Raw genomic sequence first — 57,147 nt, forward strand, 5'->3', positions numbered from 1 at the left:
GGCGTCATGCCGTTCCGTTAAACCAGGTTCTGCCTAAGTACCCGCTGGGGAACTGCGCTTCGCTCAGGCAGAAATATGTGGCCGGGCGCTCAGTTCATTGCACCGTCAACGATCTGCCTGGTTCCTCGCGTTTATCTTCCTCAGTGAAACCAGGGTTCAAACGGGTCCGGATATTCGGCCCAGTTTTCCGGGCCCTGCGCCATCTCTTCGTCAGTCAGCAGCGCATGTTCCAGCTGGTTGCGCAGACGGGCTTCATCCATCTCAATACCAATAAACACGATTTCCTGACGCGCATCGCCAGTGCCTTCGACCCAGTTCTGCATGATGTATTCCAGCGTCTCGGGATCTTCCGGCCAGCGCTCTTTCGGCGCACTGGCCCACCACATGCCTGCTAAGCCCTGACGCGTCACGCCACCGGCCTGTGACCATGAACCGGCATAGCGTGGGCGGCTGGCGAGCCAGAAGAAGCCCTTAGACCGCACCACGCCTTTGAGATCGCCTTCAATGACGCTGGCGAAGCGGGTGGGATGGAAAGGACGACGCGCGCGGAACACAAAGTTGCGGATGCCATACTCTTCGGTTTCTGGCGTATGTGAACCGCGCAGTTCTTGCAACCAGCCGGGGGCTTGTGAGGCCGCATCAAAATCAAATAAACCGGTATTCAGCACTTCCTTCAGTGCAACCTTGCCAAACTCAGAGGTCACCACGCGTGCGCGCGGGTTGAGAGAATGCAATATCGCCAGCAAGCGGGCTTTTTCCGCTTCATCAATCAAATCGGTTTTGTTCAGAATCAGCACGTCGCAGAACTCAATCTGATCCACCAGCAGATCCACTACCGTGCGTTCATCTTCTTCACCCAGCGATTCACCGCGGGATTTGATGCTCTCGTTGGATTCGTAATCGCGCAGGAAATTGAAGCCGTCCACGACGGTCACCATGGTGTCCAGCGCAGCGACTTCTGACAGGCTCTGACCATCTTCATCGGCAAAGGTAAAGGTTTCCGCCACCGGCAGCGGCTCGGAAATACCGGTAGATTCGATCACCAGGTTATCGAAACGGCCATCTTTTGCGAGGCGATCGACCTCCAGCAGCAGATCTTCACGCAGCGTGCAGCAGATGCAGCCGTTACTCATCTCGACTAACTTCTCATCGGTGCGCGACAACTCCGCCCCGCCCTCACGCACCAGAGCGGCATCGATATTCACTTCCGACATATCGTTAACGATCACCGCCACGCGGCGACCTTCGCGATTGTTGAGAATATGGTTAAGCAGCGTGGTTTTGCCCGCGCCGAGAAAGCCGGAGAGGACAGTAACCGGCAACTTTTTAAAATTCGGGGATAATGATGACATTGCAACTCCTTCAACATGACAAGTGCAGGTGCGGTGACATGCCACACCAAACGTTATAATTGATATGTTATAACATAACAATTACGGTTGTCATTGCGTCGAAGAAAGATTGTTGTTCAAGGCTAATAAAAAGCGGGCCGTTTCGGCCCGCTATCAAGCATTACTTGTTATCGGGATAGCTTAGATCGATCGCTTCATCCGGTAACTTAGTGAATTTTTTCACGATGGTGCGGAAGTCGGCGTTAGGCGTCAAATCGGCAAACTGTTGCGGATAAAGGTCTTTTGCCAGAATTTCCATCCCCACGATGTTGTAAGGGTGGTTATAGAAATGATGGTAAACGCCATAAACACGGCCATTTTTCACCGGCTCGATCTGTGCCAGACCGGTACGTTTCAACAGTGTCTGGAAAGTGGCATTCACCTCTTTCGGCTGCACGCCGTAGCCGAATGGCAGCACGTTGGTGTTAGGGCGCTTTGAACCGGTCATGATGTAAACGTCCGGTTTCATCGCAATAATTTTTTCCAGCGCGATAAAGCCCACGTTGCCCGGCAATAGCTCGGAACCAATATTCTTACCGCCTACGGCTTCGACTAATCCGCCCCAGCCATTGTGACTGTGAGTGAAGCAGCAGTTATCGCTGTTACCGGCAATCGGCTCAATAAACACAGTCGGTTTGTTCTTCACCTCAGCCACGCCTTTGGTGATGCGATCAAACCTCTGCTGATAGAAGTCGGTATAGGCCTTAGCCTGGCTCTCACGGTTCAACACTTTGCCCAACAGCGTGACGCTGGGTGCCGTGTTTTGCGCGGGGTGCAGTTCATAATCTACAAACACCACGGGAATATGCAGATTATTCAGCGTACTCAATACACCTGACTGTTGCAGCGCCGGTTTCGCGCGCAGTTGGGCAATCATCATGTCGGGCTTTTGCGCCAGCACGCTTTCCAGATTGACCTGGCCCTGGTCGCTGAAGCCCATATCGACAATTTTGGTCGCTTCAGGCCATTTGCCTTTCAGCAGATCCCAGGTTTGGGTGTCTTGTTTCTTCGGCAGGTTATTCCACGCCACCACACGCTTGAACGGGTCATCACGATCCAGCAGCGCCAGCGTCAAAATATCGCGGCCATCCTGCAGGATAATGTGTTGCGGTTCTTTAGTGATGGTTTGCGTGTTGCCGTCCATATCGGTGACGGTTAATGGGTAAGTGGTAGCCGAAGCCGCCGTGGAAGCCAGTAATCCCATTGCCAGTAGCAGGCGTGTTTTCATCCTAAAACTCCGTGGTAAAAAGAATAGTTATTATTATCAATTACCTTAACACAACCTTAAGGGCCGAAAATAAACGCCAGGACAATGGGTTGTAACCGAGTGTTAATGTTGAGTGATGAAGGTTGGATGGCAGATGGCAGATGGCGGATGGCGGATGGCGGATGGCGGATGGCGGATGGCGGATGGCGGATGGCGGATGGATTATCCGTTCCCTGCAGGCAGCCCGCAAGCCGCCGCAGCAGGGAAATGCGCGTCAGGTGAAATCGGACAGCTTCTGCCCGGAGGTAATCAACTCCTGCAACAGCATCTGCCGACGCTCTTGCGACGTATCACGGCTGACCATAAAGCAGATCGCCGCCACCGCCTGGCCGCTGCGTGAGCGAATCGGCGCGGCCATACAGCAGGTAAAGCTTTCGGAGAGCCCTTCCGTCATGCAATAGCCCAGCCTACCGGCATGATGGATTTCATCGAGAAACGCCTGCTTATCGAGAATCTGCCCGCTGGCCAGACGGTAATCTTCTTCTGGAATCAAATCGAGGATCGCGCTATCAGACCAGTTACTCAGCAGTAAACGCCCGGTAGCGGTCCAGGTGATGGGCACGCGTACGCCGATATCTGAGGTGATCTTGAAGGGGTGCGCGTTGCTGCTCTCGGACAGCACCACCGTGTACTTGTTGCCCTCCAGCATACAAAGCTGCACTGTTTCGCCATGGCGCGCCACAATCTCGACCATCAACTGATGCGCGCGCCGGATCAGATCGTTGTGCGCCATGTAATCCGCACCGTAATAGTGCATCTCGCGACCGAAAAACACCGCACCATCTGCATCTAATTCCACCAGCCCGGCTTCACTGAGCAAACTGACCAACTCATAAACGCTGGATCGGGGTGCGCCAGTGGCATCGATCAAATCGCGCATCGCCATCGGCTGGCGGGCAATATGCAACTGACGGAAAATATCAATAACCCGGTCAACACCGCGCGCCCGTGACGGTTTTTCATCCGGCATACGCTCACTCCCCTGTTGCATTGGTGCAATTGGAATACATGAAAAAAGAAAAGCATCATACACCCCAACGCAACAATTACCCATCCCCGTAAAAATAAAAATTAGTCACTAACGTTATATTATGGCGATCTATTTTGGGGCCTCATTTTGGCGCAACGATTTTTTGCTGACATTAAAAATGTTCGACGAAGGTCACATTCTTATTAAACGAACAACTCCGCAGTAAATTTATTTTGCGATCCCGACTACATCACAAAAAATTAAATAGCCGATCACATATTGCAAAAGCAAATCCACTGTGCAAATCTTGCCCTATCCGGTATTGCAGATTTGAGTCTTATATATCGGACATACTAACAACTCCAGAAATGAGGCAATTTGCATGACGATAAAACGTTATGGCATTGAAGGCGGGACCGGCACTGGCGGGCAAATGTTGCCCTTCGCCCGTGCGGTAGAGGCCGATGGCTGGCTGTATATTTCAGGCCAGACGCCGATGCGCGACGGTGAAGTGGTGGAAGGCGGTATCATTGAACAGACCCAGTTAGCATTTGATAACTGCCTGACCATCATGCGCGAGGCAGGTTATCGCGTGGAAGATGTGGTACACGTCACAGCCGTGCTGACCGACGCACGCTACTTCAGTTCCTTTAATAAAGTATTCAGTGAGATATTCAGTGGAAATCCACCGGCACGCATTTGCAGCGTGCAGGATTTAGTGGTCGACTGCAAAGTGGAAGTGGATATGAAATGCTTCCGCGCCGATCGTAAATAATTATTACGGTTAAAACAGGCTGACGATTTTTTATTTTCTTCGCCCACACCAGGACAGCCTGTTATTAATTGATGCTTTTCATTTTGCTGTGAAATATCGGTGTTACGCCGACTCATAACCATTTTATAGAGAGCATAAAATGAACACAACATCGCTTAAATTCGGCGCCGCTGCGCTGGCGTTACTGGTTTTAGCTGGCTGCACACCCACCGAAGAAAAAAAAGAGGCTGGCGCCGCACCGCAATCGGCCCTGCAGAACGTACTGCAACGCGGCACGCTGCGTGTCGGTGACTGCCTGAGCTTTGCCCCCTTTGGTTTTTATGACAAAGACGGCAACCCGGATGGTTATGACGTTGATTTGGCTAAAGCACTGGCCAAGGAGATGGGCGTGAAACTGGAGATGGTGAATACCACCAGCGCCAACCGTATTCCTAACCTGCAAACCAATAAAGTCGATGTGGTGTTCTGTAACTTCACACGCAATCTTGAACGCGCCAAAGAGATCGGCTTCACCAACCCGTATGTGGTGGCCAGTGAAGCGATGCTGGTGCGCAAGAACAGCGGTATCCAATCTGCGCATGATATGGCAGGCAAAACCATCGCCACAGTGAAGGGTTCAACCAATGGGGATGAAGTCCGTAACCTCGGTATTGATGTGAAAATTCAGGAATACGACTCATCGCAAGCCGCGATCCTCGCCGTGAAGCAAGGTCAGGCCGATGCGATGATCGAAGACAACAACTTCCTCGCCTATCAGGCCAAGCTCGATCCGACGTTAACCGTGACCAACGAAGCGCTGGTACCACTGGAATATAACGCCTTCGGTGTGAAACAGGGGGATCAGGTGTGGACCAACTATCTGAATGAATTCCTGTTTGAGATTAATGCATCGGGTGAAAACGCCCAACTGTATCAGAAATGGTTCGGTAGCAAGCCACGTTACCCGCTGAACCCGCAATATTGATTGATGTGCGGCGCGGCAGTTGATGCCGCGCCGTTCGAAGGAGTCAAACCATGAGTTATCAATGGCTAACCCTCTGGCGCTATGCCGACACCTTTCTTGAGGCCGCATGGCTGACACTGCAGGTGACATTGCTGGCCTTCGTGCTGGCGGTAGCATTGGGTTTATTGTCGGCATTAGCGAAATCATCGCCTGTTGCTCCCCTGCGCTGGATCAGTCACTGCTACGTCGAGTTTATTCGCAACACGCCGGTGCTGCTGCAAATTTTCATCATCTTCTTTGGCCTGCCCTCGCTGGGCATCACCATGAGTGCCTTTACCGCCGGTGTGCTGGCGCTGGGCATCAACGTTGGCGCTTACTTGTCTGAAACCTTTCGTGCCGGGATTCAATCGGTGCCAAAAGGTCAGCTCGAAGCCGCTTATATTCTCGGCATCCCGCGTCGGCAAATCTTTCTCAGCGTGGTGCTGCCGCAGGCGGCACGCGCCGTATGGCCGGCGATCATCAACAACCTGATTCAGTTGCTGCTCGGTACTTCGCTGCTTTCTGCGATTGCCCTGCCAGAATTGACCGGCACCGCCACGGTGATCAACGCCCGCACTCTGCTGTATATCCAGACCTTTAGCGTGGTCGCGCTGGTCTATCTGGTGCTGAGCAATCTGTTCTCCTGGCTGGGCACGGTGGCAGGACGGCGCATGTTCCACCCGCCGCTGGTGACCCCGGTAAAAAAGTCCGCCTGGTGGTGGGCAAAAAAATGGCTGACTAATCCAGTGAAACAGGAGAATGCGCTATGAGCGAGCTTATCATCAGCTCTTTCCCCATCCTGCTGAAAGGACTGGGTATCACGCTGTTGCTGTCCATCGCCGCCATTATCGGCAGCACGTTACTGGGCTTACTGGCGGCCGTGTTGCGCACCAGCCGATTGCCGGTCGCCAAACAGATCGCCGTACTCTATACCGAGCTGTTTCGCGGTACGCCGGTGCTGATCACGCTGATGTTCATCTACTTCGGCGTGGCCTACTTCGGTTATGAGATCAACCTGTTTGCCGCCGGGATCCTCGGTTTGAGCATCTATCAAGGTGCCTATATCGCCGAAGTGTTCCGCGCCGGGATTGAAGCGGTACCGAAAGGACAGTGGGAAGTGTCCTGGATTCTCGGGCTTTCCAAACGTCAAACCTTCATGAGCGTGGTATTGCCCCAAACCCGTGGCATCGTGTTGCCGCCGCTGGCCGGTCAGTATCTTTCGCTGATTAAAGACACCTCGATCGTCAGCATGATCGGCATGTCCGAACTGATGCATCAGGGCCAGGCGATTGTCGATCGCATCGGCCAACCGTTGGTGATTTACGGCCTGGTTGCCCTGCTCTACTTCGCCATCTGCTTCCCACTTTCACGTTGGGTTCAACATCATCAAACCAGGAGCCAGATATCATGAGCCAATCTGCGATTACGCTGAGCCGCATTACTAAATCCTTTGGCTCCACTCAGGTGCTGAAAGAGATCAGTCTGGATGTTTCACCCGGCGAAGTGCTGGTGTTAATTGGTGCATCCGGCTCAGGAAAAAGCACTGTGCTGCGCATCATGAGCGGCCTGGAAACCGCTGATGGCGGCGAAATATGGGTTAACAAAGTGCCATTGCACGACCGTAAGCGCAGCAGCGAAATTTGCGGCCATGTCGGCATGGTGTTCCAGCAGTTCAACCTGTTCCCGCACAAAACCGCGCTGGGTAACGTCACCCTGGCGCTGATTAAAGCGCAAAAACTGTCGGAAGCGGAAGCCAACAAACGCGGCATGGCGGCACTGACCCGTGTTGGGCTGGCGGAGCGCGCGCATCACTATCCGGCACAGCTTTCCGGTGGTCAGCAGCAGCGCGTCGCCATTGCGCGCGCGCTGGCGGTGGAACCGAAAATTATGTTCTTTGATGAAGCCACCTCCGCACTTGACCCAGAGCTGGTTGGCGAAGTGATGGAAGTGATGCGCAGCCTGGCGCGTGAAGGCATGACCATGGTGGTGGTGACGCACGAAATGGGCTTTGCCCGTAAAACGGCCGATCGCGTGGTGTTTATGGATCAGGGCGTTATCGCTGAGCAGGGTTCGCCGGAGCAAATCTTTGTTAATCCGCAGAACCCGCGCACTCAGCAATTCTTATCGCGCGTGCTTGAGCACTAACAGGAGCCACTATGTCGATTCGTTTTCCACTGCAGGCAGACGGTTTGCTGGATGCCCAACAACCTGCGCCACGGTTTAAATCGGTAGCGGGAGCTGGCGATCAACCGTTAAGGCCGGGCAGTAACGTTTTTACCTGTGATGAAGTGTTCTCGCCGTTGATGGTGATGAAGCAATCAGCGCTGCAGAACAACCTCCACCAGCTTGCCACGTTTTGCCAGGAGAACGGCATCATGCTGGCAGCACACGGGAAAACCTCAATGTCGCCCGCGATCTTGCGCCGCGCCATTAGCGAAGGTGGCGCGTGGGGATTGGGTGCTGCCACGCCAGCACAGGTGCGTGCGCTGCGTCAGTTTGGCATCCGCAATGTGTTTCTCGCCAATCAGCTAGTCGATCCGGCGGGCATTCGCTGGATTGGCCAATGGCAGCAGCAGCATCCCGACCACGGTTTCCTCTGCTATGTGGATTCACTGCAGGGCGTAAAATTGCTGGAACAGCATCTCGGCGATGCACAGATTTCTGTACTGCTGGAGATGTCGGTGAGTGGCGGTCGTACCGGCTGCCGTTCACAACAGGAAGCAATCAAGATTGCCGAAGCGATTAAAGACAGCCCTTCACTGCAGCTGGTGGGCGTGGCCGGTTATGAAGGTGCGCTGGGGGCGGGTCGCGATGAAGCCGGTATTCAGCGCGTGAAAGCGTATTGTCAGATGATGATCAGCACCGCTGCACTGCTGGCAGATCATCAACTCTTCAGCAGCGATCACATCATCCTCAGCGCTGGCGGTGGCGCCTGGTTTGACGTGGTGACCGAATGCTTTACTGCGGCGACATTACCGCTGCCGATGACACCCTTGATTCGGTCCGGTGCCTATATGGCGCATGATAGCGGCTTGTATGCGCGCATTGCACCCTTCGCGCAACCGGGTTCGAGCCATCACTTCGATGCAGCGCTGGAGATTTGGGGGCGGGTATTATCTCGCCCTGAACCGGGATTGGCCTTTGTCGATTTTGGTCGGCGTGATGTGCCGTTCGACCAGGATCTGCCCAATCCATTATGGATCCGCAACGCAGATGGCAGTGAACCGCGCGCGGCAACCCATCTGCGTATCAGTGACGTCAACGATCAACATGCGTATCTGCTGCTGCCCGATGATGAAACGTTGCAGCCGGGTGATTGGGTAGGATGCGGTATCTCTCATCCCTGCACCGCTTTTGATAAATGGCGCTATCTGCCACTGGTGGACGACGATTATTGCGTCACAGATTCACTGGAAACAGCATTCTGACCACAAAAAAGGCTGCCAACGTATTGGCAGCCAGTTCTGGCACATCCCTGTACGACCATGTGGGGTCAGACGTTGTGCCTTCAATGAGCATATAATAACACACAAAATAATTAGCAGGATAATTATTTTATTGACAGAGCCAGTTTCACCGCATCCTCGGCATGAATCAACGTGGTATCAAACAGCGGCACGCTGGCATCTTCGGGCTTCACCAGCAGGGTAATTTCGGTGCAACCCAAAATGATCGCTTCGGCGCCCTGCGCCACCAGCTCAGCAATCACCTCACGATAACGCGCTCGCGACGACTCACGAATAATGCCAAGACACAACTCCTGATAGATGATGTCATGCACCGTCTTCCGGCCCGATGCATCCGGTACCAGCACATCAATGCCGGACTGCGCCAGACGGCCTTTGTAGAATTCCTGCTCCATGGTAAATGCCGTCGCCAGTAAGCCCACACGCTTCACGCCAGCGGATTGAATACGCTGAGCTGTCGCATCAGCGATATGGAGCAGCGGGATAGCCACGGCACCGGTAATCTGGTCAGCGACTTTGTGCATGGTGTTAGTACAGAGCACAATGAGGTCCGCCCCGCCCTTTTCCAGACTGCGCGCGGCTTCTGCCAGAATCTCGCCGGCTCGCTGCCATTCCCCCGCCACTTGCAGCTTCTCAATTTCCTGAAAGTCGACGCTGTACATCAGGCTGCGCGCCGAGTGCAATCCGCCAAGTTGCTGCTTCACCTGTTCATTGATGATGCGGTAGTAGAGCGCCGTCGATTCCCAACTCATTCCACCGATCAAACCGATCATCTTCATCTGCGATTTTCCTTTATCAAGCCTGTTCAGCACTGTACGGGATTTGTCAGTCTGGTGCATGCCCCCAGCTTAAATACAGGGTTTGCGGCACACTTATGCGCGATCAACCTCAAGTGACGCGTTTTCCGGCCAGCGCGCTGAGGGAAACAGCGATAAGCGGATATTGAACAGATGGAACATCGGGGAAAACAACGCCTGTTCCTGTAATGTTCGCGCTTCTAAACCCAGCAGCAGGCGATTAAGTTCATGCAACAACGCCGAATGGGGCTGTGTCTGCAGGGATTTCAGCCTGCGTTTGAGGAACACACTCAGCTCATGGAACATCGCCGCACTCTCAATGCCATTCTCGATCAGTAGCGCTTTGTGCCGCGTGTAATAGTCGTAACAGTTGGCACCAAGCCAGGCCTCGGCAATCAGATTGCCGCCGGAAACCAGATCGGGCGAGGGATCGACGCGCTTACGTGGCAAGATAATGTTCACCTTATCCAGCGTACGCGCCACAAATTGCTGGCGCGCCGTCATCGTTACCGTGTTGACACGCAGCGCAGCGATAAACTGCAGCAAATCGCGCATCCCTTTACGCACCGCGCGTTTCGCCGTCCACGATGGACGCTTGTTACGAATAAGCAATGTCAGCACCAGGGCGATGACAATGCCCACCAGCGTCGAAATCATGGCGTTTACTATAAGCAGAAGATCGGGCTTGAAATGGTGGCTCATGCCAATCAGCCCCGGAATCTGCGTGGCGACGATCAGGCCAATCAAATTGGTTGCCGGGTTGGCAATCACCAATCCCAGCGCAAATAATCCGGGCGCAAGGCAGATGATCATCGCTTCAAACGTTACCGCTTGTGGTATCAACACGGTGACGTAGAGCAGACTGATCGCCATTGAGATCAATACGCCCTTCAGGAATAGCTTCATTGGCGCGATAGGACTGTCCAGCCCGGCAAAGAATGAGCAGAGTACCGCCGCCATCATTGGCGCAGTCGAGCCATCTTTCCAGCCGCTGCCGATCCAGAACAAGCAGGTGGCGAAGGTGGCCAGAAACGCAGTAAAGCAGGAAAGCAACAGCAAACCTTTATCGACATGCTTATGCGCACGCACGGTTTTTCCCGGCTTGACGGTCGGTGTCCACTCACTCACACGCTCGCTGACGCTGTGATAGGCATTGGCGATGCGCACAAAATTCAGCAGGCGCTCCAGCAATCCAATTAGTAAAATACTCTCTTCACTGTTGAGCCGCCCCTCCTGCCAGGCCTGCTTCAACTGCGCCTGTGTAACGGTCAAAACATCGTGAATCTGAACCTGGTCATCGCCGTTCAGCCATAACAAAAACTGCTGGAATGCCTCTGCAACATAGTCCGGAAAACGGATTTCCTGCTGCGCCAGCAAATTAAGCCGCGACTCAATCGCTGTCAGCGTTGGAATCAAATAGGAGAGGTGTTGATACTGCACGCTGACCAACCGCACCAGACGTCGCGCGGCATCGCCTTCATAAACACAGTGCGTAATCAGGGTTTCGACGTTGAGAGGATAGTTCGCCATCTGCACCAGAATATCTTCTCGTTCCACCGATTTATCAGCTGGCATCACCGTGACTAACTCGCTGCACAGCTTGCGCGCATTCTGGTACCACAGGCTGACGCTTTGCTCCAACAGACTGCGCATCGACACCGGCATGATTAAGCGGTGCACCAGGCTGCTGCAGATGATCGCCACCGTGATCTCTTCAATACGCGAAATCACCGTGTAGGTGATGGCCGAGGGTGACGTGACGTCGGGAAAGCCCATGATCGCCGCACTGTAACCGGCGAGCATAAACACATAGCTTTTCGGCGTGCGGTCATGCAGCGACAGATAGAGACATACCGCCACCCATAAAGAGATGCACAGGCTGAACAGCATCGGTGACTCTACCGTAGTGGGATAGATTAGCAGCGTAAACAGCCCACCCAGCAAGGTGCCGAAAAAGCGAAACACCGATTTCGATACGGTCGAACCCGAATAGAGTTGTGAGGCAACGTACACTGTAGTCAGTGACCAGGCCGGTTTATCGAGATTGAGTTCCAGAGCAATATAAAAAGCCAGAAAGGCGGCAAGACAAGTTTTGGCAGAAAACAGCACTGCGCTTTGTGAAAACCACTTCATAGAGCGAAAGAAACCCATAGCAGGCAACGTAAGCGCCTATCCTGACAGAAGCATATCGAGATGACATTTTGATTTGTTATACAAATCATTACCGTGCTAATTATCTGGACATCTATGCAAATCAAGATGACATTCTGATTACAGTGAATGATCTTGATCACAAAAAATTAGGTTATAAGCGATCGAAATTCGTTATTTATTGGTTATATAAGCGCTTTGCTATGGTGAGAAAAAATCCACGAGAGACTCATCATGCAAACAAAAATTCCTGCTCTGAGCGCGTTGGCGCTTAGCTTTGGCCTGCTCTCTGCGCACGCCTTTGCCGCTAAACCAGAAACCGTGACCATCGGCTATCAGAAAGCCAATATTTTTGCGCTGCTGAAGTATCGCGGCACGCTGGATGAAACCTTCAAGAAGGAAGGCATCAATGTCCGCTGGGTAGAATTTCCGGCCGGGCCGCAGATGCTGGAAGGGCTAAACGTGGGCAGCATCGATTTAGCCGCCACCGGCGATGCTCCACCCGCTTTCGCGCAGGCTGCCAAAGCGGATTTGATTTACCTCGGTCACTCCCCTGCTAACCCCAAAACCGAAGCCATCGTGGTACCTAAAGATTCGCCGATCAAAAGCGTGGCGGATTTGAAAGGTAAGCGCATTGGATTGAACAAGGGTTCTGACGTGAATTATTTGCTGGTGAAAGCGCTGGAAGATGCCGGACTGAATTATAAGGACGTGAAACCCGTTTACCTGCCACCAGCTGATGCGCGCGCCGCCTTCCAGAAAGGCGCGATTGATGCGTGGGTGATTTGGGATCCGTTCCTCGCAGAAGTGGAAGCGAACGCCGACGCGCGTGAAATCCGTAATGCAGAAGGTTTGGTGCCGCATTACACCTTCTATCTCGCCAGCCGCCCCTTTGCCGAAGGCCATCCTGACACCGCGAAACAGGTGGTGGATGAATTGAGCAAATTGAGTGACTGGGCGAACGCCAATCAGGATGAGGCTGCCGCGATTCTGTCCAAATCGACCGGGTTAGATAAGGCAATCTGGCAGACCACGTTGAAACGCCTGCCGTATGGCGCTACGCGTATGACGCCGCAGGTGTTCGATGAACAGCAGGCGTTAGCCGATACATTTACCCGTGTCGGACTGCTGCCGGTGAAAGTGGATGTGCGCAGTGCGACCTGGTCACTGGATAAGCAGTGACCAGATAGTGTGCGGCCTTACGGCCGCACACTGTTAAACAGTCATAAACACTCTGCCTAAACGCCCACGCGTTTCTGCTCGTTGATGCGCTTCAACCACCTTTTCCAGCGGGAAAGTACTATCGATAGGCACGATCAGTTCGCCTTTCGCCGCCATCACCATCAGTTCATTCACCAAATCGCGGGCAATCTGTTTTTCACCCCATTCTGGTCCCAGCAAGCATCCGATCAACGTAATACGGTGCAACAGCAGATATTCCGCATCGACCATCTGATTACGTCCAGCGAGAATGCCGATCAGAACCGCCGACCCGCCGTCTTTTAATACTTCAATGCCATCTGACAATGCTGCGCCGCCGATGGTATCGATCAGCAAATCCACTTTATTGCCGCCCAGCAATTCCCGCACCTGCTCGCCAGCCTGCTTGTCACCCACCACAATGGCGTCATTGAGGCCAAATTCACGTAATTTTTCCAGTGATTCGGGACGCGTACCGGTTCCAATCACCCGGGCACCCATGCGGGATGCCAGTTGGACGGCAGCCATGCCCACCCCGCCCGCCGCGCCGAGAATGAGTACGGTTTGGCCTGGCTGCAGCTGACCTAAATGAAACGCCCATGCAGCGGTGCCTGGCCCCACCGGAATGGCGGCAGCAATGCGCGCATCCAGGCCATCTGGAACAGGAAAACAGTTATAGGCAGCGACAGCGCGACGTTCTGCATAGGCACCTCGCCAGTTAAACGTTGCCACTTTCTGACCGATCTTAAATCCCGTCACGTTTGAACCGATGGCAAGAATGGTTCCTGCCGCCGCATAGCCAAGTGACTCGCCCGCTTGTAAGTGCTGACTATTGCGCGAAATGATATCGCCACCCTCAACACTAATGGCTTCCACCGCCACCAGCAGCTCATCCTGAGTAATCGAAGGTTCAACGACATCCACCAGTTGTAAAACCTCTGGACCTCCTGGTTGGGGGTAAGTGACTGCTTTCATCTCTGGTCTCCACAATGCTGAATACGAATAATGATCGGTAGATAAAGCGTAGCGAAGCTGATGATATGTTGGTAGGCTGCATTCACATGTATCAGACATAACCCCATCATGATATCGGACAATTTTGAACCCGCGCTGCTTCGTACTTTCGTTGCCGTTTGTCATCACCGCAGCCTGACACGCGCCGCCGAACAGGCCGGACGCGCCCAATCCGCACTCAGTGCACAGATTCGTCGACTAGAGGAACATACAGGCCAGCGTTTGCTGCGTCGTACAGGACGCGGCGTCGTCCCCACCAAAGAGGGAGAAGTGCTGCTCAGTTTTGCGGTGCGAATTCTCGCGTTGGGGGAAATGGCGGTCGCGCAACTGAGTGAAAGTACGCCCGCCGGCACGCTTCGCATCGGTATGTCCGAAGATGTGGCATCGAGTTTGCTCCCCTTTGCACTTGGCAGGCTGAGAAGATTGTGTCCGGGTCTGCACATCGAGCTTTCCATTGAGAGCGATCACATCCTCGCCAGACGTTGGCAGGAGAGCGCGTTTGATATGGTCTTGGGTCTGACCGCCGGTTTCAGTGAAGACCCGTTAACCAGTTGGGAGATCGACCTGCATTGGGTGTGCGGAATTGACTATCCCTGGGATAGCGCGCTGACGGTCGATGCTATTGTTTGCGGTGAACCTTGTTCATGGCGACGCTTGATGTTTGATGCGCTGATTGAAGCAGGCAAGGAGTTTAGGATCGCGGTAACCAGCTCCAACCTGGGTGCGATCATCCCCGCTGTTGAAGGCGGATTGGGTGTGGCCATGCTGCCAGCGGAACTCATTCGTCATGACAGTATGCGTCTGGTGAATGTCGCGCAGGCTCCGGTAAAAGTGACATATGGTTTGTTTGTCACGCGGCGGCCGAATTCCAATGTCACTACGGCGCTGAATGTGATTCAGGACAGTTTAAAAACGTTGTATTAGAAGTGGGCGGCTCAAGCCGCCCGGCATGAAATGTTTTACCCTTCCCCGCGCCCAATTTGCCAGATCCCTGTCGGCGGCGTCCCGTTAACCTTCCAGCCACCGATGTCACGTGCTTTATAGATCACCGGATTATGTGACGACACCGTGCGCGCATTGCGCCAGTGACGATCCAGCGCTTTACTGATGCGCGTATCCGATGCGCCGAGCGCATTAAACAACTCGGTGGCGGCACGTGGTACCAGCTCACTGGCAATCACCTGCGCCTGACCCGCTTCAGCTTCGGCCAGCGCATTCACTGCCAGAAGTTGCGCTTCGTCGCTGCTTAAGTGCGCTTCATACGCTGATTGCAGTGAATGTGCGGCGCGGATCACCGTCGCTTCGACGGCAAACGCCAGGCTGGTGATCTCACCGATGACCTGTAGCACCTGCACATCCTGACGTGATGAATCGCCGTTGCTGTGGCTGTAAATACGATTGCGAGCGGCCACCGCTTTTGCACCATCGCGTGCGACTGCCCTCCCAATCCCGGCTAGTGTTGCCAATAGCACATGTTGATAGAACGCGGTTTGATAGCGGAAACGCGTGGCGAAATCGAAGACGTGTTGCTGCTCGACGTGCGCATTTTCAAAGCGTGTGGTGCCGCTACCCGTTAAGCGTTGGCCAAAACCATCCCAATCGTCATCACGCGTTACACCGGGTTGGTGAGTGCTTACCAGAGCGATGACATCGCCCTGATTGTCATTGCGTCGAGCATACACATCAATCCAGTCTGCAAATAACGTGCCCGTGCTGTAAAACTTCTCGCCGTTGAGCGTCCAGCCATTTGCGACGGGCGTGACACGGGTAATCACATCGCCGAGTTTCACCGCGCCAATTTCAGTCCAGCCGCTGCCCACCAGCTCGCCGTCGATAAAACGGCGGAACCAGCGATCGCGCTCAGCGCTGTTGGGCTGGTTGAGGCGGTCCTCGACAAATGCAAAGTGCGCACGTAATGCCTGCGGCAGATTGGAATCAGCTTCCGCCAGTTCGGTGAGCAATTGGAACAGCTGCGGTAGCGATGCGCCCCACCCGCCCTGCTCTTTCGGGATGCGTACCGTGCCAAAGCCCGCCTCTTTTAACCAGGTGATTGCTTCATGGGGCATGGTGCGGCTGCGTTCGCGCTCCACTGCGCCTTCAGCAATACGATCAAACAGTGGACGGAATTGCGCCGCCAGCGCAGCGTAATCGGTGCCTGTTGAAAGTTGGCTCATAATCACTCCTGATGAGAAAGATCGTCGATGTCGTGGCGCGTCGGTTCGTGGCGCACCGCGAGCAGGAAAAAGATCGGGATGATGGCGGCAAGCGACACCACCCAGAACATATTGGTGCCCAGCGCCGCTTGCAGAATCGGCAGAATAAACAGCGCCAGCGCGCTGCCAATCCCTGACAGCGCACGACTGAAGCCCACGCCAGTAGCGCGAATGGAAGTTGGATAAGAGAGCGCCGGATAGACCATCAGCTGCGCGCCCGGACCAAAGCCTTCAGCAAACAGCCACAAGCCAAGCATCAGCACCGCAAACACAATCCCCGCAATCGCTTCAGGGTGCCCAATCAATGCCAATGCAATCAGTGCGAAGAATTGCAGTGCAAATCCGGCCATTGCCACATGGCGAGACGGATATTTCCAGGCCAGACGCATGCCCAGCAGACCGCCGGTGAAAGCAAACAGCGCGTTCAGGCCGAGCGATGCGGAGATCGTTTCAAACACGCCCGCGCCGAGGAACTGCGCGAGGATCGAAGGCAGGAAGAAGGCGATCGCGGTGTATTCAAACGAGATGCAGATGTTCATCACGCCTGCCACGATGGTGCGTTCACGCCAGGGTTTCTGGAACAGCACGCGGAAACTTACTTTGGGTGCCGCTTCTGCTGGTGGTGCTTCGGGTTCCGCTTCATGCGCATGAATACCGTAAGAGTCACGCAAAATGCGCACCGCAGACTTCAGATCGCCCTGATTGGCTGCCCACAGCGGTGATTCGTTCATAAATTTGCTGCGCACTGCGATGATCAACAACGCGGGAACGGCCCCGAACAGCAGCGATGCGCGCCACAACCAGTCAAGATGCTCTTCCGGTAACAGGAAGTAGAGCGCGAAGATCAGCAGGAAACACACCGTTGACGCGGCGTACCACATCGGGCACCAGGCGGCGAGTCGCGCGGCTTTGTTGCCTTTGCCTGCGAATTTAGAAAATTCCGCCAGGTAGGACATCGCCACGGGTAAATCGATACCCACGCCAATCCCCATCAGGAAACGTGCGCCAATCAGTACCCAGACATTGGGCGCTAATCCCGCTGCGATGGCCGAGACCACGAAGAACAGCATATCGGCCATAAACACCGAGTAACGGCCATATTTGTCGGTCAGCCAGCCACCAATGAGATTACCGACGATGGTGCCGACCATGATTGAGGACGTCACCAATCCGGTGAGAAGAGGAGAAAGCTGGAATTCGCGTACCACATCGTCAATTCCATAAGAGAGCGTGGTGAGATCGTAGGCATCGAGGAAGACGCCGCCGAGCGCGAGGAACACAATCATGCGCGCATAATTGTTTTTGTCACTGCGGGTGTTGATCAGCCTTGCCACATCACTGACCGAACGAACCGGCTCAGACGTCGGTAAGGTGTTTTCGAAAGAAACGGTACTCATAATGCCTCACGTTGTTTTTAGTTGTGCAGGTGAGGTTGTTATAAGCGCTTACCCTTCAGGTCCAAAGCAACAAATAGTGATATTAAATTGTTTAAAATCAATAATATAAAAAACTTTCAAACACAAAATCCCGGACGCGCATCGCGAGCCCGGGTGAAGGATAACACCAGCAAATTAGTCTGCAGAGACCGGCACTAATACGCCTTTAACTAACGGATCATCCGTCGTTTTCAGCCACTGCTGAACGCGAGGATCGGAGAACGCCTGTTTTAGCTTTACGATGTTCTCCTGCTCCAGATAGGGCGTACCAATCACCAGCTGCGAGGCAAAAGTACGCGGTGCCGGAGGGAACAGAATGCCTTTATCACGCGGCACTTTTCCGGCATCAAACTGCGAAACATAGCCAATCGCCGCGTCCACCGAATTCAACGCGCGTGGCATGGTTAGCAAATCGAGTTCTTTGAAGACGAAGCCATGCGGATTACCGATAATGTTTTTTAATTTGGCGGTACGCGGTTCAACGTTGGGATCGAGTGTGATCAAACCCTGACGTGCCAGCAGCCACAAGGCCTGGCCCTGGTTGGCGCCATCATCCGGCACCACAATGGTGGCCCCCTGCGGCAGGTCGGATATGGATTTATAGCGATCGGAGTAGACGCCAAATGCCCACTGGAACAGCGGTAAGGCAGAGGTGAGCTGGAAACCGTTGGCATCCACCACCTGCTTCAACCACCACTGGTGCTGATAGACGGTAGCCGCATATTGTCCTTGCGCCACGGCGCGATCCGCCTGCACCGGATCCTGCACGCCCACCGCTTCCAGCTTCAGACCATAATCCGGCGCGATGTGCTCGCCAACATACTCAATCAACTTCTGTTCTCCCGCCATTGCCGGTTCAAAGTGGATTTGTAGCGTGGTGCCAAAGACCACCGCTTGCGGTTGCTGACTGCGCCAGAACCCTGCGGCGGCGGCCAATGCAATGACCACTAAAATCAGTAGCAGCCACGGCCAGCGGCGCGTCTTACGTAACTCAAATTCTTGTGTTGTCATCGTGATATCCCCTGAGGATGGCGTAGAATTGCGACTAAACGGTCACCGATAAATTGAATGGTTTGTATCAAAGCGATCAGCACCACAATGGTGGCGATCATGATGTGGTTGTCGAAGCGCTGATAGCCGTACACCACGGCTAAATAACCGATACCGCCCGCGCCGATGGTGCCGGCGATGGCGGAGTACTCGATCATGGAAATCAGGTTGAGGGTGATGGCGGCAACAACAGCAGGTAATGCCTCACTCAGCTGCGCCGAACGGATGATCTGCCAGCGCGACCCGCCGCATACCAAACCCACCGAGGTCACTTCGCCTGGCAGTTCACGCAACGCGTTATCCACCAGACGACCAAAGAACGGAATGCCCGCCGCAATCATCGGCACCACCGCCGCAGGGATACCGATGGTGGTGCCGGTCAGCCAGAAGGTGAACGGGATGATCGCCGCCATTAACACCAGAAACGGCAACGAGCGTCCCATATTCACTATCCAGCTCAGCACCCGATGCACGCCGCGATGGGGAAACAGTCCACGTGCTGAGGTGTTAAACAACACCACGCCAACGATACCGCCGAGGCTCACCGCGAACAGCATCACGATGCCGACCATCAGCGCGGTCTCACCCATCGCAGGTAACATCAATGCCGGAATTTCCAGCCACGGCGTGTCCTGACTTATCACGGAAACGCTCATACCGCCTCCCGCAGCTGATGTACGCTGCCCGAGACGCTGGCAACCAGTCCAAACTGTTCGAGCTGCGCCAGCAATCGCGCCAGTGGCACACGCTCTTGCTGGAAGTGAATGCCCACCTGCAAGCGTCCGGCCTGGATACCATTGACCTGCTCAACGTGCGCGCCAAGCAGATCGATGCGCAGATTGAACTGCACACTCAGACGCGAGATCCAGTCGCTGATGACCGGTACATCTGTGCGATAACTCAGTTGCAGAATCAATTCCGCCACGCCAGGTTGCGCCACCAGTGGGAATAGACGTTGCCCCAGCGAGGAATCGGGCTGCGCCAGTAACTGTTTCAGCACGCCATACTGCACAATCTGCCCATCGCGAATTTCGGCAACCGCATCCGCCGCCTGACGCACTGCATCCATCTCGTGGGTGATCAGCACGATTGCCAGCTTATAGTCGTCACGCAGTTTCTTTAGCAAATCCAGCACCGCAACCGTGGCTTCAGGATCGAGACCAGAAGTCGCTTCGTCGGCCAGCAGCACGGAAGGCTTTAGTGCCAAGGCTCGCGCGATGCCAATCCGTTGACGCTGTCCCCCCGAAAGCTGGTCGGGATACGCTTTGGCTTTATGGCTCAGACCAACACTCTCCAGCAACTCACCCACGCGTGCGGAAATATCCCGCTCGACCACGCCGAGATAACGCAACGGCAGCGCGATGTTTTCCCAGGCGCTTTTGCGCTGCAATAGGGCAGAAGATTGAAAAACGGTGCCAATCGAACGGCGCGCGCGACGCAGTGCTTCGCCATTCAGCCGCGAGAGATCGCTGCCATTGATGCGAATACTGCCCGCGCTGGGCTGCTCCAGTAAACTGATGCACTTCGCCAGCGTGGATTTGCCCGCTCCGCTGGGCCCAACGACTGCAGTGATATGGGCCTGCGGGACCTGTAAGTTGATGGATTTCAGCACCTCGGTGACGCGCCCGTCAGCGGTGCGATAATGCTTGCTCAGCTGGTCAATTTCGATCATATGACCTCCTGCTGCGCCGCACTTTTCACCCGATAGCCCACGCCAGGATGCGGTGCGGTTAACTGTGGTCCGGCGTTAAACAGCTTCTCGCGCAGCGTACCTTCCGCATACGCATTCTTATAAACACCGCGCTTTTGCAGCTCTGGGATCAGCAGTTCAACCACATCCTCAAAGGTTTCATGCGTTAATGCGTAGGCGAGGTTGAAACCATCAACGTCAGTGTCTTCCACCCAGCTTTGTAGTTCGTCGGCGACGGTTGCTGCACTGCCGACAATCAGCGGGCCAAAGCCGCCAATGCCCACCCAATCCGCCAGCGCTTTTACCGTCCACTGACGATCAGGATCGGCGGTGGAGAAGGTTTCGACGGCTGATTGGATGGCATTGGTGTGAAGGTACTTCAGCACCTGGTCAGGTTGATATTGACCGAAGTCGATACCGGTCCAGCCGGATACCAGTGCCAGTGCCCCCTCGTAACTGACATAGCTTTGGTATTCTTTCCACTTCGCCTGCGCGGCGGCATCGGTCTCCCCGACGATTACCGTTTGCAGATTGAAGATCAGGATACTGCGCGGATCGCGCCCTGCTTCTTCTGCACGGCGACGAATATCCGCGACGGTTTTCTTCAGCAGCACTTTCGACGGCGCGGCAACAAACACGCATTCCGCGTGCTCAGCGGCAAACTGTTTGCCTCGGCTCGATGCACCGGCCTGGTATAGCACTGGCGTGCGCTGCGGCGACGGCTCGCACAGGTGAATGCCCGGTACGTTGAAGAAGGTGCCCTGGTGATTGATGGGGTGAATTTTGCGGGGATCGCTGAAGATACGCCGTTCACGATCGCGCAATACCGCATCCTGTTCCCAACTGCCTTCCAGCAGCTTGTACACCACCTGCAAATATTCATCGGCATAGTCGTAGCGGCTGTCGTGATCGCTCTGCGCCTGATGACCAATATTGCGCGCCCCGCTCTCCAGATACGAGGTCACAATATTCCAGCCGATGCGTCCTTTGGTCAGGTGATCGAGCGTCGATAAACGGCGCGCAAAGGGATAAGGATGCTCAAACGATAGCGATGCGGTGAGACCAAAGCCGAGATGCTCGGTCACCAGCGCCATTGGGGTAATCAACGCCAGCGGATCGTTGACCGGTACCTGCGTCGCCTGACGAATCGCGGCATCGCCATTCCCGTTCAGCACATCGTAAATACCCAACACATCGGCGATAAACAAACCGTCAAATTTGCCACGCTCCAGCAGGCGCGCCAAATCGACCCAGTACTCCAGATCTTTGTATTGCGAGGAACGGTCGCGCGGATGCGCCCACAAACCCGGTGACTGGTGTCCGACACAGTTCATATCAAAAGCATTCAGGCGAATTTCACGTTGCGATGGCATAGCAATCTCCATAGCGAGGCCGTGATCGTACGACGACCCGGCGTTCGTTAGTGTGTTTTTAGGATGTTTGAGAGATTAAGAAGCGTAAGGGGGACATCGCTCGTCTTGAGCGATGTGAAGATCTTCAAGAATTTGCTGAGCAACGGCAGCGGCGTGATCGGCAACCTGTGGCAGGCCCATCAACTCACCGAAACGCGCGCGGGCGGCGGGTCCGACTACGAGCAGGCGGGCGTTGGGCAAGCCTTGGTGATTCAGTGCGTGTGACTGCGCATCAACGTCGAGGCCAAAGCCAAGCTGATCACCGCGAATCAGGCCTTGATCACTCAACGAACGCAACAGCGGCTGACTTTGAGTCAGCGCATCATGCCCCGGTCCGGTGGTAACGATCAGATGATCGAGCAGGCGGGTTTCCGTTTCACCCTGGCGTGTGCGCAGCGTGATTGCTAGCTGGGGGCCCTGAGCAGTGATGGTGTCCAGTCTGGCTGCCAGCACCTGCAAACTCTCCTGCTGCTGTCGTCTGATGATTTCCGCTGACACCTGCGGCGCGATACGATAACGATGTACATCCCACCACGAACGCAGATGGCGCACAAAGCGCTGCTGCTCGCGCAGCGGCAAGGTTTGCCAGATGGTTTGGCCCTGTGCGCGTACATCGTCCAGCACGCGTTGCCAGGGTAATTGCTGCCGTGCCGCTCGGGCAACCTCATCCCTGATGTGATGCAGCCACAGACGCGCGCTGGGGACGTTCTGAGGTGCTATCGTCCATTCAGGCCACTCACCCTGCAGATTGGCGCGTGAGAGTTGTCCACGGCGTGAGAAAGCGGTTAACGGGCCTCGATGATGCCGAGTGCCTAATGAAGCAACCACATCCGCCATACTCAGGCCGGTTCCGATAATGGCCACGGTGGCGTCAGGATCTATCGCATCCAGCACGCCGGCTTGCCATGGATTGGCAATGAGCGCTGGGTGATGGGCAAAGGGCTGCAGCGAGCGAGGCAAGGATGGCGGTGGGTGACTGATCGCTAACGCCAGCACATCGCCCTGTAGCGTCACGCCATTGCTGAGTAACAGTTGCTGCCCTTCCCATGCCATGGCACTGGCCTGAACGTGCCGTAACTCAATCTGCGGATGCCGTTCTGCCGCAAGGGCAAACTGCTCTGCCAGATAGCGACCAAACATCGCGCGCTGCGGATAGACTGATCCGTCATCACAATGGGCTACTGAATCCAGTGAACACTCAGGCTGCTGACGATACCAGCGGTCAAAGGCGCCCTGCTCATCGCCGCTGAGTTGCATGCGCGAGGCAGGTACATTGATGCGATGCGCCGGTTCCTGCGTGGAGTAGGCCACCCCACCGCCCAGTTGCTCACGCGGTTCGACCACTGTAATCAGTAACGGAGAGGACGATTGCCGCGCGAGATGAATCGCCAGCGCCGTTCCGCTGAACCCGCCACCTGTGATGATAATGTGAGGTCGTGCCATCGTCTTCTCCTGCATTAGCTGGCGCTCGCCTGTTTTGAAGGACGTTTATCGCCACCAATGGTTTCGCCAAACGGGCCGGTGTTAATGGTGCGCGCACGCTGCTGCTGACCATTTGCCAGCGGTAATAGCGGCAGCAGCAATTCTGCCACACGATGCGCCTCTTCAAGATGCGGATATCCCGACAGGATGAAGTTGGTCACACCCAGTGCCTGATATTCCCGTATGCGTTCGGCAACCTGCTCAGGACTTCCTACCAATGCCGTTCCGGCTCCGCCGCGCACCAGACCAACGCCTGCCCATAAGTTTGGTGAGATGTAGAGATTATCGCGCGAGCCTTTGTGCAGCGCGCTCATCCGTGCCTGACCTGCAGAGTCCATACGCGCAAAAATCTTCTGCGCCTGCGCGATGGTGTCTTCATCCAAATGACCGATTAATTTCTCTGCCGCCGCTTTCGCTTCCTGTTCCGTTTCACGCACGATGACATGCAGGCGGATGCCGTATTCCAGTTTGCGCCCGCGCGCTGTAGCACGTTCACGGACGACTGCCAGCTTTTCTGCGACCTGCTCCGGGGGCTCACCCCAGGTCAGATAGGTATCGATTTGCTCAGCGGCGACATCAATCGCGGCCTCCGACGAGCCGCCAAAATAGAGTGGTGGGCCATTTTCCTGCACTGGCGGGAACAACACCTCTGCTCCTTCAACGTGAATATGCTGCCCTTCATAGTCAACCTTCTCTCCACGCATTAAACGGCTATACACATCGAGAAACTCTTTGGTGACTTCATAGCGTTCACTGTGATTGAGAAAGATGCCGTCGCCTTTGTTCTCAACCGGGTCACCGCCCGTCACCACGTTAATCAGCAAACGTCCTTCAGAGAGGCGATCCAGGGTTGTGGCCATACGCGCGGCCAGTGTCGGCGGTTGAAGTCCAGGGCGAACGGCAACCAGGTAACGCAGTCTTTTAGTGATGGGTGCCAGTGCAGAAGCAACCAGCCATGAATCTTCGCAACTTTTGCCGGTGGGAATCAGCACACCGTAGTAACCGAGATTGTCGGCGGCCAATGCCACCTGCTGTAAGTAAGCTAAATCAACCGGGCGCCCACCTTCTGTGGTGCCGAGATAGCGACCGTCACCGTGCGTCGGGAGAAACCAGAAGACATTGATGTTCTTGTTTGCGGATTCGGCCATTATGCTTTTCCTATATAACTTTATTAAAAAATGATCATTTTGAGATGTTTTTTTAGTTATATAGCTGTTAGCGAAAAACGTGCCAGCTTTGATTCTCCTGATAATGACGCTATTTCAGCGGGTTAGGCCCCTACTGCTGTTTGTGTTTGTTGCATCGGCAACTTACCGCCTACAGCTATTCCTGCATATGCAACTGCTTATGCTTTTTTCCTGCTGTTCACAGTGAATAGCAACGATTAGCGTGTGCTGATACTCCTTAATGGACATCAAAAGATGCTGACCAACTATAGCAATTACGCTGATTCACCGCGTTTAGTCGACCCGGCTTCTCTCGCTTTTCAATCATTGCTCGACAAATTCGCCCCCACTGACGCCACGGTATTGATTGTCGGCGAGACCGGCACGGGTAAGGAAGTTGTCGCACGCTATCTCCATCATCATAGCCAACGCCGCCATGGCCCCTTTCTCGCCGTTAACTGCGGTGCTTTAACTGAAAGTCTTGCCGAAGCCGAACTCTTTGGTCATGAGAAAGGGGCATTTACCGGCGCGACCCAGGCGCATCCCGGTTGGTTTGAATCTGCGCAGGGCGGCACTCTGCTGCTGGATGAGATTGGAGAGCTGAGTTTGTCGCTACAGGTCAAGTTACTACGCGTATTACAGGAGCGCGAGATTACGCGCGTGGGTTCGCGCAAGCCGATTAAAGTCGATGTGCGTGTTATTGCGGCCACCCATGTTGATTTGGCACAGGCGATCCGCGAACGGCGATTTAGGGAAGACCTTTACTATCGCCTCAATATTGCGGTGGTGCCGCTGCCTCCGTTGCGACAGCGTCGTGATGATATCCCGCTGCTGGCGCAGCATTTCCTTTCGCTGTATGCACGTCGTTTAGGTCGACCGGTGCGTCGTTTGTCACCGGATGCTTTAGAAGTGCTACTGGAGTACAGTTGGCCGGGCAATATTCGCGAGCTGGAAAATACGCTTCACAACGCAGTACTTTTGAGTCGGGAGGAGACGCTAACGCCAGCTCATTTGCGACTGACAAGATACAATGAACAGGGATTTAACAACGCGGAAGCATCAACGCTTGATAACTTCCTGCGTCAACAACTCTCCACTAAGCCCAATCAACTGTTTGATCGCGTCATCACCAGCCTGATTACTCACGCGCTGGATTTCACTGAACACAATCAGACACAGGCCGCGGCGTTGCTTGGCATCAGCCGCCACACGCTGCGTACTCATCTTGCTCACCAGGGAATGATAAAAGGACGGCGTAAGGCGGCGAGTTGCATTGCAACTGCCTCTGCTGATGAGCCTCATCAGGAACGCGAATTACGTATCGGTTATCAAAAATTCGGTAATCTTGGGGTATTAAAAGCACGGCAAAGTCTTGAGCAGTGCTTTGCACAGCAGGGCGTCAGCGTGTTGTGGAGCGAATTTCCTGCCGGGCCTCAACTGCTTTATGCCTTACAAAATAACGAGATCGATTTCGGTACCACCGGCGAGGTGCCGCCTATTTTCGCCCAGGCGAATGGCAATGCAGTGACCTACATCGCCTGGGAACCCCCTGCGCCCAGTAGCGTGGGGATAGTTGTCCCAATCGATAGCGATATCCGTAGCATTGCTGATTTACGTGGTAAACGTATTTCGGTCAATAAAGGTTCTAACGTTCACTGGTTATTGCTGCAGCTGCTGGAAGAAGCAGGTATCGCCCTTGATGAACTCAAAGTGGTGTATGCGCCGCCGAAATATCCTCTGACGGCCAGTGATTATCTGGCGGTCGATGCATGGATGATGTGGGACCCCTTACTCAGTGCGGCGGAGAGCAATCCTGAGTTGCGCGTGCTGGCCAACGGTGAGGGGCGTGTGCGCAACCACCAATTTTATCTGGCACGTCGCGATTATGTGGAAAAACATCACGACGTGGCCCATCAGCTAGTGGAGAGTTTACAGCAGACCGGCATTTTTATTGATAATCATCGGCAGAAAGCTGCTGGTCTGCTTGCGCAGGAATTGGGTCTTGACCTTTTGGCCGTTGAAAGAGCTTTAACACGACGCAGTCATAGAACCCGTTCAATGGTATTTGAAGTGATTAAAGAGCAACAAATCATCGCCGATCGTTTTTATGCATTGGGTCTGATAAACAAGCCTGTACGTGTTCGGGAAGCGGTTTGGCAATCGCCCAGCGTTTTGTAACTTACAGCCTAACGGCCCGAATAAAGTTATCCACCTTTTCTGTGGATAAATCATTGAATATCATCTGGCTAAACCGGGTTAGTACCCTCGATGCAGCGCTGAAATTTGCTGAAATGCTGGCGATTTCAGCCTGAAATTAAATTAAAAAACACTTTTAATTCAATTCATTAGATGTGAAATCCTGATGGCGAATGAAGAAAATTTCAGGGCATTCGCAATCTGAGTTCCTCTCCTGGATAGCCTTTGTTGCTTTCCTATCCAGCTGGTTATTTTGCCTTCACCACAGATTCACTAAACTCTACGGCGCAAGATTGTTATGCATATAGACGGTGAAAAAGTTGGCGATTTCAGCCTGAAATTTCTACACAGGTTAGTTATTTTTCATACAGTTAGCGATGAAATAGCACTGGCGAAAAGCTGAAATTCAGGCAAAAAAAAACCGCCCGAAGGCGGCATTTCGCTACTGATTGAGATATTTATTGAGTGTCTCGTTTATCACCCGATCCAGCTCATCTTGTAATTCTTTCGACTGGCGATTGAATTCGTAGCTGAACATGCGGCCGCGTGTCTTCTTGCGGGCATAACGATCTTTATCAGCAAACGTCCAGAGAGGCGTGGCGACCGCTTTTTCCTTTGCTGGCGACTGGATTAGTGTTTGGCTCCCATTACGCACCAGACGCAAAATCCCATTTTTTACTTCATCTTCAGCCAGACCATCACGTGCGCAGACCGTATCGACATCCATGCCAATGGTATCAATTAAGGCTTCAACCGACTGACCAATCTCCTGAAGCTTCTCATACGCCTGCAGCAGCGTTTTGTAATCCGGGTATGTTAACTCCGAATGATTTGGGAACAGGGTAACCAACTCCAGTGGTACGCTCGCGGCTTGCAACGCACGCGTAACTTTTGCCTGCGAGAGGCCTTCGCTCTGAGCAATCTCTTTCTGTGACAGGCCGCTCTCTTTTAATGACAGCAGGCGCATCCCCACTTCACGCAGATTATGTTCGCGTGCGGTTTGGATGTCCTGCGCCAGGCGACGTGCTTCATCTGCCGTGATGGCAACCTCAGTGACCAGCACATCCAGCCCAGTTTTGCAGTGCAGAGCGGCGGCACGGCGGCGGGAACCATCCAAAATTTCGATACGGTCGCCGCGTTTCACACCAATAGCAGGGAAGAACTGCTGCAATTTAATGGTGCGGATAATGTCGCGCAGCGATTCAGGCGTCAAGCCTGACTGGTCGCGGCCATTCGTTTCCATTACCACATAGGTTTTTTCTTCAATTTCCTTCGCCGTAATGTGTTCAAGCGTGAACAGGGCACGTTTACCGGTCGAAAGGATAAAGGTTTGAGAATGTCCGTCTGAGGCATCCTCAGTCTGCAAAGGTGTCTGGCTGAAGGTACGGCCAATCGTAATTCGTTTTGCGCTCATAGTAATCTCAGTTCAGGCGAATAAATTCAATGCGATCAAATACGGCTTTAGCGAAATCTTCCGCTGCCGAACGCGCATTCTTTAAGGCTTCGGTGCTGCCCACATAGGTCGATGGGTTCGCAGAGATTACAGTATCAAACGACTCTCCACAGCGCTCAAAGCCGTCCAGGCGCGGTAAAGCAGCATCCAGCATGTCGCCGCCAAAGATCTCTTTCGCCAGGCTGTGACAAAGCTTGTGGTCCGCTTTATTCGATAGCTTGGACATAAAGCCGATGTTGCCTTGCAAGCGGCAGGATGCGCCTGATTCCTCAATGATGCCAATCAGTTCCGGCAGGCGCGTCAGATACTTCAACGTCGAGTGGAAATCAACTTGTGCTGGTGGAACTGGCGTCATCAGTAAATCAGATGCGGCGATGGCGTTCTTCAGGAAGGCATCCAGATGTGGGCCACTGTCGATGAAAATGAAGTCATAGTCTTTCTTCAGTTTTGCTACGACGTTGTCATACAGAACCGCATGCACATTCTGCGTAGGCAGATGCTCAGCACACAGTTCTTCCCAACGTGATGCAATGAAGGCGTCGTCAATGGAGGCCGGCAGTACGTCGACACCAGGAATAATCGATGGCACGATGAATTCATTAAGCAACTCTTCGCGGCCCACGTTTTGCAGCATCGCTTGCGCAGCTGTGGCTTCTACCAGTCCGACCGAACGCTCATGATTGAGGAACATGGTGGCAGAGGATTGCGGATCGAGGTCGATAACCAGAATGCGCAGATCTTCATACAACAGATGTGGATGCGCACGCAGCGCATGGGCCAGTGAGACCGTTGAGACGGTTTTCGATACGCCACCTTTGAGATTACCAACAAACAGCGTGAATGCCTCTGCGTGACGATCGCGATACTTTGGCACGCCGCGATGATGGTAGATATCAATGATGTTTTGGATGGACATTGCGTACTTGGTAGAGCTGCCCGCCGCGCGTTTATCGAATGGATAGCCGTTCTCTTCCATTTCATTAACGGCGTAATCAACGCTCGCACGCGTTAATTTAGGGAGTTTGGCTAACGCCGCTTTGGCGTAAACCTGATAAAAAGTGTTTTCCTGCAACTCTTCTTTCTGCGCCTGAATCTGTTCCGTCAGGCTCATTAGCATTTTTTCTGAACGTTGTGCGACTTTCAGAACTTGCTTCTCATCGTTAGCCATACTTGCTCCACACATGTAGGATTTATGACTTTATACCGAAATCCTGCACATGAGGCAAATCTATCTCATCTAATGCGAAACATTTAGCGCTGTGAAAATACCTTGAGTAAGAGCGTGTTAGTGCAAACATTCACTGTAATCAGCGGAGATGTTTTAATCAGAGCGGAATAATGGATGAAAGTGTGAGCAACGCCTCATTCGCGTATTTGCTCCAGCATTCACTGTAATCAGTAATTTGATTGTCCGTTGCACGAGAGTTGCGGGCAAGGTGATATGGCTGAAATCACAGCCTGCATTCACTATATTCGGCATAAGATTCACTGTAATCAGTAAACGTTCACTGTAAGTGGCAATAGGTTCACTGTAATCAGTAAACAACTGCGTTACGTTCACTGTAATCAGTGATATTGATTTTCACGATGAGCAGTTGAAAGCCAGGGCTCTCCATGACGAAATCGGCTGCAGGCGTTTTCGGTTAGTAGAGACAGCTTAGTCCTAATATAAACATTCACTATAATCAGTAGACTGCATGTGGGGAGCATTGATTTAATCCGAGTGTTCACTGTAATCAGTAATTAACAGCTCGTATGGCTAGCTGGCATTCACTGTAATCAGCAATTTGTCTAAGCCACATTCAGACGTTCACTGTAATCAGTAACCTAAATCGTTCTCTCAGCTTAGCGTTCACTATAATCAGCAGTTTTGTCTTAAATGGATTCGCCATAATCGGCGGAAAGGGTAGGGCGTACGTGAGAACGTTCACTGTAATCAGTAAAGGAGTCAGGAGTCAGGAGTCAGGAGTCAGGAGTCAGGAGTCAGGAGTCAGGAGTCAGGAGTCAGGAGTCAGGAGTCAGGGATGTGAATACGGGCTAAAATGACTGTCAACATTCACTGTAATCAGTAACCCAATTTGCGTTTTCAGTTGTGATTCGTGGTTCGCGAATGCGGGTTTGTTGTGAGTGAGTGAGTGAGTGAGTGAGTGAGTGAGTGAGTGAGTGAGTGAGTGAAGCTAAATCATCGGTGGCTTATGGCTGCCTGTACGTGAGTGAAAACGGGTAGATGCTCAGCGTTGAGCCATTGCAAGTGCGGGATAGCGGGTAAGCTATAACTGGCGGGTCCTGACCGGTTCACCATGCTCTACTGGCGATATTGAAGATAAGCAATGGCCAGAGAATGAACGACTGAAGAGGCATGCCCGGTGGGATATGACCGATGGCAAATGACCGATTAAAGAGAAGAGAGAAGAGAGAAGAGAGAAGAGAGAAGAGAGAAGAGCATTTTAGCTGCTCTTTCTGGTGAAGTGTCCGTTTTAACCGGTGGCTATTACATGCACCCATTGCCGGATCAACCAGAAACGGAATGTTTGTCTTTGAACTCCAACGTTCACTGTAATCAGCAAAACAGGTGAAGACCGTTTTTTCCTACCTCCCGAATCCCTGGTTGTAACATTCACTGTAATCAGTAATTGCTCCTCGCTGGCAAAGTTATTTACGTTCACTGTAATCAGTAAAGCGATCTTCTGTGGCCACAACGATCAGGTATAAAAATGTTTCGGAGGAGGGAAGGGCTGCAGAGCATTCACTGTAATCAGTGACAGCGTGACGCGCACGATTGAGGCCTTAAATCCATTCCCGACCGCACTGGCATAACGTTCACTGCAATCTGCAATAAAGGGAAAAATTCACTGTAATCAGTGAAGGTGACCAACCCTGTCACTTTTACTGTTTATTTGTACAGACAATAAGCTGATTACAATGAATGAATGCCAACAATTAAATATTACCTATAATATTCAAACACTTAAATTTAATCATTCACTATAATCTGTTTTCACTACATCACCACCATTCACTGTAATCAGCAACCAAATACGCTATGGCTGATGTTCACTGTAATCAGCAAACCCGCTGCAAAAGAGGGCGCTCGAGTGTTGAAAACCCACCTAGTAAGTACTCACTATCACAATTAAACCCAATGATTCGTCGATTTTGATAACTCTGCAGGAGGATGTAAGACTAACGTGTCGCTGAATACTGTTTACAGTGAACGTTACTGATTACAGTGAACGAATGAAGGGATGCTGATTACAGTGAACAGTGCGTAGAAGAAGTGTGTCACTTTTGGCGATTAAGTGACACACTCAAGGGCAGGGAGCTGATTACAGTGAACGTGAAAAATCAGTCTTCAAACTCAATATCATCGAGGGAATCAATGCTCTCAAGATTGCTGATACCGTCCAGCTTCGGCGTTCTGCTATGGATAATAAAGAACACAGAACGTCCACGCTTTACCTCTGAATAGTCGAGGTAACCAATCTCCTTAAGCTGCTCCATCGCGCGTCGAACCACGTGGTTTTGCGTGGTCGTCTTAGAGCCTAAGTTTAAACGCATGCGCAGACGCGCCAGCGATATCGGTGCAGGATTGGTTGGCAAACTTTCCAGGTAGGTATATAACGCCTGAGCCGATTCCTTACGTTTGAGGCGTGAGATGGCTCGCAGCTGCAGCAGGACTTTATGGTCAAAGTTATACAGCTCAAACAGTTTGGGATCGGCCTGAATGCGCACCAGATCCTTTTCACGATCGTAATACGCCGACTGCACAAGGTGGGTATGATACGCTTTGCCATTACCTTCAAAGGACAACGTATTGGTTGCGATGCGTCGTAAAGAGGCATCTAAACGCTTACGTAAGGCCGCTGAAGAGTTTGCCGATGGGATCCCGCACATTTTCACGAAATCAATAAACGGCAGCGTCACGGTGTCGCCCTTTGAGGGATAACGCGAAAAAGACTGAATGATGCCAGCCCAGGTTTTGAAATCATTATCCATGTCCAGCCTTGCGCCAGTAATGGTAATCTTTTCATAGCCTTCCGCTTTAACTAACGAAAGGTTCTTGAGCTCTTTGGTGGCGTCCGTTGAAGCCATCGCGCCCGATTTCCCACGCGCAGTAGACTTTAGTGTCGGAACGAACAGACCCAGGCGCATCAACGCGACCGGTTGTACGGTGTTATTTTTATTAGGATGAAGCTGGATAACCTCACCGCTGTTTTTTGTCACCGACAGAAAAGGTTCTAGTAACGCTTTGTTTTCACTCTCTTTATCTGCCATAGCCTGAGATCTTCATTCTGTGGATGAAAAGGATCGATTTCTGATTACAGTGAACATTAACACTGTTTATAGTGAACATTCTACAGTCTATAGTGAATATTATGCTGATTGTAGTGAACGTTTTTCTGATTATAGTGAACGCGATCACCTTCTCAGGCCTTGTGGGGTGCGGCTTGCAGCGATCGGGGATCTCTTAGGATCTCTTTAAGATCTCTCTATGATCTTTCTTTAAGATCTATTCACTGTATAACTGCATAACCCTATGAAGAATCAGCTTCTAACATCAAAAACTGTCAGAATATGCAGGTCAGTAAGATTGATCCCACCAATGGCGAAAAAACATTAATTCTCTGTGAAGAAGATCCGCTTCTTTCATCAGAAGAGAACAACTTCCTCATTATTATTCATTTTTCATCAATCTTCACCGAGCGTAAGGTGAAACTCATATTCATCCCCTACAACTCATGACGAAGGCATCTTATGACTGACAACGTTATTTCACGTAACCCTACCACTGGCGAAATCATCGCATCATATCCATTGCAGAATGCCGCTGAACTCGAAGCTGCGTTGCAGACCAGCGCGGATGCTTTTGCACAATGGCGAGCCACCAGCATGGCACAGCGTGTCATCGTGTTACGCCAGTTAGCAGAACAGATCCGCCAGCGTCAGGATCAACTCGCTACCATGGCAACCCTGGAGATGGGTAAACCCATTGCACAGGCTCGTGCTGAAGTCCTCAAATGTGCAAATCTCTGCGACTGGTATGCAGAACAGGGCCCAGCGATGCTGGCTGACAAGCCTACGCTGGTAGAAAATCAGCAAGCCTGGCAATCGTTTCGTCCATTAGGCGTGATTCTTGCGGTAATGCCGTGGAACTTTCCTTACTGGCAGGTGCTGCGCGGTGCAGTCAGCATGTTGCTGGCAGGCAACACGTATGTGCTCAAACACGCGCCAAGCGTAATGGGTGCAGCCAATCTGATGACAGAACTGTTTGACGCGACAGATCTGCCAAAAGGTGGCTTCACCGTGATTAACGTGGATAACGATGGCGTTTCGGCTGCAATTAAAGATCCGCGTATTGCGGCAGTTGCGGTGACAGGAAGTGTGCGGGCGGGCGGTGCTATTGCAGCACAAGCCGGTGCCGTATTGAAGAAAACGGTACTGGAGCTGGGTGGTGCAGATCCGTTTATCGTACTTGCCGATGCGGATCTGGATGCGGCAGTGGCTTCTGCGGTCACAGGACGCTACCAGAACACCGGACAGGTGTGCATGGCAGCCAAACGGTTCATCATTGAGGAAAGTGTTGCAGAAGCGTTTGAGGCGCGTTTTAGCGCGGCTGTGCAGGCATTGAAAATTGGCGATCCGCTGAATGAAGAAACTTATATCGGACCGATGGCGCGTTATGATCTGCGTGATGAGTTAGACCAGCAGGTACAGCAGACCCTGAAACAAGGTGCGCGCCTGGTTATCGGTGGTCATAAGATCGATGGCGTTGGCAACTACTACGCACCAACGATCCTTGCTGATGTGACACCCGACATGATCGCCTTCCAGCAGGAGATCTTTGGCCCCGTGGCAGCGATTACCGTGGCACGCAATGCACAGCATGCTTTAGAGCTGGCGAATAACAGCGAATTTGGTTTGAGCGCTACCGTGTGGAGCGGTAATGAAGCGATAGCCAATGAGCTGGCAGAGAAACTGGAAACCGGCGCCGTGTTCATCAATGGCAACGGTGCTTCCGATCCCCGCGTGGCGATTGGTGGTGTGAAGAAGAGCGGCTATGGTCGTGAACTTTCCAGTTTTGGCGTTCACGAATTCTGTAATATCCAGACCGTCTGGAAAAACCGTCGTTAAGACTTTCAGGGCGTGCACTGCACGCCCTTATTCCTCGCTCTATCTCCTGCCTTACTGTTAATCCTCGGTTAAAATTGTTGTGGAGTAGCTCAAAGAATCCGCTAATGGTATTACAAAGGTATTGTTGTTGGTGTTAGATTGGCCTCACCTACACCGGGGAGTCCTATTTTAATGAAAACAACAATCCCAAAATTATCCTTCATGATGTTTCTCGAGTGGTTTATCTGGGGGGCATGGTTTGTGCCGCTCTGGGCTTTCCTCAGCAAAAACGGCTTTTCGCCGGTTGAGATTGCCTGGTGCTATGCCTGTACTTCGATTGCCGCTATCCTGTCGCCGATCCTCGTTGGATCGTTGGCAGACCGCTTCTTCCAGGCACAGAAAGTGTTGTCGCTGCTGATGATCGTCGGTTCCATTCTGATGTATTTCGCGGCCCAGCAGACGCACTTCAGTGGTTTCTTCCCACTGCTGCTGTTGTATGCGCTCACTTACATGCCGACCATTGCGCTGACTAACAGTATTGCTTTCTCGCATGTCAAAGATGTCGAACGCGATTATCCACGCGTGCGGGTCATGGGCACTTTAGGCTGGATTGCGTCAGGCATTGCCTGTGGTTTCCTGCCGCCGCTGATGGGCTATGGCGACATTTCAGCCAGTAATGTGCCGCTGCTGATCACTGCTGCCAGTTCACTGGTGTTGGGGATCTTTTCGCTGATGCTGCCGGCAACCGAGCCGAAAAGCACCGGCAAATTCAGCCTGCGTGTGGCACTGGGTCTGGATGCGCTGCATCTCCTGAAAGATCGCAGTTTCCTTGTGTTCTTCGTCTGCTCATTCCTGTTCAGCATGCCGCTGGCTTTTTACTACATCTTTGCCGAAGGCTACCTGACGGAGGTGGGCCTGCCGCACGCCACCGGTTGGATGACGCTGGGTCAGGTATCGGAGATCTTCTTCCTGCTGGCACTGCCGTTCTTTATCAAGCGCTTTGGCATTGGCAAAGTGTTGCTGCTTGGCTTAACCACCGCAGCGCTGCGCTACATATTCTTCGTGTTCGGCGGCGATCAAAATGCCCTGACGATTGGCCTGTTGTTTATGGGCATCCTGCTGCACGGCGTCAGCTATGACTTCTACTTCATCACGGCTTACATCTACGTTGATAAAAAAGCACCGGTCGCGATGCGCAACGCAGCACAGGGCCTGATCACGCTCGCATGCCAGGGGATTGGCAGCTTGCTGGGCTATCGTCTCGGCGGATATTTGATGCAAGAGATGTTCGCTTACGACCAGCCTCGCAATGGCCAAACGTTCAACTGGGCGGGCATGTGGATGTTTGGCAGCGTGATGATCATCATTATCACCATCGCCTTCATCGTGCTGTTCCGCGATGGCAAAAAACGCAGTGAAGAATTAACTGCTTTCGAGCAATCAGCCACCGCTGATAGCCATAAATAAGAGATGTAATGATGACAATGACACTCCAGGAAAAACGGATTTTGGGCGCTTTCTATGGTCAGGCGCTGGGCGATGCGATGGGCATGCCATCGGAATTGTGGCCGCGCAGTCGCGTTAAGCAGCATTTTGGCTGGATTGATGGTTTTCTGCCGGGGCCTGCTGAAAACAATGCCGCCTGTTATTTTGGCCGCGCGGCATTTACTGACGACACTTCGATGGCGCTGGCTTTGGCAGATGCGATAGTCACGCATGATGGCGATATCAACGCGGAGACCATTGGTGCCAATATCCTGCACTGGGCAGAGGAGTTTGATGCCTTCAACAAAAACGTATTGGGACCCACATCCAAAATAGCCCTGAATGCACTGAAAACGGGAACGCCAGTGGCGCAGCTGGAGAACAACGGCATGACCAATGGCGCGGCGATGCGCGTTTCACCGCTTGGTTGTCTGTTGCCAGCCAAAGATCTGGATGCCTTTATTGACGCTGTCGCACTGGCATCCAGTCCTACGCATAAATCTGATGTCGCCATCGCGGGGGCAACGGTGATTGCCTGGGCAGTGTCACGTGCCATTGACGGCGCAAGCTGGGTATACATCCGCGATGAGCTGCCTGCGATTGCGCGCGCTGCGCAGGAAAAACGCGTCACGACCTTTAGCGCGTCCATGGCCGCGCGTGTTGAGCTGGCGTTGAGCGTTGTGGCGCAGGGCAGAGGTGTGGAGTCAACGATGCAGCAGATTTATGATTTGGTGGGGACCGGGACGGCCACTATCGAATCGGTTCCAGCTGCTATTGCAATGGTTGAACTGGCCAACACCGATCCGAATCGCTGCGCTATTCTTTGTGCCAATCTGGGGGGCGATACCGATACCATCGGCGCGATGGCGGTGGCCATTTGCGGAGCGCTACATGGCATTGATGGGATTGATTCACAGCTAAAAGCCGAACTGGATGCTGCCAACGCGCTGGATTTCACTCGCTATAGCAACGCATTCATGCGTTTCCGTCAGCAGCGTGAGGCCGTTTATGCTGACGCCTGATGACCTGAACCGGCTGGAAGGACGTCTGCCGGTGTGCGTGATTGGTGCCGCTGTGGTGGACGTGATTGCCGATGCCTATTCGTTACCGCATCGGGGAAGTGATATTGAACTCCACCAGCAGGGCGTCAACGTGGGCGGTTGTGCGTTGAATGTAGCGATCGCGTTGCATCGGTTGGGCATTCCATCCATCAACGCGCTGCCGCTGGGTAACGGCATTTGGGCCAGTATTGTGCGGCAGAAGCTGATGGAATATGGCCTTCAAAGCGTGCTGGAAACCAGTAAAGGAGACAATGGCTGGTGTCTGGCACTGGTGGAGCCGGATGGTGAGCGCACGTTTCTGTCGGTTAGCGGTGTCGAAAATCTGTGGGATGCTGAACTGCTGCGCACATTGCCACAACCCCCACACCGTTGGATCTACCTGTCTGGCTATCAACTGACCAGCAAAAGCGGCGATGTGCTGATCGACTGGCTCGAACACCAGGCGCATAACTATCAATTGCTGGTGGATTTCGGTCCGCGTTTGGCTGACATTGGTGAGTGTCAATTTGCCCGTATTATGGCGCTAAAACCACTGATTACAGTGAACAGACAGGAAGCAGAGTTACTGTGGCTGGAGCGTTTGAACCAGCATCAAGCCTTTGATGCCCGTCAGTTAATGGCTCAATGGCAACAACACTTTGGCGCTGCGTTGGTGGTGCGTCTAGACAGTGATGGCGCAGGTTATATCGATGCGGAATCGCAGGGTTGGATCCCTGCTCTGGCAACGCAAGTAGTCGATACGATTGGCGCCGGTGACAGCCATGCGGGGGGAGTGTTAGCCGGGCTCGCGTCAGGTTGGTCGCTGGCGGAAAGTGTGGCATTGGGTAATGCCGTGGCGTCTTATGTGGTGTCACAACGCGGTGGTGATTGTGCACCCGATCGCGCCACGCTGCAGAGCTATTGGCAGCAAAGACTTACTCAGCAATAAACACGTACATGTCGCTGCGGCAGTAGCTGATGCTGTACTCCAGAGGATTGCCTTGCGCGTCAAGTGCCAGCTGTTTAATCACTAACACAGGGACATTGGCGGGCAGGGCAATCTGCTGCTGGAGCGCTTCATCAGGCATGCGGGCACTCACTCTGCTTTGGGACTTAACAGGCAAAATCTGTTGCTTGTTAAAGTAATCATACAAAGAAATTCCAATGTCATCGGCATCTGCAATAAAGCGTGCCGGCACCCAGGATTCTTCAACTGACACCGCTTGCTGATCGACATAACGAATACGCTTCAGCAAGTAGACTTCGCTACCTTGGCTTAATCCCAGTTTTTCACCGATTTCCGCGCTGCACTGAATTTTGCTCTTGTTAATCCACACCGTATCAGGCTTTTTACCGCGTAAAACCGCCTGCTGCGACAAACCTTTGGGCTCTTTCAACGAATACTCAAACTGGCTGCAAATCTGTGTGCCGTAACCGCGCGAACGAAACACCACCCCCTCTTTTTCCAGCTCATCCATCGCTTTACGCACCGTAATACGCGAGATGCTGAGCGACTGGCTGAATTCTCGCTCACCGGGCAGGATCTCTTCATGCACCAGGATGCCATCACGCACCGCCTCTTTGATGGCGGCGGCAAAGCGCTTGTACAACGGCGTACGGCTCTCTTCAGCCAGTGTGGTGGTAAGCCGCGAAAACAGCGGATTCTGTTCAGTCATAGCGGGCTGAGCACTCAATTGGGTTAGCCAGGGGTGAGATATGATACTGAATTTTCACCGTTCGCGTAGCGACTTTAACCACATGTTATTGCGGTTATTAGCGCTTAGATTCAACCAATCCTTTCGCTTGTAATTTGACCTAACCCGTAACGAAGACTATAGTCACGCTTACGGATATTTTAAGGCAAGGAGGGGTAAATGGGCATTTACCTGACGCCAGAATTTCAGGAAGAGAGATTTAATGCACGCATCAATGATAAAATTTTGTGTAAAGCTGCAAAGTCGATTTTTGCGGGATTACATGGAGACCCATTAGGACGTTACACGTTCAAAAAACGACTCGGGTTGCCTGGTGTGGGGGCATCTGACGGCGCGCGTAGCATTGTTTTCTTCAATTATGGCAACAACATTTATTTCTTTGATATGTACTTGAAAAGTCAGCTATCAAAGAAGAAAGGCAAAGAACTTGAAGATGATGAAATTGATGCTTATTGCCGTATCGCTCGGGATTTTATTGCGATGTCAGATGAGAAGGTCCGGGAGTTGATTAAGTTAAAAGAACTAATCGAGGTAACTTGTGATGACTGAACGTTTAAAGAAAATCCACGATATGGCGCAGCGCTATAACCAATTGGGCGTTGTTCAGGGCGAGACGGTTGCGGAAATCAGTGCGGCGATCGAAGCTCGTAATATCCCTCCAGTACGCGCTATGTCTGGGATTGAGATTAAAGCGGTACGCTTAAGATGGAAGATGTCGCAGGCGGCGCTGGCAATGACTACAGGCATGTCAGTTGAGAGTGTTTCAAAGTGGGAACGTAACGAGAGTAAACCCAATAAAGCGGCTTTGCGTATCCTCAACACCATTGAAGACAAAGGCCCAGCGGTTTTCATTCTATAAAACATAAAAGCCCTGTTGGGCTTTTATGCATCAAATAACCTATCACCGCTCATCAAACGGCACGCCGCCTTTAGATTTATGATGCTTAGGCGTTTCAATGATTGAGACCGTCACCGAATTGGCATCAATCTCAAACGAGTCCGCGACTGCGGCAGTCACCGCTTTCAGCAACTTCTTCTTCTGCTCAACCGTGCGGCCTTCCGCAGCATAGACAACGATTTCTGGCATTTCCGTTTCTCCTTGAGGGTTCAGATTCGGTTTCAGCATAACCCAGTCATGCCCGAGCATGCAGTGTCAATTTGTCATAAACACCCGCGCAAACCGTTTATCCCCGCAGGCGATCTGTGTTTAAATGTGTATTGTTATGTTATAACATAATTTCTCTGGGATTTTTGTAGCGGTATTTTTCGGAAACCATAATGAAATCAATGAAAAAATTGCTGATCGCCACGGCGCTCGGCCTGGCTTCGTGCGCCTCATTCGCGGCGCAGCATCAGGAAAACACGGTGCGCATTGCCGCTCCGTTTGAAATTAAAGGTGCCGATCCGGCGCTTTCCGGTGACATCCTTCTGCGCATGGATGTGGTGGAAACGCTGGTGGAAGTGAACCAACGCGGTGAATCGATCCCGGCTTTGGCGAAGAGTTGGCAGGTCTCGGAAAACGGTTTGCGCTGGCAATTACAGCTGCGCGATAACGTGCATTTCCATGATGGTTCGCCACTGGATGCGGCAGCGGTAGTGAAATCACTCAATACTGCGCGGAGTAAAGCGGGATTACTGGATAAAACACCGATCACTGAGATCAGCGGAGAAGGGCAGGTGGTGACCATCACGCTGCGCGAGCCTTTCACACCTCTGCTTTCCGTCCTGGCAGAAAGTCGCTCGCAAATTCTGGCGTTATCCAGCTGGGATGCACAGGGCAATATCACTCGCATCATCGGCTCCGGGCCGTTTATGCTAACTGCATTTCAACCGCCGCAGTCGTTAGCGGTGAAACGTTTTGAAGGGTACTGGGGAGAAAAACCGCACATTACCACAGCCAGCTATCTCTCTTCTGGCCGGGCAGAGACCCGCGCGCTATTAGCAGAAAGCGGTGATGCGGATTATGTGTTCAATCTGGATGCCGCCAGCCGTCAGCGTCTGGCACGCAAACCTGCGCTGCAACTTCCCGCAATCCCCGTGCCGCGCACGCTTATGCTGAAGCTCAATCTGGGCGATCCGCTGTTAGCGGAACAGCCGGTGCGTGAAGCGATCAGCATGGCCATTGATCGTAATGCGTTAGCGATGGCGGTGTTGCGCTATCCGGGTGCTGCCAGCCAGTTGTTCCCGCCGAACATGGGCGAGTGGCACAACGCGGCGCTGCCTCCACTCTCCTATCAGCCCGATTCGGCGGTCACGCTGTTGCAGAAAGCCGGCTGGCAACCGGGATCAGATGGTGTGCTGACCCGCAACGGCCAGCGATTCAGCCTGACGCTGCTGACCTTCCCGGATCGCCCTGAACTGCCGTTGATGGCGATGGTTATCCAGCAGCAACTGCGCAAAATCGGTATTGAAGTGAAGATCAACTCAACCAATGCCAGCGAAATTCCTGCCCAGCACCACAGCGGGAAACTGCAACTGGCTCTGTTCTCACGCAACTTTGCACTCACGCCCGATCCAACCGGCACCTTATTGCAGGATTATGCCGAGAAAGGTGGCGACTGGGGGGCGATGAACTGGCATCCGACAGGATTCAGTGGCGCATTGCATACCCTGACGCAATCCACCGATGCCTCCGCGCGTGCCAAAGCTCGAACACTCATCACTTCGGCACTGCAACAGGATCTCCCGGGGATTCCAATCGCCTGGTATCAACAATCAGCAGCGATCAACAGTCAGTTGCAAAACGTCGCGCTCGATCCGTTTGAGCGTCACTTTGGCCTGCGCCAACTGCGTTGGGAGCCGTGATGATCAAACAACTTTGCTGGCGGCTGATGCAGGCATTTTTTGTCGTGCTCTCGGTGGGATTACTCACCTGGTTTTTGGTCCGGTCGCTGCCGGGCGATATGGCGTGGCGCATTGCCAGCGGTCGTTACGGCTATGATCGGGTTGATGCGGATGCCGTCGCGCGCGTGCAGCAGGAGTTAAGTGGCGCAGCCGATCAAGGCAGCGCCTTACTGCACTGGCTATTCGATCTGCTGCAATTCAACTTTGGTCGCTCGCTGGTTTCCGGCGAACCGGTGATGGATGAACTGCGTTGGCAACTGAGTCAGACGCTGGCGTTAGCTGGTGTTTCATTGCTACTGGCAATCATTATCACGCTGCCGTTGGGTATCTGGGCCGGTTGCCATGCCAATGGCAAATTGGATCGGCTGCTGTTTTGGCTGACATCGATGCTTAAGTCTGTGCCGCATTTTGCACTGGGTATGCTGCTGATCGTGCTGTTCGCGCTGCAACTTGACTGGCTGCCGAGTGCGGGACACGGTGAGCTGCGTCATTTCCTGTTACCGGCGATGACGCTGGCCTTGTCGCTAAGCGCGGTGGGCGTGCGCGTGGTGCGTGAAGCCACCTTGCAGGTGGTGAACGCAGGCTATTTCCAATGGGGGGCGCAAAAAGGGTTGGCGCCCGCCACCTTGCTGCGTCGTCATGGTTTACGCAATCTGGGAACACCGGTACTCACCTGGTTCGGCATGCAGTTTGTCTGGCTGGTGGAAGGCGTGGTGGTAGTGGAAACGTTGTTTGCCTGGCCGGGCATTGGGCATGCGTTGGTTCATGCCATTTTCGCCCGCGATGTGCCAGTAATTCAGGCCAGTGCCATGACGCTCGGCCTGCTGTTTGTTCTGCTGAATATGCTGGTAGATGCAGGTTGTCATCTGCTTGATCCGCGAGGGACGCGCCCATGAAATTAACTTCACGTCATGTCGGTTTACTGCTGCTGGCTCTGCTACTGAGCTACGCCTTTTTACTGCCTCTGTTTCATCATGGTGATCCTCTGCAACAAGAACTGCTCAACATGTTGCAGCCGCCCAGCCAGGCCAATCTGTTAGGTTTTGATCACCTGGGACGTGACATGCTGCCGCGCCTGAGTGCGGCGCTGCGCCTGTCACTGGGTCTGGCTGCACTGTGTGTGATCAGTGCGATGCTGGTCGGTGTGCTGGCTGGCGTACTCAGCGCGCTTTATGGTGGAGTGCTCGACCGTGTGGTCAGCATGCTGGGGGATATGTGCCTCGCGCTGCCCGGCTTGCTGCTGGTGCTGTTACTGGCGGCGATTGCCCCGGACTCACCGGAGATGCTGTGGTTAGGCATTTCGTTGGTGCTGTGGGTGGAATTCTTCCGTGTGACACGCGCCACCTTACGTCCGATTGTGCATTCGCCGGGTATGCAGGCGTCGAAACTGCTGGGTTTTAACGCGATCTACCGCTTTCACCGTCACCTTTGGCCGGCACTCGCACCTGTTTTGCTTACCGTTGCACTGTTCTCGTTTAGCAGCGCCATCATGGCCGTGTCGGCACTGGGATTTATCAGCGTCGGTGTCCGTCCACCGACACCGGAATTGGGCTTGATGATGACCGAACTGCTGCCCTTTGCCTGGGAAGCGCCCTGGTTGCTGCTACAGCCTGTGGTCGCACTGTTTTTATTGCTGATTAGCCTTAACCTGATGATGAAAAAGGAGCGTCCATGAAAGGATTACAGGCCATCGGCATAACCATCGCAACAGCAGAAGCCACGCTGGTGGAGCCGGTTGATTTCCACCTGCAACCTGGCCAACCGCTCACTTTATTGGGTGAGACTGGCTCCGGAAAAAGCCTGTTGGCGCAGGCGGTAATGGGAATTTTGCCGGAGACACTTCAGGCCAGCGGAACCCTGATCATCAACGGTCAACGCTATCAGTTACCGCAGGATCGTGATGCGTTACGCAGCTTGTGGGGAAGGACTATGGCCTCGCTGCCACAAGAACCCTGGCTGGCGCTCGATCCCACCATGGCGGTTCAGCAGCAGGTCGCGGAAGGCTATCGCTATATTCGAGGGCATTCCGCGCCGCGAAGCGTGGCGGCTGCGCAGGATGACCTTGCGCAACTGGGCTTACAGGCAGCGGCACAAAAATTCCCGTGGCAACTGTCCGGTGGCATGGCGCAGCGTGCGGCATTTGCGGCGGCGCGCGCGGGCGGTGCGGAGATTTTGATAGCAGATGAACCGACTAAGGGTTTGGATGTGTCCCGACGCGATGACGTTGCTACTTTGCTGGGTCGTGAAGTGGCGGAAGGTGGGACTTTAATGACCATCACGCACGATATTGCGCTGGCGCGTCAGTTGGGCGGAGACGTTGTCGTCATGCATAAGGGCAAAGTGATTGAGCAAGGCGCAGCGCAGCAAGTGTTATACGCCCCGCAGCAGGGTTATACGCGCGAATTACTGGCTGCCGATCCCGCTGCCTGGCCGCAACGGCAAAGCACGGTAATCCGCAGCAAACCCGTAGTGAGCGCGCTGGGGGTAAAGCTGCAGCGCGGCGGAAATACGTTGGGCGTGCCAGAAAATTTCACCCTGCATGCTGGGGAAATTGTCGGCTTACATGGCGCCAGCGGCAGTGGAAAGAGCAGCTTTGGCGACGTATTGCTGGGATTACTCGCGCCACAGCAGGGCAGCATTACACGTCACGTCGCGGCGAGCGCGCTGAAGTATCAGAAGATCTATCAGGATCCCTCGGCATTGTTTCCCCCCACGCGCACACTGTCACAAAGCCTGGAGGAGGTGCTGCGTCGTCATCGCATTGAACGGTCAAAACGCGACTCGCTAATGGAGCAATTAGCGTTAGATCCTTCATTACTCACGCGCTGCCCGGATTCGCTCTCGGGCGGCGAGTTACAGCGCTTCTCTCTGTTACGCGTCATGCTGCTTGAGCCGGTTTTCCTGTTCGCCGATGAGCCGACATCGCGGCTCGATCCGCTGGTACAGCAGCAAACTCTGCAGCTGATAACGCAGATGGCGCGTCAGCTGCAGTGCGGCGTGCTGCTGGTGAGCCACGATCGCGAACTTCTGGAGAAGGGGACAGATCGCGTGATTGCGATGCAGGCGGCTTAACGTTCTGGCGGCTGGCTATCACCGACACCCAGTGAGCGCTGCATCACGACGGTGTCGAGCCAGCGGCCATGTTTGAATCCCACCGATTTCATCACACCGGTGTGCTCGAAGCCGAGCGCCCGGTGTAATCCCAGCGAACCCTGATTGGCGCTATCTCCCACGATGGCGATGATCTGGCGAAAGCCTGCTGCTTCTGCCAGCGCAATCGCTTTTTGCAATAACGCTCGCCCGACGCCACGCCCGGTCTGTTCATGATCGAGATAAATCGAATCTTCCAGCGTGAAGCGATAGGCATAGCGCGGTCGATAAGGTGCCAGATAACAATAACCCAATACCTGTTCATCCTCTTGCGCCACCAGCCAAAAGCCACCGCGCTGCTGCACATCTTTGACGCGGTTGAGCATTTCGCTTTCGCTGGGCGGTTCGGTTTCGAAGGTGGCGGTACCGTGAAGGACGTGCCACGCATAGATTTTCTGAATGGCAGCGGCGTGATGGGGTCGGGCGGGAATAATATCCATATGTTCCTGATAATCTGCTAGCGAAAAACACAGGATGCCACCGTGTCACGCGCCAATCATCGGGTTTGAACATAGGAAATTATTATGACTAATTTTGCTCCGACAGCTGCACCGCCATGGTATTCGCTTCCAGCGCTTCGAAGATGTGCGGTTCGTCGGCGGGGTAGCAGATGTAGTCACCTGGATGAAGTTCGACCGGGGCATCGGTAGGCCCAACCAGGGCGCGACCCTGCGCAATAATGATGTGTTCAACCGAACCGGGCGGATGCGGATGAGAGGCGCGCGGTGCACCCGGCTGGCTGGTGATTAGATATAAATCACGACGACCGCCCGGCGGACAGCTGGCCAGTAGCGCGGCCTGGTAATCCGCAAGTTCAGCCGACACCATCATGCCCTCACCACGACGGATCACCTGCAAACGCTTCACTTCCGGCTCCATCAGGCGGGCAAACGGAATATTGAGCGCCACACACAGTGACCATAACGTCTCAATGCTGGGATTGCCGTTGCCCGCTTCCAGTTGTGAAAGCGTGGATTTCGCAATGCCAGCGCGGCGGGCGACTTCGGTTAACGAGAGCCCGGCACGCTGGCGTTCGCGCACTAATCCAGCAGAGATAAGATCGATCGGTGGTGTCACAATTACTCCTGTTCTTTATATCGAACGTTTTGTTCATCTTGTAAAACAATTCAGGCGCGTTCATTATAACGACTTTCCTGTTCGATATGAGATCAAATTGTGATGCGTCTGGGTGCAGTTCCGCTTGATCGCGGCGTATTAAAAGCGATTTTCCTGGTTTGTCTGGCCGACGGTATTGTCGGGCTCTCTTACGGTTCGCTGGCGGCAGCGGATGGTTTTCCACTGTGGGTGCCCATCGCGCTTTCGACGATGGTGCTGGCAGGCGCATCCGAGTTTCTGTTCATCGGCATTGTGGCCGGCGGTGGCAGCCCATTAACAGCAGCGGCGGCGGGTTTGCTGGTCAACGCGCGCCATTTACCGTTTGGTATCGCGGTGAAAGATCTGGTCGGGCAGGGCGGACGTAGTTTGCTGGGTTGCCATATCATGAATGACGAAAGCGTGGTGTTTGGCATTTCGCAAAAGACGCTTTCCCAGCGACGCGCCGCATACTGGGTATGTGGTTTAGGCATTTTTGCTATCTGGCCACTTAGCGTGGTGTGCGGCGCATTTATCGGGCGCTTCATTCCTGATGTTTCGGCGATTGGTCTCGATGCGGTTTTCCCTGCCATCTTGATCGCGCTGATATTTCCCGCTTTGCGTCAACGTCGCACGCGGATTCCGGCCACGCTCGGTACGGCATTGTCAGTACTCGCCACGCCGTTTGTTCCAGCGGGAATGCCGGTATTGTTTTCATTGTTGGGCTTATTGAGCTGGCGGGAGCGCAAAAATGCACAATAACTTCGTGATTGCCGGGATCGCGCTGCTGGCCGTCGGTACGTATGTGATGCGCTTCGCGGGTTACCGACTGGGAAGTCGTATGCCGATGTCGGAATCGGTGCGCAATATGCTCTCGGATGCTGCTACGGTGCTGTTGCTGGCGGTTGCCGTCACCACCGCACTATTTGAAGGCAGCCACTTCGCAGGTGTCGCGCGGATAGCGGGCGTGTTGTTTGCCGTGTTTCTCGCCTGGCGCCGTACGCCGTTGATTTTAGTGATTGTAGGCGCGGCTGTGATGACGGCATTGCTGCGTTATTTTGGGGTGCCTTAAGCCAAAAAGAACAAACTTGCGGCAAGGGTTTTGCTACTGTGGGATTTCCGTATTCATCGCACAGAGAAGAATCCATGACACCGCGCTTAGCGCTTCCACATGAAGCCGCCGACTTGTGGCGTATTCGCAATCTCGCGATTCGCGATGGCTGCCAGTCAGTTTATCCGCCTGAAGTGATTGCCGCATGGACGCCTGACGCGTTGCCGTCAGGTTACTTTGAGGCGATTAAGGGCAATCCTTTCTACGTGATCGACGATCCTGAGTTGGGCGCTGCCGCTACGGGCTTTCTCGATCTCAAAAGCGGCAGTGTGGAAGCGATATTTACCCTGCCAGCGTGTAACGGCAAAGGCTATGCCAGCGCCATTATGAACGCGATTATCGCGGAAGCCCGCCAGCGCGGTTTTCGGCAGTTGACCCTGGCCGCAACACCCAATGCCAGCGGTTTCTATCTGCGCCATGGCTTTAGCAACGTGCGTGAAGCCTTGTATCCTTCCGCTCTGGCCAAAGCCGATCTCCCCTGCGTCGAAATGATACTGACACTATGATTGAGTAAGTGAAAACAACATGGACAGCGCCAAAATGGTGATTAACTGTGTGGCTTATCGCCACGGCAAACGTGAAGAGCATGTCGATGTCGCCGACATCAGCGAAGTACTCAAAGACGAAAGTGCGTTTATCTGGCTGGGTTTGAATCAGCCTGAACCGGCTTTTATGCAGACGTTGCAGGAAGAGTTTGGCCTGCATGAGTTAGCAATTGAGGATGCGCTGGTGGCCCATCAGCGCCCGAAGATTGAGCAATATGGTGAGTCGGTATTTATCGTGGTGAAAACGGCACATCTCGACGATCAGCAGCGCATCAGCTTTGGTGAAACCCACTTTTTCCTCGGTAAAAACTTCCTGATCACCGTCCGCCATGGTTCATCGGAAGGCTATGCGGCGATACGCGCCAGGGCAGAAAAAAACCACACCATGTTGTGTCAGGGACCGGGCTACGCGTTTTACTGCATTCTCGACTTTATCGTTGACCACTACAGCAAAATCACCGAATCACTCAGCGAGCGTATCGGTACGCTGGAAGGGGGCATGTTTACCACCCGCTTTGACAGTAAAACGCTGGAGGATGTCTATCATCTCCGGCGCGAACTGCTGGCGCTGCGCAATGCCGCGATGCCGGTGACTGAGATTTGTGCCCAACTGGCGCGTTTTCACGAAGACATTATTCCGAAGAACCTGCGTGCCTACCTGCGTGACGTTCAGGATCATGCTCATCACGTGATGATCGATGCCGAAGACATGCGTGAAATGCTCACCAGCGCAATGCAGGTCAATCTGGCGCTGGTGTCGGTTCAGCAGAGCGAAGTGAATAAAAAGCTCGCGGGTTGGGGTGCGGTGCTGATCGTCCCGACCATTGTCTTCAGTATGTACGGCATGAACTTCTCAGATATGCCTGAACTCAAAACCCACTTTGGCTATCCCGCGGTACTGGTGGTGACGCTGGCGATTTGTGGTGTGATGTGGTCACGACTGAAAAAAGCAGGCTGGTTGTAATCTTTTTATCAGATGACTTTAATATCACTGTGCTGATGATAGCGGCGCAGTGAATTAATATCTCCATCCACACATTTCCCTGAACGATTTAACTGCAACTGAGTGATTGAGCGGCCTGTCGCGCAAAACCTTCATCCAATTGCCACGGTTTTGTCATTTCGCTGTTTTTTTCATCATCATCTTTTCCTATAACAACGCCAGATTAAATACAACATATCCCACATTAACCACATGACCCGGTCTTGCTTCATTCGCCAACTGTTGCCACTATCGCTACATAGTGATGCCAGAAATGCAGGGTGTAACCATGGCGGTGGACCAGAATTTATTTAACTCGATGCCTGATGTTATTGGCGCGGCGCAGCAGATTCGTCGCGGTGATATCAGCAGTGAAAAGCTGGTGGGGAATTGCCTTCAGCAAATAAAATCCCACAATCCCACATTGAATGCCTTTGGTGATGTTTACGATGAGCAGGCGATGGAAGAGGCTAAAAGCTGCGATCGCGAACGTCAGTCGGGCAAGAGTCGGGGTCCATTGCACGGTGTGCCATTCGGCGTCAAAGATCTGTTCTCAACGGCTGGGTTGCGCACCACCAAAGGTTCACTCACCTCACTGGATAACGTACCAGAACATGACGCGCCGATTATTGAGCGACTGAAGGCGGCGGGAGCGATCATTGTCGGCAAAACCGCGACCACCGAGTTTGGCTGGACCGGATCAAGCTATTCACGGGTATTTGGTCATGGGCGCAATCCGTGGGATCCGGCGTTAACCAGCGGCGGTTCCAGTTCGGGATCGGCAATCAGCGTGGCGGCGCGCATGGTGCCCGCCGCGCTGGGCTCCGACGGTGGCGGATCGGTGCGTATCCCCGGTGCTTTTTGTGGCATTTTCGCCCTTAAAGCCTCGCTGGGACGCATCCCAACCTGGCCGTGGTCTGCCACTGAAATGCTCAGTCATGCCGGGCCGATGACGCGCACGGTTCGTGATAGCGCACTGCTGTTTGATCTGCTTTCTGGACCGGATGCGCGCGACCATCAGGCGCTACCAGCGAAAAATGAATCCTGGCTGGCACGCTGCGACCAGCCATTGCCCGCGCTGCGTGTGCATTACAGTCCCACGCTGTTTAACACACCGGTCGACGAGCAGATTGCGCGTTGCGTCGAACAGGCGGTGGAGCAGATTGCCCATACGTTACCGGTGACGCTCACGGCACGCCCGCTGGATTGGTCATCACCGTTTGAGACATTTGACACTTTATGGAGCGGCGGGCGCGGTGTGGCGTATGGTGCCGCACTGCAGCAGCAGCTCGACCAGCTCGATCCGGGCTTTGCCGCGCTGATTGAACACGCGCAGCGCCTGAATCTGGCCGACTACCTGGCGGCGCAAAAACAACGAGCGGCGTTTGCCGGACAAGTGCACGCCTTGTTTGACAGCGTGGATTTACTGATCACGCCTACGCTGCCAGTGCTGCCGTTCTCGGCCGATCGCCATGTGCCGGAAAATCAGTCGCCGGGCGACAGCGGAGTAGAGTGGGCGCGCTGGACACCTTTCACCTGGCCATTCAATTTGAGTGGTAATCCGGCGGCGACGATTCCCTGTGGTTTTACCGCGCAAGGTTTACCGGTGGGTTTGCAGGTGATCGGCCGACGTTATGCGGAAGGCGACGTATTGCAGTTCTGCGCGGCGCTCGAAGCCCTGATGCCGTGGGATCAACATCAACCTTCTCTGTAAGGCGCGGCCTTGAGACCGCCCGATAGGTATACTGCGGTTTTGGCCTCTAAAAACAGAAGGTAAGCATGATTAATCAGCCACGTCTGGATGAGATAAAACGGATTTTACACCACGACAAACGGGTGCGCGTCACGGAACTGGCGCAGAAATTCGTGGTGTCAGAAGAGACGATTCGCCGCGATCTTAAATATCTGGAAGAGCAGAGCGTATTACGACGCGTGCACGGCGGTGCCATTTTACCGGTGCCCAGCGAAGAGCAGCCGTTACAGATACGCAGCCGTATCAAGCCGCGTGCTAAAGCGCGTATTGGTCAGCTGGCAAGCGAATTAGTGGAAGAGGGAATGGCGCTGTTTCTGGATACCGGCACTTCAACGCTGGCACTGGCGCAGCAGTTGACCCGCTTCTCGCGTTTGAAGGTTATCACGAACTCAATGGATATCGCCGCGCTGCTCACGCAGCAAAGCGACAACGCTGTCACGCTAACACCAGGGCGCGTTCGGCGAAATGATAACGCACTCATTGGCCCCCATACGCTGGAGTTCGCGCGTCAATTCCACTACGACATTGCCTTTATGGGCATTGGTGCAGTGGATCGGGACAACGGTTTTATGGATTACGAAGAGCCTGAGGCGTTATTAAGGCGCGTGCTGAGCACGCACTGTCGCCAGAGTGTGATTCTGGCAGATGAAGGCAAATTTGGACTGCGAACCTTTGTGAATACGCTGCCGTTTAGCGCGGTTGACACCTTAGTGACCAATGCGCGACCCGCGGCAGCTTTTGTAGCGAGTCTGGAGAGTGCCCATGTCAACATCCTCCATCCCGGCAATGCCGAGGATGACACCGCAAGATTATCAGGCGTTTGATGCGCTGTTCGCCCTCAGCAGCAGCATTGGTGCGACACCCGCAGGCGGCTTACATCGCCTGACGGCATCCGCTGCGGATAAGCAAATGCGCGATGCCTTTTGTACCTGGCTGACGCAACAGGGTTTTCACGTTCACGTGGATGAAATTGGCAACATCTTTGGCTTGATGACGCTTTGCGAAGGCGCGCCGTGGGTGCTGTGCGGTTCGCACCTGGACAGCCAACCGCTGGGTGGACGTTTCGACGGTGCCTACGGCGTCACCGGCGCTGCAGTGACCATGGCAACATTGGCTCGCCAGCTGCGCGACCATTCGCAAACCGCGCAACGTAATCTGGCGGTGGTGAACTGGACCAATGAAGAGGGTGCGCGCTTTCAACCCAGCCTGACCGGCAGTTCAGTGTTCACAGGCGCACTCTCGCTGGAGCAGGCTCTGGCGTGTTGTGATGGCGAAGGTATCTCGTTGCAAACAGCTTTGCAAAATATTGGTTATCGCGGAACGGCGTTACCCGATCTGACGGTGGCGGCCTACTGCGAACTGCACGTTGAGCAGGGTCCACATCTTGAATTGCAGCAGAAACAGATAGGCGTAGTGACGGAAACCTGGGCGGCACTGAAATGGCAGGTGACGTTTCGCGGAGAGCAAAACCATACCGGCCCGGCATTGATGGATCGCCGGCGGGATGCGCTGCTGGCAGCCGCGCACACCATTGTGGCGGTGCGTGCAGAGGCTGAACGCTATGGCGAAGCACTGCATACCTCGGTGGGCCGTCTGGAAACCGTGCCTAATTCGCCGAACGTAGTGACTTCTGAAGCCACGTTATTTATTGAGTTTCGTTCTGCTGATGAAGCGCTATTGCGCCAGTTGCGCGACAGCTTCGGCCAGCAGATGCAATCGATTGCGCAGAATACGGCCACCGATGTCAGTCTCGACCGTGCACAGTATCGTCCACGACAGCAGTTACATTCGGCATTGAGTGATCTGGCTTTAGCGCAGGCGGAAAAATTGGGGCTGAAAGCGATGCCGATGCGTTCAATAGCAGGTCACGATGCGATAAGCATGAGCTATCACTGCCCGAGTGCATTGCTGTTTGTGCCCAGCGTAGACGGCCTTTCGCACAATGAACGTGAATACACCGCCACCGCCGACTTGCATCGCGGTCTCGACATGTTGATGGCGATGCTCACTGAGCTCTGCCTGAAAGGAGAGGACGCCTTATGTTGATGCGTTTACAGCAAGCGCTGGCGAGTTGGCAACCCGCGCAATCCTTTGATATTCAGCCAGGCACGGCAGGTGTGGCGTCACCGCATCGTTTAGCGACGGAATGGGCCGGATTTCGCCTGCAGTCAGCGGGGCAAGGCTATTATGCCAAGGTGCTGTTCGATGATCAGAAAGCGTTGATTGATTTCCAGCGCAGCGCCGAAATTAGCCGCCAGGCGGGCGAGTTGGGCATCGCACCGGCGCTATGCCACGCCGATCCGCGCAATGGCGTTCTGATCTTCGCGGCGCTGGATGACAGCTTCCGCTGGGCGCGACTGGATGCGTTACGCGATCCGCATCACTTTGCCAGCCTGACGCGTACGCTGGATAAATTACATCACTCAGGATTGCCGCTTCCCTTACACAGCCGCCAGCAGGATATGTTGCGGCTACGTCTTCAACTGGAAACACAGGGTGTGCAACAGCCAGATGAGCTGCAATGGATGGGGGAATGTGTCGATTTGGCGTGGGAAGCACTCAACGCCGTGTCCTATACACCCGTTTTGATCCACGGCGATAACATCGCCAGCAACTGGATGGTCAACCCTCAGGGTGAATGGCGCTTGCTGGACTTTGACTATGCCGCGCGCGGGGATGCCTGGCACGATATCGCGACGCTTATCCACGAACAACTGCCTACTGACGATCGCTGGCGTGATGCGATTCGTGCGTGGCGTGGTGACAGCAGCGAGGCTGATGTAGCGCGTTGTCGCTTATATGCGCTGGTGGATGATTATCACTGGACGCTATGGGGCATGCTGAACGGTGTCACCAGCACGCGCGGTCTGGAGTTTGCCAAGCTCGGCCAGTGGATGCTGTTGCGCTGCCGTCAGAGCCTGAGCGATCCCCGTTTTGAACGTTGGTTAAACCTGACAGCGGAGCAGGCAAAATGAGCAAATCTCTGGGTGAAGCGCAAAGCTGGCAGGAACAGCGGGTGGAACAAGCCATTACGGCGATGCCGGAATGGCAGGGCAGGGCGGTGCAGTATCGTCCGGTAAGCGGCGGTATTTCCAACGCCAACTGGCACGTGGCAGTCGAGGGCGCGCCTTGTGCTTATTTCGTCAAAATTCCCGGCGAAGGCACCGAGCGCTTTATTAATCGTGACACCGCACATGAAGCGAGCCTGAAAGCCGCGCAAACCGGCTATGGCGTGCCGGTGGTGGCCTATCTGCGCGATCTTGGCGTGGAAGTGTTTGAGTTCATCGATGGCTGGCGCGCCTCGTCAAACCTCGATTTCCAGCAATCCGCGATTCGTCATCGTGCGTTGCAGGGCTTGAAAAGTTTCAACGATCAGCCGTTGCTCAGGCAGAACAAAACCGTATTCGACATGCTTAATGAGCATATTGAGCAGGTCAGTGCACTCAATGTCGCGCTCTCTGCTGATGCTGCCTGGTTGCACAAACAGGCACAGCGCGCGCAGCAGGCGTTAGAAGCGGCGGGATTAGATTTGGTGCCGTGCATGAATGACACGCTGGCGGGTAACTTCATGCTCAATGCGCAGAACGATATTCGGCTGGTCGATTTTGAGTATGCATCAAATAACGATCGCTGTTATGAACTGGCGCTGTGGTTTGGCGAAATGTTTTTCACACCGAAAATAGAACAGGAATTGCTGGAGGACTATTTCGGTAAAGTGGATGCAGCATTATTCGCTCGCGTGCAAATTCATAAGTATCTGGCGGATATGAAGTGGTCAACCTGGGCCATTATTCAACATCATGTGGCCGATATTGATTTTGATTTTTCAAAATATGGTGCCTGGAAGCATTTGCGGGCGCGCAGCGTGTTAAATCATCCCGACTGGGAAAACTGGCTACGCGCGGTGTAAGCGGAACGCGCCGGGATTAAGTCCTTGTAAGATCGTCTGTAACATTATCCGTCCGTCGTATTTTCGGACAGCGCTCTTTGCTGTCTGATGTTGAGGTTACACCAAAGGGGAAATGCTGATATTCAGCAGGTAAAGGAGTGCGCACACCGTCAATTAATATTGAGGAGGTTATTATGAGTTCGATGGTCATGGCGCAGCAATTACGCGCCCGCATAAGTATTAAAAATAAAATCTTCGCCCTATACCTGTTGGCATTATTACTGCTGGCACTTTGCCCACCGCTTTATTTAAGCGTCAGCGGAAGTAGTGCGTTATTACTGGGGATACCTCTGCCGATCGTTTATTGGCTCGCGATTGCGGTATTCCTGGGTGTGGGATTATGGGTTATGTATCTGGCGGAATGCGCGTTTGGTGAAATTCCGGATGATGAGGAAGTCGCATGAAAATCACTGCAGCAGAACCCCATTATTTAATTACCTTTGGCATGATTGGCCTGTTTCTGGCGATCATGATTGCCGTGCTGTATGCCACCAACCGTAAAAGCACCTCCTTTTCTGATTACGCCGTCGGCGGCCGATCGTATGGGCCGTGGTATATCGCCATGAGCTATACCAACTCGTGGTGGCCGGGAGCGACTTTTACCGCTTTCTTCTCACTATCGGTGAGCGGAGTGATCGGCTTCTATGGCGCGGTCTACTCAACGCTCGGCGTGACAGCCATGTATCTGATGGCGCGCCGCGCGTGGAAATGGGGCCAGCACTTCAATCTGACGACACAACCCGATCTGCTCGGCATGCGTTTCAACAGCCCGGCGGTGAAGCGAGTGGCGTCGATTATCGGCATCATCTGCGTCTTCCCGTGGGTGGTGATGGGGATACAGGCACTGGCGTTGTTGGTGGAATTTGCCAGTTTTGGCCGTTGGGGTGTCACCACCTGCCTGATTGCTGGCGTGTTGCTGATTCTGGTGCGTCAGTACTGGACCGTCAGCATGGGCATGCGTGGGTTGATCATGACGGATATGTATCAAGGCATCATCGCCTATGGGTTGGGTGCGCTGGTGTGCGTGGTGCTGTTGTTTGGTGGCGATCATGGCTTCGGCCAACTGGCAACGTTACCACCCGCAATGCTGCAGATTCCGGGCGCGGAGGGTTCGCACTATGGTCCCTGGTATATGTTCAGCCTGATTTTCACCGGTGTGATTGGGTCAATGTGCTGGCCGATGAGCTTCCAGCGCATTTATACCGCCAGCGGCATCCGTGCCGTCAAGAAAGGCACTTTGCTGACGATTCTGCTGGTGGGCGGTTTTTACGCCATCCTGATGCTGTTCGCCACGGCGGTCAGTCAGGATCCTAACGTGCAGGCCAATCCACAAAATGGCTTCTTCACGGCGCTGTTTGATCAGGGCGGTCCGTGGTTACTGGCACTGGCGCTGGTGATTGTTCTTGCTGCCAGTATTGGTCACGTTGATGGATGCGTGCAGGTATGTGGTACGCAGTTTGCCAACGATCTGGCGACCTGGAATAAACCGCGTAGCGATCGTCAACTGACGGTGCTGGCGAAGTCGGGCATGGTGGTATTTATTGTCGCTGCCGCGCTGTTGGCGTACTTCACCTTCAACTATTCCCGTTTGCAGCTGCTGGCGCAGATCTCCTATCAGGGGATTATTCAGCTGGCGGTGCCGTTGTTCTTTGGTATCTTTAGCCGCTTTGGTAACAAACAGGGTGCGCTACTGGGCATGATGACCGGGATTATTATCGCTATCGTGCTCACCGTGTTCTTCCCGGATGACATCCCGGCGCTTGGCTCGCTGACCAGCGGCATCGTTGGCCTGGCGGGTAACGTGGCGGTGTTTGTGGTATGTGGTTTGCTGATCCCGGTTGACGACAAAGAGAAAGCCCGTGTCGAAGCTTTGTTCGCGCTGGCTGATGGCGTGAAAGCACCGATGGCAAAACCGCTGATGAATTAACCCGTTGCAATCCTTTTCGTATCAAGGCCATGATAACGCTCTGACCCCTTATCGGAGCCTATCATGGCCGCCTCTTCGCCGTTCAATATTGGTCTGCTGCTGTTCCCGCATCTCACTCAACTCGATCTCACTGGCCCGTGGGAAGTCTTTGCTCGCATGCCCGGCGTGAGTAACTTTCTTATCTGGAAAGACCGACAACCGGTGATGTCCGACCGAGGTTTAGCCATCGTACCGACGACAACGTTTTCTGAGTGTCCGCCCCTCGATCTAATCTGCATTCCTGGCGGTCCGGGACAAATTGCGCTGATGGAGGATGAAGAGACGCTGGATTTTGTGCGGCAAAAGGCCGAACAAGCCCAATGGGTGACATCGGTATGTACCGGTTCACTGGTGCTGGGGGCCGCCGGTTTGTTGCAGGGATATCGTGCCACTTCGCATTGGGGGTCATTGGATCAGCTCAGCCTGCTGGGTGCCACGCCGGTAGCCGAACGTGTGGTGCGCGATCGTAATCGGATTACCGGCGCGGGTGTTACGTCAGGTATCGATTTTGCACTCACTGTGGCAGAAGAACTGTTTGGCCGCGACGTGGCGGAAAACATTCAACTGCAGATGGAGTACGATCCCGCGCCACCGTTTCATGCAGGTTCACCACGCAGCGCCTCGCCGGAACGACTGGCGCAGGCGCAAAACCAGATGCATGACTTTATTGCTCGCCGCCGCGAGGCCACAGAAGCTGCCGCCGCCAGGCTCAAGCGCTAACTAACTGGCCCAGCTCCAGCTTCAAACAGCGATCGGCGAGGTGGAAATAGCGATCGTCATGGGTGATCACCAGAACGGTTTTCCCTCGTGCTTTCAGCGCGGGGAGCAGTTGGTGGTAAAACACCTCGCGAAACGTCGGATCCTGATCGGCAGCCCATTCATCAAACAGATAGAACGGGCGGTCTTCCAGCCAGGCCACCAGCAGCGCCAGGCGCTTACGCTGTCCGGTGGAGAGCGCCAGCGTCGAGAAAGTGCCCTCCACCAGCGTGACTTTTCGGGTTAATTGCAGGGCATCCAGCAGGGCGTGCGCTTCGTCATTCCAGCGTGTGCTGTCGATGCCTTGCAAATCCTCAAACAGATGAAAATCATTAAACACGGCAGAAAACAGCTGACGATAACCGGCGCGGTTGCTCTCATTGATGACTTCACCGTCCAGCAGCAGTTGACCACTATCCGCCTGATATAAGCCGGTAAGCAGTCGAGCCAGCGTGGTTTTACCGCTACCGTTGCCGCCCGTCAGATACACCAACTCACCGGGACGAAACTGCAATGAGAGTGGGCCGAGCTGAAAT

The 57,147-nt window shown here is 53.8% G+C and carries 53 protein-coding genes (1 of these 53 running past the window's edge); 31 read left to right on the top strand and 22 right to left on the bottom strand.

Annotation, left to right across the window (positions count from 1 at the left end):
• Nucleotides 1-140: 140 nt before the first annotated feature.
• The 3 genes from zigA to QMZ65_RS12770 all read right to left on the bottom strand — a co-directional run bounded on the left by zigA (nt 141) and on the right by QMZ65_RS12770 (nt 3,628).
• Entirely contained in the window at nt 141-1,352 is a 1,212-nt protein-coding gene (gene zigA, locus QMZ65_RS12760; protein ID WP_283216108.1) for a zinc metallochaperone GTPase ZigA, read from the bottom strand.
• 160 nt (nt 1,353-1,512) lie between these two features.
• Nucleotides 1,513-2,619: an ABC transporter substrate-binding protein gene (locus tag QMZ65_RS12765; RefSeq protein WP_034822383.1), complete on the bottom strand. Its 1,107-nt coding sequence runs from the start codon at nt 2,617-2,619 to the stop codon at nt 1,513-1,515.
• A 253-nt stretch (nt 2,620-2,872) separates the two neighbouring features.
• A complete protein-coding gene (locus tag QMZ65_RS12770; RefSeq protein ID WP_097117651.1) occupies nt 2,873-3,628 on the bottom strand; it encodes an IclR family transcriptional regulator in 756 nt (251 codons plus the stop codon).
• A gap of 382 nt (nt 3,629-4,010) precedes the next feature.
• Between QMZ65_RS12770 and QMZ65_RS12775 the strand changes: the two genes are divergently transcribed.
• The 6 genes from QMZ65_RS12775 to QMZ65_RS12800 all read left to right on the top strand — a co-directional run bounded on the left by QMZ65_RS12775 (nt 4,011) and on the right by QMZ65_RS12800 (nt 8,813).
• A complete protein-coding gene (locus QMZ65_RS12775) occupies nt 4,011-4,403 on the top strand; it encodes a RidA family protein (protein ID WP_058960439.1) in 393 nt (130 codons plus the stop codon).
• A gap of 139 nt (nt 4,404-4,542) precedes the next feature.
• The gene (locus QMZ65_RS12780) at nt 4,543-5,367 is read left to right on the top strand and encodes an ABC transporter substrate-binding protein (protein ID WP_034822375.1); all 825 of its coding nucleotides are present in this window, start codon (nt 4,543-4,545) and stop codon (nt 5,365-5,367) included.
• Between the two features lie 50 nt (nt 5,368-5,417).
• A complete protein-coding gene (locus tag QMZ65_RS12785) occupies nt 5,418-6,155 on the top strand; it encodes an amino acid ABC transporter permease (protein ID WP_045833600.1) in 738 nt (245 codons plus the stop codon).
• On the top strand, nt 6,152-6,796 hold the full coding sequence (locus tag QMZ65_RS12790; RefSeq protein WP_283216109.1) for an amino acid ABC transporter permease: 645 nt from the start codon (nt 6,152-6,154) through the stop codon (nt 6,794-6,796). The genes QMZ65_RS12785 and QMZ65_RS12790 overlap by 4 nt, the downstream gene beginning before the upstream one ends.
• Nucleotides 6,793-7,530, top strand: coding sequence for an amino acid ABC transporter ATP-binding protein (locus QMZ65_RS12795; protein ID WP_034822369.1), 738 nt, complete (start codon nt 6,793-6,795; stop codon nt 7,528-7,530). The genes QMZ65_RS12790 and QMZ65_RS12795 overlap by 4 nt, the downstream gene beginning before the upstream one ends.
• Before the next feature lie 11 nt (nt 7,531-7,541).
• On the top strand, nt 7,542-8,813 hold the full coding sequence (locus QMZ65_RS12800) for an alanine racemase (protein WP_283216110.1): 1,272 nt from the start codon (nt 7,542-7,544) through the stop codon (nt 8,811-8,813).
• A gap of 122 nt (nt 8,814-8,935) precedes the next feature.
• Here QMZ65_RS12800 and QMZ65_RS12805 read toward each other — a convergent pair whose 3' ends face one another.
• The gene (locus QMZ65_RS12805) at nt 8,936-9,631 is read right to left on the bottom strand and encodes an aspartate/glutamate racemase family protein (RefSeq protein WP_283216111.1); all 696 of its coding nucleotides are present in this window, start codon (nt 9,629-9,631) and stop codon (nt 8,936-8,938) included.
• A 93-nt stretch (nt 9,632-9,724) separates the two neighbouring features.
• On the bottom strand, nt 9,725-11,782 hold the full coding sequence (locus QMZ65_RS12810; protein WP_283216112.1) for an FUSC family protein: 2,058 nt from the start codon (nt 11,780-11,782) through the stop codon (nt 9,725-9,727).
• Nucleotides 11,783-12,034: 252 nt separating this feature from the next.
• On the opposite strand from QMZ65_RS12810, the gene QMZ65_RS12815 reads away from it, so the two are divergent.
• A complete protein-coding gene (locus QMZ65_RS12815; RefSeq protein ID WP_283216113.1) occupies nt 12,035-12,982 on the top strand; it encodes a sulfonate ABC transporter substrate-binding protein in 948 nt (315 codons plus the stop codon).
• Between the two features lie 33 nt (nt 12,983-13,015).
• Here QMZ65_RS12815 and QMZ65_RS12820 read toward each other — a convergent pair whose 3' ends face one another.
• Entirely contained in the window at nt 13,016-13,975 is a 960-nt protein-coding gene (locus QMZ65_RS12820; RefSeq protein WP_160833139.1) for a quinone oxidoreductase family protein, read from the bottom strand.
• A 108-nt stretch (nt 13,976-14,083) separates the two neighbouring features.
• Between QMZ65_RS12820 and QMZ65_RS12825 the strand changes: the two genes are divergently transcribed.
• On the top strand, nt 14,084-14,938 hold the full coding sequence (locus QMZ65_RS12825; protein WP_072226533.1) for a LysR family transcriptional regulator: 855 nt from the start codon (nt 14,084-14,086) through the stop codon (nt 14,936-14,938).
• A 35-nt stretch (nt 14,939-14,973) separates the two neighbouring features.
• Here QMZ65_RS12825 and QMZ65_RS12830 read toward each other — a convergent pair whose 3' ends face one another.
• The 8 genes from QMZ65_RS12830 to ssuD form a co-directional block, all read right to left on the bottom strand.
• A complete protein-coding gene (locus QMZ65_RS12830) occupies nt 14,974-16,188 on the bottom strand; it encodes an acyl-CoA dehydrogenase family protein (protein ID WP_283216114.1) in 1,215 nt (404 codons plus the stop codon).
• 2 nt (nt 16,189-16,190) lie between these two features.
• Nucleotides 16,191-17,624, bottom strand: a complete 1,434-nt coding sequence (locus tag QMZ65_RS12835) for an MFS transporter (RefSeq protein ID WP_283216115.1) — start codon at nt 17,622-17,624, stop codon at nt 16,191-16,193.
• A gap of 174 nt (nt 17,625-17,798) precedes the next feature.
• Nucleotides 17,799-18,674: a MetQ/NlpA family ABC transporter substrate-binding protein gene (locus QMZ65_RS12840; protein ID WP_283216116.1), complete on the bottom strand. Its 876-nt coding sequence runs from the start codon at nt 18,672-18,674 to the stop codon at nt 17,799-17,801.
• Nucleotides 18,671-19,369 carry a methionine ABC transporter permease gene (locus QMZ65_RS12845; RefSeq protein ID WP_283216117.1) on the bottom strand — a complete coding sequence of 233 codons (699 nt, stop codon included), beginning with the start codon at nt 19,367-19,369 and terminating at the stop codon, nt 18,671-18,673. Before QMZ65_RS12845 ends, QMZ65_RS12840 begins: the two co-directional genes overlap by 4 nt.
• Nucleotides 19,366-20,385, bottom strand: a complete 1,020-nt coding sequence (locus QMZ65_RS12850) for a methionine ABC transporter ATP-binding protein (RefSeq protein WP_283216118.1) — start codon at nt 20,383-20,385, stop codon at nt 19,366-19,368. Before QMZ65_RS12850 ends, QMZ65_RS12845 begins: the two co-directional genes overlap by 4 nt.
• Nucleotides 20,382-21,776, bottom strand: coding sequence for an LLM class flavin-dependent oxidoreductase (locus tag QMZ65_RS12855; protein ID WP_283216119.1), 1,395 nt, complete (start codon nt 21,774-21,776; stop codon nt 20,382-20,384). Before QMZ65_RS12855 ends, QMZ65_RS12850 begins: the two co-directional genes overlap by 4 nt.
• 75 nt (nt 21,777-21,851) lie before the next feature.
• A complete protein-coding gene (locus tag QMZ65_RS12860; RefSeq protein WP_283216120.1) occupies nt 21,852-23,258 on the bottom strand; it encodes an FAD/NAD(P)-binding protein in 1,407 nt (468 codons plus the stop codon).
• A 14-nt stretch (nt 23,259-23,272) separates the two neighbouring features.
• The gene (ssuD, locus tag QMZ65_RS12865; protein WP_097117639.1) at nt 23,273-24,445 is read right to left on the bottom strand and encodes an FMNH2-dependent alkanesulfonate monooxygenase; all 1,173 of its coding nucleotides are present in this window, start codon (nt 24,443-24,445) and stop codon (nt 23,273-23,275) included.
• A gap of 276 nt (nt 24,446-24,721) precedes the next feature.
• On the opposite strand from ssuD, the gene QMZ65_RS12870 reads away from it, so the two are divergent.
• On the top strand, nt 24,722-26,641 hold the full coding sequence (locus QMZ65_RS12870; protein ID WP_502921527.1) for a sigma-54-dependent Fis family transcriptional regulator: 1,920 nt from the start codon (nt 24,722-24,724) through the stop codon (nt 26,639-26,641).
• A 460-nt stretch (nt 26,642-27,101) separates the two neighbouring features.
• Here QMZ65_RS12870 and QMZ65_RS12875 read toward each other — a convergent pair whose 3' ends face one another.
• The 3 genes from QMZ65_RS12875 to QMZ65_RS12885 all read right to left on the bottom strand — a co-directional run bounded on the left by QMZ65_RS12875 (nt 27,102) and on the right by QMZ65_RS12885 (nt 32,387).
• On the bottom strand, nt 27,102-28,073 hold the full coding sequence (locus tag QMZ65_RS12875) for a ParB family protein (protein WP_097117637.1): 972 nt from the start codon (nt 28,071-28,073) through the stop codon (nt 27,102-27,104).
• A 7-nt stretch (nt 28,074-28,080) separates the two neighbouring features.
• Nucleotides 28,081-29,280 (bottom strand): AAA family ATPase, encoded by a 1,200-nt coding sequence (locus tag QMZ65_RS12880; RefSeq protein ID WP_058960453.1) that lies wholly within the window; start codon nt 29,278-29,280, stop codon nt 28,081-28,083.
• A 2,177-nt stretch (nt 29,281-31,457) separates the two neighbouring features.
• Nucleotides 31,458-32,387, bottom strand: a complete 930-nt coding sequence (locus tag QMZ65_RS12885; protein WP_034822338.1) for a RepB family plasmid replication initiator protein — start codon at nt 32,385-32,387, stop codon at nt 31,458-31,460.
• 480 nt (nt 32,388-32,867) lie between these two features.
• Here QMZ65_RS12885 and QMZ65_RS12890 point away from each other — a divergent pair, with 480 nt between their 5' ends.
• From QMZ65_RS12890 to QMZ65_RS12905, 4 genes are all read left to right on the top strand, one after another.
• Nucleotides 32,868-34,244 (top strand): aldehyde dehydrogenase family protein, encoded by a 1,377-nt coding sequence (locus QMZ65_RS12890; protein ID WP_097117636.1) that lies wholly within the window; start codon nt 32,868-32,870, stop codon nt 34,242-34,244.
• Between the two features lie 171 nt (nt 34,245-34,415).
• Nucleotides 34,416-35,690, top strand: a complete 1,275-nt coding sequence (locus QMZ65_RS12895; RefSeq protein ID WP_097117635.1) for a nucleoside permease — start codon at nt 34,416-34,418, stop codon at nt 35,688-35,690.
• 11 nt (nt 35,691-35,701) lie between these two features.
• Entirely contained in the window at nt 35,702-36,730 is a 1,029-nt protein-coding gene (locus QMZ65_RS12900; RefSeq protein WP_283216152.1) for an ADP-ribosylglycohydrolase family protein, read from the top strand.
• Complete coding sequence (locus QMZ65_RS12905) at nt 36,717-37,697, top strand: PfkB family carbohydrate kinase (protein WP_283216122.1); 981 nt, start codon at nt 36,717-36,719, stop codon at nt 37,695-37,697. Before QMZ65_RS12900 ends, QMZ65_RS12905 begins: the two co-directional genes overlap by 14 nt.
• On the opposite strand, the gene QMZ65_RS12910 is transcribed toward QMZ65_RS12905, so the two are convergent.
• Complete coding sequence (locus QMZ65_RS12910; protein ID WP_283216123.1) at nt 37,684-38,424, bottom strand: GntR family transcriptional regulator; 741 nt, start codon at nt 38,422-38,424, stop codon at nt 37,684-37,686. The genes QMZ65_RS12905 and QMZ65_RS12910 overlap by 14 nt on opposite strands.
• A 198-nt stretch (nt 38,425-38,622) precedes the next feature.
• Here QMZ65_RS12910 and QMZ65_RS12915 point away from each other — a divergent pair, with 198 nt between their 5' ends.
• Both QMZ65_RS12915 and QMZ65_RS12920 read left to right on the top strand, forming a co-directional pair.
• Nucleotides 38,623-39,012, top strand: a complete 390-nt coding sequence (locus tag QMZ65_RS12915; RefSeq protein ID WP_283216124.1) for a type II toxin-antitoxin system RelE/ParE family toxin — start codon at nt 38,623-38,625, stop codon at nt 39,010-39,012.
• Nucleotides 39,005-39,322, top strand: coding sequence for a helix-turn-helix domain-containing protein (locus tag QMZ65_RS12920; protein WP_097117631.1), 318 nt, complete (start codon nt 39,005-39,007; stop codon nt 39,320-39,322). Before QMZ65_RS12915 ends, QMZ65_RS12920 begins: the two co-directional genes overlap by 8 nt.
• A 42-nt stretch (nt 39,323-39,364) precedes the next feature.
• Here QMZ65_RS12920 and QMZ65_RS12925 read toward each other — a convergent pair whose 3' ends face one another.
• Nucleotides 39,365-39,550, bottom strand: coding sequence for a tautomerase family protein (locus tag QMZ65_RS12925; RefSeq protein ID WP_034822328.1), 186 nt, complete (start codon nt 39,548-39,550; stop codon nt 39,365-39,367).
• Nucleotides 39,551-39,741: 191 nt separating this feature from the next.
• Here QMZ65_RS12925 and QMZ65_RS12930 point away from each other — a divergent pair, with 191 nt between their 5' ends.
• The 4 genes from QMZ65_RS12930 to QMZ65_RS12945 are packed head-to-tail and all read left to right on the top strand — an operon-like array spanning nt 39,742 to nt 44,379.
• Nucleotides 39,742-41,268 carry an ABC transporter substrate-binding protein gene (locus tag QMZ65_RS12930; RefSeq protein WP_283216125.1) on the top strand — a complete coding sequence of 509 codons (1,527 nt, stop codon included), beginning with the start codon at nt 39,742-39,744 and terminating at the stop codon, nt 41,266-41,268.
• A complete protein-coding gene (locus tag QMZ65_RS12935; protein ID WP_283216126.1) occupies nt 41,268-42,203 on the top strand; it encodes an ABC transporter permease in 936 nt (311 codons plus the stop codon). Before QMZ65_RS12930 ends, QMZ65_RS12935 begins: the two co-directional genes overlap by 1 nt.
• Entirely contained in the window at nt 42,200-42,982 is a 783-nt protein-coding gene (locus tag QMZ65_RS12940; protein ID WP_283216127.1) for an ABC transporter permease, read from the top strand. The genes QMZ65_RS12935 and QMZ65_RS12940 overlap by 4 nt, the downstream gene beginning before the upstream one ends.
• Entirely contained in the window at nt 42,979-44,379 is a 1,401-nt protein-coding gene (locus tag QMZ65_RS12945) for an ABC transporter ATP-binding protein (protein WP_283216128.1), read from the top strand. The genes QMZ65_RS12940 and QMZ65_RS12945 overlap by 4 nt, the downstream gene beginning before the upstream one ends.
• On the opposite strand, the gene QMZ65_RS12950 is transcribed toward QMZ65_RS12945, so the two are convergent.
• Together QMZ65_RS12950 and QMZ65_RS12955 are read right to left on the bottom strand one after the other, a co-directional pair.
• Nucleotides 44,376-44,897 (bottom strand): GNAT family N-acetyltransferase, encoded by a 522-nt coding sequence (locus QMZ65_RS12950; RefSeq protein ID WP_160834529.1) that lies wholly within the window; start codon nt 44,895-44,897, stop codon nt 44,376-44,378. The two genes, QMZ65_RS12945 and QMZ65_RS12950, sit on opposite strands and share 4 nt — an antisense overlap.
• 88 nt (nt 44,898-44,985) lie before the next feature.
• Nucleotides 44,986-45,534: a helix-turn-helix domain-containing protein gene (locus QMZ65_RS12955; protein WP_045831923.1), complete on the bottom strand. Its 549-nt coding sequence runs from the start codon at nt 45,532-45,534 to the stop codon at nt 44,986-44,988.
• A 102-nt stretch (nt 45,535-45,636) separates the two neighbouring features.
• Between QMZ65_RS12955 and QMZ65_RS12960 the strand changes: the two genes are divergently transcribed.
• The 12 genes from QMZ65_RS12960 to QMZ65_RS13015 all read left to right on the top strand — a co-directional run bounded on the left by QMZ65_RS12960 (nt 45,637) and on the right by QMZ65_RS13015 (nt 56,575).
• Nucleotides 45,637-46,311: an AzlC family ABC transporter permease gene (locus tag QMZ65_RS12960; protein WP_097117625.1), complete on the top strand. Its 675-nt coding sequence runs from the start codon at nt 45,637-45,639 to the stop codon at nt 46,309-46,311.
• The gene (locus tag QMZ65_RS12965; RefSeq protein ID WP_058960465.1) at nt 46,301-46,621 is read left to right on the top strand and encodes an AzlD domain-containing protein; all 321 of its coding nucleotides are present in this window, start codon (nt 46,301-46,303) and stop codon (nt 46,619-46,621) included. The genes QMZ65_RS12960 and QMZ65_RS12965 overlap by 11 nt, the downstream gene beginning before the upstream one ends.
• 74 nt (nt 46,622-46,695) lie before the next feature.
• Nucleotides 46,696-47,166 carry a GNAT family N-acetyltransferase gene (locus tag QMZ65_RS12970; RefSeq protein WP_283216129.1) on the top strand — a complete coding sequence of 157 codons (471 nt, stop codon included), beginning with the start codon at nt 46,696-46,698 and terminating at the stop codon, nt 47,164-47,166.
• A 34-nt stretch (nt 47,167-47,200) separates the two neighbouring features.
• Nucleotides 47,201-48,169 (top strand): magnesium/cobalt transporter CorA, encoded by a 969-nt coding sequence (gene corA, locus QMZ65_RS12975; protein ID WP_034822760.1) that lies wholly within the window; start codon nt 47,201-47,203, stop codon nt 48,167-48,169.
• Between the two features lie 292 nt (nt 48,170-48,461).
• Nucleotides 48,462-49,901: an amidase gene (locus tag QMZ65_RS12980; RefSeq protein WP_237448842.1), complete on the top strand. Its 1,440-nt coding sequence runs from the start codon at nt 48,462-48,464 to the stop codon at nt 49,899-49,901.
• A gap of 65 nt (nt 49,902-49,966) precedes the next feature.
• Nucleotides 49,967-50,764, top strand: coding sequence for a DeoR/GlpR family DNA-binding transcription regulator (locus QMZ65_RS12985; RefSeq protein WP_097117623.1), 798 nt, complete (start codon nt 49,967-49,969; stop codon nt 50,762-50,764).
• Nucleotides 50,703-51,986 carry a Zn-dependent hydrolase gene (locus QMZ65_RS12990; RefSeq protein ID WP_283216130.1) on the top strand — a complete coding sequence of 428 codons (1,284 nt, stop codon included), beginning with the start codon at nt 50,703-50,705 and terminating at the stop codon, nt 51,984-51,986. Before QMZ65_RS12985 ends, QMZ65_RS12990 begins: the two co-directional genes overlap by 62 nt.
• The gene (locus QMZ65_RS12995; protein ID WP_283216131.1) at nt 51,980-52,915 is read left to right on the top strand and encodes a phosphotransferase; all 936 of its coding nucleotides are present in this window, start codon (nt 51,980-51,982) and stop codon (nt 52,913-52,915) included. Before QMZ65_RS12990 ends, QMZ65_RS12995 begins: the two co-directional genes overlap by 7 nt.
• Nucleotides 52,912-53,850 (top strand): choline kinase family protein, encoded by a 939-nt coding sequence (locus QMZ65_RS13000; protein WP_097117620.1) that lies wholly within the window; start codon nt 52,912-52,914, stop codon nt 53,848-53,850. Before QMZ65_RS12995 ends, QMZ65_RS13000 begins: the two co-directional genes overlap by 4 nt.
• 173 nt (nt 53,851-54,023) lie before the next feature.
• Nucleotides 54,024-54,293: a hypothetical protein gene (locus QMZ65_RS13005; RefSeq protein ID WP_034822302.1), complete on the top strand. Its 270-nt coding sequence runs from the start codon at nt 54,024-54,026 to the stop codon at nt 54,291-54,293.
• On the top strand, nt 54,290-55,816 hold the full coding sequence (locus tag QMZ65_RS13010; protein WP_211728731.1) for a sodium:solute symporter family protein: 1,527 nt from the start codon (nt 54,290-54,292) through the stop codon (nt 55,814-55,816). The genes QMZ65_RS13005 and QMZ65_RS13010 overlap by 4 nt, the downstream gene beginning before the upstream one ends.
• A 63-nt stretch (nt 55,817-55,879) precedes the next feature.
• Entirely contained in the window at nt 55,880-56,575 is a 696-nt protein-coding gene (locus tag QMZ65_RS13015; protein ID WP_283216132.1) for a DJ-1/PfpI family protein, read from the top strand.
• On the opposite strand, the gene QMZ65_RS13020 is transcribed toward QMZ65_RS13015, so the two are convergent.
• A protein-coding gene (locus tag QMZ65_RS13020; protein WP_283216133.1) for a cyclic peptide export ABC transporter crosses the window boundary here: on the bottom strand, nt 56,565-57,147 show its final stretch. The gene runs 1,001 nt beyond the window's last position; only the last 583 of its 1,584 coding nucleotides appear in the window; its start codon lies off the right edge, out of view — the gene reads right to left on this strand; it ends in the stop codon at nt 56,565-56,567. The two genes, QMZ65_RS13015 and QMZ65_RS13020, sit on opposite strands and share 11 nt — an antisense overlap.

Source organism: Pantoea sp. EABMAA-21 (assembly GCF_030053335.1).
GTDB classification, from domain to species: Bacteria; Pseudomonadota; Gammaproteobacteria; order Enterobacterales; family Enterobacteriaceae; genus Pantoea; species Pantoea communis.

Bases quoted from the DNA above. Each gene is read 5' to 3' on its own strand.
- QMZ65_RS12985 (WP_097117623.1), top strand. From the start codon at position 49,967: ATGATTAATCAGCCACGTCTGGATGAGATAAAACGGATTTTACACCAC.
- QMZ65_RS12805 (WP_283216111.1), bottom strand. From the start codon at position 9,631: ATGAAGATGATCGGTTTGATCGGTGGAATGAGTTGGGAATCGACGGCG.
- QMZ65_RS12840 (WP_283216116.1), bottom strand. From the start codon at position 18,674: ATGACAACACAAGAATTTGAGTTACGTAAGACGCGCCGCTGGCCGTGG.
- QMZ65_RS12925 (WP_034822328.1), bottom strand. From the start codon at position 39,550: ATGCCAGAAATCGTTGTCTATGCTGCGGAAGGCCGCACGGTTGAGCAG.
- QMZ65_RS12970 (WP_283216129.1), top strand. From the start codon at position 46,696: ATGACACCGCGCTTAGCGCTTCCACATGAAGCCGCCGACTTGTGGCGT.
- QMZ65_RS12960 (WP_097117625.1), top strand. From the start codon at position 45,637: ATGCGTCTGGGTGCAGTTCCGCTTGATCGCGGCGTATTAAAAGCGATT.
- QMZ65_RS12950 (WP_160834529.1), bottom strand. From the start codon at position 44,897: ATGGATATTATTCCCGCCCGACCCCATCACGCCGCTGCCATTCAGAAA.
- QMZ65_RS12815 (WP_283216113.1), top strand. From the start codon at position 12,035: ATGCAAACAAAAATTCCTGCTCTGAGCGCGTTGGCGCTTAGCTTTGGC.
- QMZ65_RS12885 (WP_034822338.1), bottom strand. From the start codon at position 32,387: ATGGCAGATAAAGAGAGTGAAAACAAAGCGTTACTAGAACCTTTTCTG.
- QMZ65_RS12895 (WP_097117635.1), top strand. From the start codon at position 34,416: ATGAAAACAACAATCCCAAAATTATCCTTCATGATGTTTCTCGAGTGG.
- QMZ65_RS12875 (WP_097117637.1), bottom strand. From the start codon at position 28,073: ATGAGCGCAAAACGAATTACGATTGGCCGTACCTTCAGCCAGACACCT.
- QMZ65_RS12980 (WP_237448842.1), top strand. From the start codon at position 48,462: ATGCAGGGTGTAACCATGGCGGTGGACCAGAATTTATTTAACTCGATG.
- zigA (WP_283216108.1), bottom strand. From the start codon at position 1,352: ATGTCATCATTATCCCCGAATTTTAAAAAGTTGCCGGTTACTGTCCTC.
- QMZ65_RS12810 (WP_283216112.1), bottom strand. From the start codon at position 11,782: ATGAAGTGGTTTTCACAAAGCGCAGTGCTGTTTTCTGCCAAAACTTGT.
- QMZ65_RS12990 (WP_283216130.1), top strand. From the start codon at position 50,703: ATGTCAACATCCTCCATCCCGGCAATGCCGAGGATGACACCGCAAGAT.
- QMZ65_RS12930 (WP_283216125.1), top strand. From the start codon at position 39,742: ATGAAATCAATGAAAAAATTGCTGATCGCCACGGCGCTCGGCCTGGCT.
- QMZ65_RS12780 (WP_034822375.1), top strand. From the start codon at position 4,543: ATGAACACAACATCGCTTAAATTCGGCGCCGCTGCGCTGGCGTTACTG.
- QMZ65_RS12820 (WP_160833139.1), bottom strand. From the start codon at position 13,975: ATGAAAGCAGTCACTTACCCCCAACCAGGAGGTCCAGAGGTTTTACAA.
- QMZ65_RS12795 (WP_034822369.1), top strand. From the start codon at position 6,793: ATGAGCCAATCTGCGATTACGCTGAGCCGCATTACTAAATCCTTTGGC.
- QMZ65_RS12880 (WP_058960453.1), bottom strand. From the start codon at position 29,280: ATGGCTAACGATGAGAAGCAAGTTCTGAAAGTCGCACAACGTTCAGAA.
- QMZ65_RS13005 (WP_034822302.1), top strand. From the start codon at position 54,024: ATGAGTTCGATGGTCATGGCGCAGCAATTACGCGCCCGCATAAGTATT.
- QMZ65_RS12770 (WP_097117651.1), bottom strand. From the start codon at position 3,628: ATGCCGGATGAAAAACCGTCACGGGCGCGCGGTGTTGACCGGGTTATT.
- QMZ65_RS12910 (WP_283216123.1), bottom strand. From the start codon at position 38,424: ATGACTGAACAGAATCCGCTGTTTTCGCGGCTTACCACCACACTGGCT.
- QMZ65_RS12835 (WP_283216115.1), bottom strand. From the start codon at position 17,624: ATGAGTACCGTTTCTTTCGAAAACACCTTACCGACGTCTGAGCCGGTT.
- QMZ65_RS12995 (WP_283216131.1), top strand. From the start codon at position 51,980: ATGTTGATGCGTTTACAGCAAGCGCTGGCGAGTTGGCAACCCGCGCAA.
- QMZ65_RS12830 (WP_283216114.1), bottom strand. From the start codon at position 16,188: ATGAGCCAACTTTCAACAGGCACCGATTACGCTGCGCTGGCGGCGCAA.
- QMZ65_RS12825 (WP_072226533.1), top strand. From the start codon at position 14,084: ATGATATCGGACAATTTTGAACCCGCGCTGCTTCGTACTTTCGTTGCC.
- QMZ65_RS12860 (WP_283216120.1), bottom strand. From the start codon at position 23,258: ATGGCACGACCTCACATTATCATCACAGGTGGCGGGTTCAGCGGAACG.
- QMZ65_RS12940 (WP_283216127.1), top strand. From the start codon at position 42,200: ATGAAATTAACTTCACGTCATGTCGGTTTACTGCTGCTGGCTCTGCTA.
- QMZ65_RS12915 (WP_283216124.1), top strand. From the start codon at position 38,623: ATGGGCATTTACCTGACGCCAGAATTTCAGGAAGAGAGATTTAATGCA.
- QMZ65_RS12775 (WP_058960439.1), top strand. From the start codon at position 4,011: ATGACGATAAAACGTTATGGCATTGAAGGCGGGACCGGCACTGGCGGG.
- QMZ65_RS12845 (WP_283216117.1), bottom strand. From the start codon at position 19,369: ATGAGCGTTTCCGTGATAAGTCAGGACACGCCGTGGCTGGAAATTCCG.
- QMZ65_RS12785 (WP_045833600.1), top strand. From the start codon at position 5,418: ATGAGTTATCAATGGCTAACCCTCTGGCGCTATGCCGACACCTTTCTT.
- QMZ65_RS12965 (WP_058960465.1), top strand. From the start codon at position 46,301: ATGCACAATAACTTCGTGATTGCCGGGATCGCGCTGCTGGCCGTCGGT.
- QMZ65_RS12855 (WP_283216119.1), bottom strand. From the start codon at position 21,776: ATGCCATCGCAACGTGAAATTCGCCTGAATGCTTTTGATATGAACTGT.
- QMZ65_RS12890 (WP_097117636.1), top strand. From the start codon at position 32,868: ATGACTGACAACGTTATTTCACGTAACCCTACCACTGGCGAAATCATC.
- QMZ65_RS12850 (WP_283216118.1), bottom strand. From the start codon at position 20,385: ATGATCGAAATTGACCAGCTGAGCAAGCATTATCGCACCGCTGACGGG.
- QMZ65_RS12790 (WP_283216109.1), top strand. From the start codon at position 6,152: ATGAGCGAGCTTATCATCAGCTCTTTCCCCATCCTGCTGAAAGGACTG.
- QMZ65_RS13000 (WP_097117620.1), top strand. From the start codon at position 52,912: ATGAGCAAATCTCTGGGTGAAGCGCAAAGCTGGCAGGAACAGCGGGTG.
- QMZ65_RS12920 (WP_097117631.1), top strand. From the start codon at position 39,005: ATGACTGAACGTTTAAAGAAAATCCACGATATGGCGCAGCGCTATAAC.
- QMZ65_RS12945 (WP_283216128.1), top strand. From the start codon at position 42,979: ATGAAAGGATTACAGGCCATCGGCATAACCATCGCAACAGCAGAAGCC.
- QMZ65_RS12935 (WP_283216126.1), top strand. From the start codon at position 41,268: ATGATCAAACAACTTTGCTGGCGGCTGATGCAGGCATTTTTTGTCGTG.
- QMZ65_RS13015 (WP_283216132.1), top strand. From the start codon at position 55,880: ATGGCCGCCTCTTCGCCGTTCAATATTGGTCTGCTGCTGTTCCCGCAT.
- QMZ65_RS12800 (WP_283216110.1), top strand. From the start codon at position 7,542: ATGTCGATTCGTTTTCCACTGCAGGCAGACGGTTTGCTGGATGCCCAA.
- QMZ65_RS12905 (WP_283216122.1), top strand. From the start codon at position 36,717: ATGCTGACGCCTGATGACCTGAACCGGCTGGAAGGACGTCTGCCGGTG.
- QMZ65_RS12900 (WP_283216152.1), top strand. From the start codon at position 35,702: ATGACAATGACACTCCAGGAAAAACGGATTTTGGGCGCTTTCTATGGT.
- corA (WP_034822760.1), top strand. From the start codon at position 47,201: ATGGTGATTAACTGTGTGGCTTATCGCCACGGCAAACGTGAAGAGCAT.
- ssuD (WP_097117639.1), bottom strand. From the start codon at position 24,445: ATGGCCGAATCCGCAAACAAGAACATCAATGTCTTCTGGTTTCTCCCG.
- QMZ65_RS12765 (WP_034822383.1), bottom strand. From the start codon at position 2,619: ATGAAAACACGCCTGCTACTGGCAATGGGATTACTGGCTTCCACGGCG.
- QMZ65_RS13010 (WP_211728731.1), top strand. From the start codon at position 54,290: ATGAAAATCACTGCAGCAGAACCCCATTATTTAATTACCTTTGGCATG.